Source organism: Mesorhizobium alhagi CCNWXJ12-2, from assembly GCF_000236565.1.
Classification (GTDB): domain Bacteria; phylum Pseudomonadota; class Alphaproteobacteria; order Rhizobiales; family Rhizobiaceae; genus Allomesorhizobium; species Allomesorhizobium alhagi.
On record NZ_AHAM01000053.1, the window covers coordinates 1 to 56,546 of the forward strand.

The window sequence follows — 56,546 nt, forward strand, 5'->3', positions numbered from 1 at the left end:
GGGTGCGGATGTCGCTGTCGAAAGCGCCGGCATCACGCTGGTCAAGGGCGATCTCAACGGCATTGTCCGGGCCCGGACGCTGTCGCAGGGCACGATCCGCAACATCAAGCAGAACCTGTTCCTGGCGTTCGTCTACAACGCGGTCGGCGTGCCGATCGCGGCCGGCGTGCTCTATCCGGTGTTCGGCACACTTCTGTCGCCGATGATCGCCGCCGCCGCCATGAGCCTGTCGTCGGTCTCGGTGATCAGCAACGCGCTCAGGCTCCGCACCATCAAGCTCTGAAGGGAATGATCATGAACATAGGCGACGCATCGGAGCGTTCGGGCCTGCCGGCCAAGACGATCCGCTACTACGAGGATATCGGCCTCCTGAAGCCCGGCCGCTCCGGCAACGGCTATCGCGATTATTCGATCGCCGATGTCCACCGGCTGAAGTTCCTGCAGCGCTCGCGCAGCCTCGGCTTCTCGGTCGAGGAGTGCCGGCAACTCCTCTCGCTCTACGGCGACAGCCACCGCGAGAGCGCCGACGTGAAGGCCATCGCAGAGGTCAAGCTCGTCGAGATCGACCGCAAGATCGCCGAACTCGTCGGCCTGCGCGAAACGCTGAGGCACCTCGTCGACCATTGCCACGGCGACGAGCGGCCGGAATGCCCGATCCTCGACGGCCTGTCCGGCGAGGAAGACCAACCCGCCATCCAGTTGACCACGCACTGAAACACGGCCCGGCAACGGCCGCGAAACCTGACCACCTAAGGAACGTTCATGAGCAGAATCTTCTTATCTCTCCCCGCCGGGCTTCTTGCACTCGCGCTTTCCGGCCCGGCAATCGCCCAGACGGACCATAGCGGGCACGCGACGACCGATCAGGCGGCCGAACTGGCCACTGACGCGGTGGCTGCGTACAAGGCGGCGATGGACATCATGCACAGCGCCATGTCCTCGATGGAGTATAGCGGCGAGGCCGACATCGACTTCGCACGCGGCATGATCCCGCATCACCAGGCGGCGATCGACATGGCCCGCATCGTGCTGGAGCACGGCAAGGACGCCGAGATCCGCAAGCTCGCGGAGGAAGTCATCGAGGCCCAGGAGCGCGAGATCAAGCAGCTCGAAACGTGGTTGGCGGCACGTGCGAGGTGAGGCAGTCGCCGACGGCTTTCAGCGTCTCACTTCAAATAAAGCTGCCCCTCACCCTTACCCTCTCCCCGTCTCTTACGGGGGAGAGGATGCCAGCAGGCAGGTGAGGGGCGGCGTAAACCGAAAACGAATTCAGCCCTGCCCAACCGGCTCCTTGTGCTTCTTCGCCTCCCGCTGCCGCTGGATGGCGTCGCTGAAGGCGGCGGCTAGGATGCCGGTCGGCATGGCGATGAGGCCGATGCCGGTGATCGCGGTCACGCCGGCCAGGAGCTTGCCGATCACCGTCGCCGGGACGACATCGCCATAGCCGACAGTGGTCAGCGTGGCGATCGACCACCACATCGCCCGCGGTATGCTGCCGAACACGGCCGGCTGGGCGTCGCCTTCGACGATGTAGAGCAGCGTCGAGGAGGTCAGCAGCAGCATGCAGGCGATCGCCAGGCTCATCAGCAGCTCGTAGCGGCGCGATTTCACCGCCTCCGCCATCGCCCGGATCGCCGAGGAATAGCGCCCGAGCTTGGCCAGCGACAGGATGCGGATCAGCCGGAACAGCCGCAGGATCGACGTTTCATTCCCTACGAAGACCAGGAACAGGGTCGACATGGCCAGGAGATCGATAATCGCCGGTAGCGAAAAGATGTAGCGCAGAGTGCCGCGCAGCCCGCCGCCATAGGCCGGGTTCTCGGCCGAGGTCCAGACCCGTGCCAGGTATTCGACCAGGAAGATGGAGCCGAATACCATCTCGGCGGCGAAGAACCATTTTTCGCGGCCCTGATATATTGCCGGTTCGCTTTCCAACACGGCGACCGCCACCGCCAGGCAGATCACCACGAAGATGAAGCGGTTGAGCGGCGACAGCCCGTCCTTGTTCCAGGCGGACGGCTGGAGGTGCCGGTACAGCCATTTGCGCAGGCCGACGATTTCCTGGGCCGAAATATCGCTCATCAAACGGAGGCCTTAAACGAACGGTTTGCCGACCTGGTATTTTGCCGGCACGAGCCGCTTCAGGTAGGCCATACCCGTATCCGAAAGCTGATTGGCGTCGGGCTGCATGAAATCGTCGGGCATGTGACGGGTCTTCCCCGCGACGGCGTCGAGTGGAACCTGGCGCATCACGGTCTTGCCGCCCTCATGTTTCAGCGCCACCGAACCGCCGCCACGCGCCGCCACTTCGACGGCGAAGACGCCGGCCTCGAACGCTTCGCTGGAATCCGTGCTGTTGATGGCGCCGACATAGCCGCGCGGCAGATATCCGAGTGCGTCGACGCGCGCCCGCTTGCCGGGCAGCCCTTCCGCGAGCGCCCGCTCGAAGGCCATGTTCAGATCGCTGCCGGAGAGCTTGATGTTACCGTGCGCGTCGCGTTCCAGCCGGTCGGGCGGAACCAGGCTCTCGACTACCGCGCGGCCGTCCTCGGTCGTCACGCCCTCGGAGACCGCGACAATGCAGCGCTTGTGGCGGTCGAGCGTCGCGCGCACATCGTCGATGAATCGCGGCACCGAGAAGGCGCGCTCGGGCACATAGACCAGATGCGGGCCGCTATCCTCGTCGGCCCGCCAGGCCGCCGCCGAAGCGGTCAGGAAGCCGGCGTGCCGGCCCATGACGATGCCGACATAGACGCCGGGCAGCGCGCGGAAATCGAGATCGACGCTCAAAAATGCGCCGGCAACGAATTCGCCTGCCGAAATGAAGCCCGGCGTGTGGTCGTTTTCCATCAGGTCGTTATCGATGGTCTTGGGCGCGTGGACGAAGGCGATCGATCCACCCGACGCATCGGTCAGTATCTGCTGCGTGCCGGACGTGTCGTTGCCGCCGATATAGATGAAGGCGTCGGCGCCTTCCTTCTTCAGCCCGGCCAGCACCAGGTCGCAATAGGCGGCGTCGGGCTTGTCGCGAGTCGAGCCGAGGGCAGCACCCGGCGTCGCGCCGACGAGCCTCAACTGCTCCTCCGGAATTTCGGAAAGGTCGACGTAGTCGCCGTCCCTGATCCCGCGTACGCCGTGCCGCGAACCCAGCACTTTTGCGCCGGGATGGCGGCGGCGGATTTCGAGGGCGGCGCCCACCACAGTCTGGTTGATCACGGCGGTCGGGCCGCCGCCCTGGGCAATCACGAATTTTGCGGCCATATCGCGTCATTCCCCGCTGGTTTCGCCTATCATTGGCGCTTCCGCGGGCCTTGCGCAACCTTGTGAACAAAATCTGCGCGGTCTGGCCGTGCCAGCAGCGCTAACCGCCTGTGCCCATTCAAGGTTTTGCGTGTCATGTATGCGGGCGAGGCGGAAGTTTATCCTCGGCGTTGCCCAGATGGCTATACCACCACGATCGGCGTCTTTCCCGAAACGCGGTTGTAAAGGTCGATTACGTCCTGGTTGATCATGCGAACGCAGCCCGACGACATGGCCTGCCCGATCGTGTGCCATTCGGGTGAGCCGTGGACGCGGAAGCCCGTGTCCTGGCCGTCCTTGAAGATGTAGAGCGCCCGCGCGCCGAGCGGGTTATCCAGCCCGCCGGGCTGGCCGCCGCGCCATTTCTCCAGTTCCGGACGGCGCGCGATCATTTCCGCGGGCGGCGTCCAGGTTGGCCATTTCTTGCCGTACTGGATATTCGCCCGACCCGACCAGACGAAGCCGTCCTTGCCGATGCCGACGCCGTAGCGGATCGCGTCGCCGCCCGGCTGGACCCAATAGAGATGGCGCTCCTGCAAATGCACCACGATCGTGCCGGGCTGCTCGCCGGTCGGGTCGACGACGATCTGCCGGCGCCACTTCGGATCGACCTTCTCGAACGGGACTTCCGGAAGGACAAAGCCCTCATCGGTGAACGAGGCATACATCAGTTCCGGGCGCGTCACGTGGCTGTCGACGCTGATGCGCGGACGGATCGTTCCGGTCGTGAACTCGTCCACTTCGAGCGCCGCCAGGTCGAGCGAGCGCGAACAGCCCGCAGTCGCCAGCAAGGCGGCGGAGCCGAGCGCTAACATCGCTTCGCGGCGTGACAGGCGATCGGATTGTGCGGGAAAGACTGCGGATTTCGGCGACGCGGGAAACTCGGACACGGGGGCAACTTCCACGATTTTGAACAAACGCGCTTTGGCACCCGCAGCGGACCGCGATCCAAGCTATCCCGCATTTTCATCAATCATGGTTGAGAAACCGTGAATGGGAAAATCCCTTGGTTTTCAGAACGTTGCCGGAATCCGACCGACGAACTTGGTCAAGTGGCCACCCGCGACACAGCAAGGCCTCCGTCCCGACACAATGTCGGCAAGAGGCCTTTTTACCGTGGCTGGCTGATTGCGAGGGGATCATGGGCGCGACGTTGAAGACCGACTTGGCGCTCGTTTGCGCCGCTCTCCTGGCGGCTGCATGCGTGCCTGGAGCCGATCTCGGCGTCGCTGAGGTCATTGGCACGATGGCGAGGGCTTTCTGATGCAACGCTCGCAACGCTCCGAAGCCGCGTCGCGCGACGCGCAAACTTCACCCTTTACATCGCCGCGATGGCAGGGATTTATCCTTTCCTTTGAGCAAAGGAACCTTCCATGCCGATTGAAACCTGGGCAGCCTTCGCCGCGGCAACATCCATCCTCCTGATCATACCCGGTCCGACCATTCTGCTGGTCGTCTCCTACGCGCTCGGGCAGGGCTGGCGCACCGCGCTGCCGGTCGCGGTCGGCGTCGCGCTCGGCGATTTCACCGCCATGACCCTGTCCATGCTGGGCATCGGCGCGCTGCTGGCCGCGTCGGCAACCGTGTTCACTATCCTCAAATGGATCGGTGCGGCCTATCTCATCTATCTCGGCGTGAAGTTGTTCAGGGCCGGCGGCGCCTTGCACGCCGATCCGCGCACCGGGGCGGTTTCGGCCGTGAAGATGCTTGGCCATGCCTGGCTGGTCACCGCTCTCAATCCCAAGAGTATCACCTTCTTCGTGGCCTTCCTGCCGCAGTTCCTGGACCGCAATGCGGATTTTCTCACTCAGATGCTGATCTTCGAGGCTACCTTCCTGGTCCTGGCCTTCGCCAACGCCTTCGGCTACGCGCTGGTGGCGGCCCGGGCGCGCAGCCTCGTGCGCAATCCCAGGGCGATCGGCATATTCAACCGGACCGGCGGGTCGCTGCTGATCGGAGCTGGCATCGCCACTGTCGCGATGCGGTCCGGCAACTGACGGCACGGCGGGAGGTAATCTCGTGGCCGTCTTCGACCAACTTGGCCTCGGCCTGACGGGAGCGGGCGAGGCGAGCCTGCCGCACTACAGCCGCGCTCTGCGTCAGCTCCAGTGCTTCATCGGCGACCCGGTCGGCTCGGTCGATGCGGCGCTCGCCGAAGATCCCGGCTTTGTCATGGCGCATGTGCTCAAGGGCTATCTCTATGGGCTCTCTACCGAGCGCGAGGCGATGGCGGTCGCGAGGGCCTGCCACGACGCAGCCTTGCCCCTTGCGGCGACGGAGCGCGAGCGGGCGCATGTCGCGGCCCTCGGCCATCTCGCCAATGGCCGCTGGCACGAAGCCGGCCGCGTGCTCGCCGGGCTGACAGCGGAAGAGCCGCGCGACGCGCTGGCCTTGCAGGCCGGCCACCAGATCGACTTCTTCACAGGCAACGCGCCAATGCTGCGCGACCGTCTTGCCAAGGCCATGCCGTCATGGTCGCCGGGCATGCCCGGTTATCACGCTATGCTCGGCATGCAGGCGTTCGGGCATGAGGAGATGGGCGAATACGCAATTGCCGAAGCGCTTGGCCGCTCCTCGATCGAGATCGAGCCGCGCGACGGCTGGGCGCAGCATGCGGTCGCCCATGTCATGGAAATGCAGAGCCGCCAGCGCGACGGCATTTGGTGGATGCGCGGCAATGCCGAGGCCTGGACGCGCGAGAGCTTCCTGCAGGTGCACAATTGGTGGCACCTCGCGCTGTTCCACTACGATCTCGGAGACGTCGACGAGGTCTTGGCGCTCTATGACGGTCCGATCTACGGAGCGGGCTCATCGCTCGCGCTCAACATGGTCGATGCGTCGGCCATACTCTGGCGGCTGCATCTCGGCGGCGTCGATGTCGGTGACCGCTGGGCGGCTCTTGCCGAATCCTGGACGCCCAAGGCGCGGTCCGGCAACTACGCCTTCAACGACATCCACGCCATGATGGCCTTCGTCGGCGCAGAGCTGGAGGCGCCGGCCAGGGCGCTGCTGGAAGCCCAACGCGAAGCGATGCTCGGCAGCGACGACAACGCCGCCTTCACCCGCGATGTCGGCCACCCAGTGGCGCTGGCGATCAAGGCTTTCGGCGAGGGCAATTATTCGGAGGCTGTGCGGCTTCTCGCGCCAATCCGGAAAATCGCGCCCCGGTTCGGCGCCAGCCATGCCCAGCGCGACGTCATCGACCTGACGCTGATCGAGGCGGCGCTGCGGGCGGATCAGAAGAAACTCGCGACGGAACTTGCGGCCGAACGGGCGCTGGCGCGTCCGGCCAGCCCGCTCTCCGCATTGTTTTCGCGACGCGCCGCAGGCCTTTCCGCGGACTGATCGTTCGCCGCTGCTGGTCAGGCCAGAATTTTTGCGGGCCACGAAAAAATTCTTCGGCAGCCGGTTTTCAGTCGCGGTTTTTTTGCTATGAGAGATGTGCCCGCGGGAGGAAGATAACGCGGGCGATCGGCGAACCGGCCTGACCGGGAGGAATTGTCATGTATCTGGGACTCGATCTCGGGACGTCCGGCGTCAAGGCGCTGCTGATAGACGGAGACCAGAAGGTCATCGGCTCCGGCCATGGCGACTTGGATGTCTCACGCCCGCATTCCGGATGGTCCGAGCAGGATCCCGCAGACTGGATCCGCGCCGCTGAAGAAGCTGTCGGCGAACTCAAGGCGCAGCACGGGGTCGAACTGGCCGCCGTGAAAGGCATCGGGCTCTCCGGGCAGATGCATGGCGCGACGCTTCTCGATGAACGCGACCAGGTGCTCCGTCCCTGCATCCTCTGGAACGACACGCGAAGCCATGCCGAGGCGGCGAAACTGGACGCGGATCCGCGTTTCCGGAAGATCACGGGCAACATCGTGTTTCCCGGCTTCACCGCGCCCAAGCTCGCCTGGGTCAAGAACAACGAACCGGCGGTATTCGACAAGGTGCGCTGGGTGCTGCTGCCCAAGGATTACCTGCGGTTGTGGCTAACTGGCGAACACATGTCGGAAATGTCCGATTCGGCCGGGACGGCATGGCTCGACGTGGCCGCCCGCAAATGGTCCCAGGAACTGCTGGCCGCCACCGATCTCGAAGAGCAGCAAGTGCCGAGCCTTGTCGAAGGCACGGAGCAGGCGGGCTCGCTGCGCTCCGAACTTGCGAGCCGCTGGGGCATGAATGACGGCGTAGCCGTTGCGGGGGGCGCCGGCGACAATGCTGCATCGGCCTGCGGCATGGGCACGGTGCGGCCCGGCCATGCCTTCGTCTCGCTCGGCACCTCGGGCGTGCTGTTCGCCGCCAACGGCTCCTATCTGCCGAACCCCGAAAGCGCGGTCCATACTTTCTGCCATGCGCTGCCCAATGCCTGGCATCAGATGGGGGTGATCCTGTCCGCGACGGATTCGCTGAACTGGCTGTCGGAAATTACCGGCAAAGAGGCGAGCGACCTGACCGGCGAACTCGGCGAGGCGCTGAAAGCGCCTACCGGCGTCACGTTCCTGCCCTATCTTTCAGGCGAGCGAACGCCGCACAATGATGCGGCGATCCGCGGTGTCTTCGCGGGCCTCGGCCATGAATCGAGCCGCGCGGTGCTGACGCAGGCCGTGGTCGAGGGCGTCGCCTTCGCCTTCCGCGACAGCCAGCATGCGCTGCACCAGGCAGGGACGGAACTCGGCCGTGTCACCGCGATCGGCGGCGGATCCCGTTCACGCTACTGGCTGAAGGCGATCGCCACGGCGCTGCAGATTCCCGTCGACATTCCGGCGGACGGCGACTTCGGCGCTGCTTTCGGCGCCGCCCGTCTCGGCCTGATAGCCGCGGAGAATGCCGACCCTTATGAGGTCTGCATCGCGCCGGCGACGGCCGAGACGATCGAACCCGACGCTAAAGTCGGCGACGCCTATGCGCACGCGTATGAGCGCTACCGGGCGCTTTATCCAGCCATCAAAGGAGTTTCGTGATGACCACTGGTTTTTTCGGCGACATCAGCAAAGTAAAATATGAAGGGCCGGATTCGACCAATCCACTGGCCTATCGCCATTACAACCCCGATGAGGTCGTTGCCGGAAAACGTCTGGAGGACCACCTCCGCTTCGCCGTCGCCTACTGGCACTCCTTCGCCTGGCCGGGCGGCGATCCGTTCGGCGGCCAGACCTTCGAGCGGCCGTGGTTCGGCGACACGATGGAACTGGCGAAGCTGAAGGCCGATGTGGCTTTCGAGATGTTCTCGTTGCTCGGCGTGCCGTATTTCTGCTTCCATGACGCCGATGTGCGGCCGGAAGGCAGCACCTTCGCCGAAAGCGCTGCTCGTCTCGACGAGATCGGCGATTATTTCGCGGGCAAGATGGAGAAGACCGGGACAAAGCTGCTCTGGGGTACGGCAAACCTGTTCTCGCATCGCCGCTACATGGCGGGCGCCGCAACCAATCCCGATCCGGAAGTCTTCGCCTATGCGGCCGCGACGGTGAAGTCGTGCATTGATGTCACCAAGCGGCTCGGCGGCGTGAATTACGTGCTCTGGGGCGGACGCGAGGGCTACGAGACGCTGCTCAACACCGATCTCAAGCGGGAGCGGGAGCAGGCGGGGCGATTCCTATCCATGGTCGTCGACTATGCGAAGAAGATCGGCTTCAAGGGCACGATCCTGATCGAACCCAAGCCGCAGGAGCCGACCAAGCATCAGTACGACTACGATGTCGCCACCGTCTACGGCTTCCTGAAGGATTTCGGGCTGGAGAAGGAGGTGAAGGTTAATATCGAGCAGGGCCACGCGATCCTCGCCGGGCACTCGTTCGAGCACGAACTGGCGCTCGCCAACGCGCTCGGAATCTTCGGCTCCATCGACATGAACCGCAACGACTACCAATCGGGCTGGGACACCGACCAGTTTCCCAACAACGTGCCGGAAATGGCGCTCGCCTACTACCATGTGCTCCAGGCCGGCGGTTTCACCACCGGCGGCACCAATTTCGACGCCAAGCTGCGCCGGCAGTCGCTCGATCCGCAGGACCTGCTCGTCGCCCATATTGGCGGCATGGATTGCTGCGCGCGCGGGCTGAAGGCTGCGGCGCGGATGATCGAGGACAAGGCGCTGTCCGGTCCGCTGGAAGAGCGTTATGCCGGCTGGACTCAAGCCGGGGCACAGGCCATGCTCAAGGGCGACCGCACGCTGGAGCAGATTTCCGAGTGGGTGCTGAAGGAAGGCCTCGACCCGCAGCCGAAATCCGGCCGCCAGGAATTCCTGGAGAACGTCGTCAACCGCTACGTCTGACCTGGCGCGGCGCGCGGAGGCTACCTCGCACATTAATAAAAGCGATAAAAAAGGTTCATCCGCTCGCCGCCTGATTGCCCCAATGCCGCCCTCAATGCGTCGTCTCCAACGGCCAAATTGGGAGCATGGGACAGAATCACGAAAGACCTCATGCGATTGATCCTCGCGAGCCCGCGATCGAGGCGTTGCTGTCTCGGCCAGAAGCCGATTCGATCGTCGATCTCCTGCTTTCGCTGCCTGGGCAGGAGATCGATGAGGCCGGCACATTCAATCGGATCGTCAAGGATCGGCTGGAGGCGAAACTCGCCGACAGGGTGCGGTCGCTGATCGGCGACGACGGATACCAACGCGCCGCTTGACCCAACGTGCGAAGTGGGACGGGTGAACGCGCCGTTTCGCACCCGTGGATGGATTTCCGATCTCTTTGGCGTCATACACAGGAAAGTCTGTTGAATCTCAGCGGGATAGCGGATTCGGGATGAATTTTCCGGGCTTATTTGTTCATTTTACCTCGCGCAGTTCCAACAGACAGCCAGCCACGCGAAAAGGGGCCTATCCCCGGCGCATCCTTGCGGGCGCTTCGCCGAAGCTCTTGGAAAACGCGCGTGAAAAGCCGGCGGCGCTGGAAAAGCCGCTGCGTTCGGCGATATCGGCCATCGCCAGCCGCGTGTCGAGGACCAGCCGGCGGGCGGCGTTGAGGCGCAACCGCAGGTAGTAGGCTCCCGGAGTCTCGCCGATCGATCTGCCGAAGATGCTCTCCAGGGTGCGGGCGGTGACGCCGGCGCGTTTGGCGATTGCCGCGACGGTCAGGGGACGGTCGACATGTGATTCCATCAGCCTGATCGCCTGCGCCAGCCGCGGGTCGTAGCCGTCCAGCCGCCCGAGCGAGACCAGCGGCTGTGCGTCGGTCGCGGCGCGCGCCTGGTCGTAGATGAAGACGCTCGCCACATCGAGCGCCACGGCCATGCCGAGCCGGGTGCGGACGAGATGCAGCATCAGGTCGAAGGTTGGCGATGCGCCGCCGGTGGTGAAGACGGGGCCGTCAATGACATAGCGATCCGGTCGCACATCCGCACCGGGAAAGGCGGCCGCAAAATCCTCCATGTCTTCCCAATGGGTCGTCGCGGCGCGGCCTTCGAGCAGGCCGGCGCGGGCGAGCAGCCAGGTGCCGGCCTCGACGCCGCCGCAGGCGCGGGCGCTGCGGGCTGTCCTGCGGATGCCCGACAGCAGCTTCTGCCCGCCTTCGGTCCGGGAGCCGAAGCCGCCGACGATAATCAGCACGTCTGTTTTCTCCGCCGGGTCGAAGCGGCCGCTGACGGTGACCGGCAGGCCGGAGGTGGTGACCGGAGGCTCGCCATCGGCTGAAGCGATCTTCCAGTCGAAGTGCGTTTCGCCGCAAATGCGATTTGCGGCGCGCAGCGGATCGACAGCCGAGGCGACGCACATGATCGACGAACCCGCGAAAACCAGGAATGTCACCTTGAGCGGTGCGCGCTCGGGCAAAAAGATCGACGACGCTTCGTCTTTGGTCATGCAGGCTTCGTAAAATGCAAATCAGCTTTTCGCAAGTCAGGCATGCTTGCCCTCTGTATCGCTGGGGAGAGAGATATGCCGCTTGCTATGAACCGCGAGGTCTTCATTACCTGCGCCGTGACCGGATCGGGCGGGACGCAGGATCGCAGCCCGCATGTGCCGCGCTCGCCAAAACAGATCGCAGATTCGGCGATCGAGGCGGCGAAGGCCGGCGCCGCGATCGTCCACTGCCATGTGCGCGATCCCGAAACCGGCAAGCCGCGCCGCGACATCCAACTCTACCGTGAGGTCACCGAACGCATCCGCGACGCCAATGTCGACGTAGTGCTGAATCTCACCGCCGGCATGGGAGGCGACATGGTGTTCGGGCCGGTCGAAAGCCCGCTGCCGCTGAAGGAACAGGGTACCGACATGGCCGGCGCATCGGACCGTGTCGAGCATGTGCGGCAGTGCCTGCCGGAAATCTGCACGCTTGATTGCGGCACCATGAATTTCAACGAAGCCGACTATGTGATGACCAATACGCCGGGCATGCTTCGCGCCATGGGCGGCATGATGACCGCACTGGGCGTCAAGCCGGAGATCGAAGCTTTCGACACCGGGCACCTGTGGTTCGCGAAGCAATTGGTCGAGGAGAAGGTGCTTGCTCCCGACGCACTGGTGCAACTCTGCATGGGCGTGCCGTGGGGCGCGCCCGACGACCTCAACACCTTCATGGCGATGGTCAACAACGTGCCGTCCGACTGGACGTTCTCCGCCTTCGCGCTCGGCCGCAACCAGATGGCCTATGTCGCCGCCGCCGTGCTGGCCGGGGGCAATGTCAGGGTCGGGCTGGAGGACAATCTGTGGCTCGACAAGGGCGTGCTCGCGACCAACGCGCAACTGGTCGAGCGCGCCGCGACGATCGTCGAGAACATGGGCGCGCGGGTGATCGGGCCGGACGAGGTGCGCAAGAAGCTCAACCTCACCAAGCGCCCGCCGCTCGCTGCCGCCTGAAGCCGTCATAGCGGAGGCATGGATGAAAACGGTCAAGTTCACTGCGATGAAGGACGGCACGCGCGAGGAGTACGAATTCCTGACCGCGCACGAAACCGAATATGCAGCAAAGACCGGCGACCGGCTGCTCGATGCGCTGGTGCAACTCGACGAAGGCCTCTCCGGCTACAAGATCACCCGGCTCGGCCATTCGCTGCAGGCGGCGACCCGCGCCTTTCGCGACGGGGCCGACACGGACTGGATCGCCTGCGCGCTGCTGCACGATATCGGCGATATCTACGCGCCCTATAATCACGACGAATACGCCGCCGCGATCGTGAAGCCGTTCGTGCGCGAGCAATGCTTCTGGACGGTCGAGAAGCATGGCGACTTCCAGCGCCTCTATTACGCGCATCATCTCGGCGGCAACCCACATGCGCGCGACAGGTTTGCCGGCCACGTCTATTTCGACGATTGCGACCAGTTCTGCGAGCGCTGGGACCAGTCGAGCTTCGATCCCGATTACGACACCCTGCCGATCGAGTTCTTCCGGCCGTTTGTGATCGAGGTGTTCTCACGAAAAGCCTACGATCCGGCCGTCATCCGTCCCGGCGAGCGCGTGCCGCTCGTCAACCCAGAAATCGCCAGACAAAGAGCATCTGCATGAGCATTATCGGCAAGGCCGCAGCGATTGGCGGCGGGGTCATCGGCGCGGGGTGGGCGGCGCGGCTGCTGCTCAACGGCATCGACGTTTCGATCTACGATCCCGACCCGGAAGCTTCGCGAAAGGTCGGCGAGGTGATGAAGGGCGCGCGCCGGGCGTACAAGCAGATGCTGCCTGGCGGGTTGCCCAAGGAAGGCAAGCTGACCTTCGCCAAGACCATCGCGGAAGCGGTGGCGGATGCCGATTTCATCCAGGAGAGCGTGCCCGAGCGGCTGGATCTGAAGCACAAGGTTCTGGCCGAAATCGACGCTCACGCGCCGGCCAACGCCATCGTCGGCTCATCGACCTCCGGGATAAAGCCGTCGGACATGCAGGTGGCGATGAAGCATCCGGAGCGGATGGTCGTCGGCCATCCGTTCAATCCGGTCTATCTGCTGCCGCTGGTCGAGGTCGTCGGCGGCAAGGACACGCTGCCGGAGGCGATCGAAGTCGCCAAGGAGATGTACGCCTCGATCGGCATGAAGCCGGTGGTGATCCGCAAGGAGATCGAAGCCTTCGTCGGCGACCGCCTGCTTGAGGCGGCATGGCGCGAGGCGCTGTGGCTGATCAAGGACGGTATCTGCACCGTCGAGGAACTCGACGACATCATGCGCTATTCCTTCGGTCTGCGCTGGGCCCAGATGGGCATGTTCCAGGTCTATCGCGTGGCGGGCGGCGAGGCCGGCATGCGCCACTTCATGGCGCAGTTCGGGCCGTGCCTGAAATGGCCGTGGACGAAGCTGATGGACGTGCCGGAATTCAACGACCAACTGGTCGATCTGATCGCCACGCAGTCGGACGAACAGGCGCACGGCCTGTCGATCCGCGAGCTCGAAAAAATCCGCGACGACAATCTGGTCGCGATCATGGAAGCACTCTCGAAGCAGAACAAGGGCAAGGGCTGGGGCGCCGGCGCTTTGCACAATGACTACACAAAGCGGCTGGCCAAGCTGGCGGCGAAGAAACCGGCGTCGAAAGCTGCCGAGAAGGCCAAGGCTGGGAAGTTGAAGAAAAAGAAGAAGGGTTGAGGCGGCTGGTCGTGCGTCCTTCGACAAGCTCAGGATGAGGACGTTGTGTGCTCGGATGAGGGAGATTGGTGCTCGACGAGGCAGATTTGCGCTTAGGACGAGGCAGATTTGTGCTCAGCCTCAATGTGCAATGCCAGCCCCAACGGCCCTCATCCTGAGCACCCACGGTCCTCATCCTGAGCTTGTCGAAGGACGCACGACCCAACCCTGCAGCAGGTGATGTGAACATGGAATTTGGTCTATCGGAAGAACAGCGGCTCATCGTCGACACCACGCGGGCGTTTGTCGAGAACAAACTCTATCCGCACGAGGCGGAGGTGGAGCGCACCGGCCTTCTGCGCCGCGAGCTGATCGATGAGCTGAAGGCAAAGGCGATCGAAGCGGGCCTCTACGCCGCCAATATGCCGGAAGATGTCGGCGGGGCGGGGCTCGATACGGTGACCTGGTTGCTCTACGAGAAAGAGCTTGGCCGCGCCAATTATGCGCTGCACTGGACCTGCGTGGCGCGTCCGTCGAACATCCTGCTCGCCGGCACGCCGGAGCAGCGCGAAAAGTATCTCTTCCCGTGCATTCGCGGCGAGAAATCCGACTGTCTGGCGATGACCGAGCCGGGCGCCGGTTCCGACCTGCGCGGCATGAAGGCGACAGCGGTGCAGGACGGCTCCGACTGGGTGCTCAACGGCACCAAGCATTTTATCTCCCACGCCGACATCGCCGATTTCGCAATCGTGTTCATGGCGTCGGGCGAGGAAGATTCGCCGCGCGGCAAGCGCAAGAAGATCACTGCCTTCTTCGTAGACAAGGGCACGCCGGGCTTTACCGTGCGCGACGGCTACCGCAACGTCTCGCATCGCGGCTACACCAATTCGGTCCTCGAATTCGACAATTGCCGCCTGCCGGCAAGCCAGGTGCTCGGCGAGGTTCACAAGGGTTTTGACGTCGCCAATTCATGGCTTGGCGCGACGCGGCTGCAGGTTGCCGCGACCTGCCTCGGCCGCGCCGAACGCGCGCTCGGCCATGCCGTTGAATACGCCGCCCAGCGCGAACAATTCGGCCAGCAGATCGGCAAGTTCCAGGGCGTGTCGTTCAAGCTCGCCGACATGGCGACCGAACTGAAAGCGGCCGATTTGATGGTGTTCGAAGCCGGCTGGAAATACGACCAGGGCACGGTCACGGATCAGGACATGGCCATGGCCAAGCTGAAAGCGACGGAAATGCTGGCCTTCGTCGCCGATGAGGCGATCCAGATCCATGGCGGCATGGGCCTTATGGACGATCTGCCGCTGGAGCGCATCTGGCGCGACGCGCGGGTGGAGCGGATCTGGGAGGGCACGAGCGAAATCCAGCGACACATCATTTCGCGGGCGATGCTCAGGGCGGTTGGGGGTTGACGGTGGAACAGGATTTCCCTTCTCCCCTTGTGGGAGAAGGTGACCGAGCGAAGCGAGGTCGGATGAGGGGTGCTCCAGCCTGGCACTCCGTCCAACACCCCTCATCCGTCGCCTTCGGCGACACCTTCTCCCACAAGGGGAGAAGGGGGAGGCGTGTGCCATGAACCGTCTTGAGCGCCTGTTGCGCCCTAAATCCATCGCAGTGATCGGCGGCGGCGCCTTCGCCACCAATGTGGTCAGGCAATCGCTGAAGATGGGCTTTCCCGGCGACATCTGGCCGGTGCATCCGAAGAAGGACGAGATCGAGGGCGTGAAAGCCTATCGCTCGGTCGCCGACCTGCCGGGCTCGCCGGATGCAGCGTTCATCGGCGTCAACCGTTTCGCCACCATCGAAATTGTGCGCGAGCTTGCGGCGCGCAGGGCGGGCGGGGCCATCTGCTTCGCCGCCGGTTTTCGGGAGGCCGGCGCAGACGACGAGGACGGCGAGCGGCTGCAGACCGAACTGGTCGAAGCAGCCGGCTCCATGCCGGTCATCGGGCCGAACTGCTACGGCCTTATCAACTATGCGGACGGAGCCCTTCTGTGGCCGGACCAGCATGGCGGCCGGCGGCTGGAGCCTGGCACACGCGGCGCGGCCATCATCACGCAGTCGTCCAACATTGCCTGCAACCTCACCATGCAGAAGCGTGGCTTGCCAATCGCCTTCCTGATGACAGCCGGCAACCAGGCGCAGACCGGCTTGTCCGAGATGGCGCTCGGGCTGATCGAGGACGATCGCGTCTCCTGCCTCGGCCTCCACATCGAAGGCTTCGATTCCGCAGCCGGTTTCGAGCGGCTGGCGGCGAGGGCGCGGGAACTCAAGAAGCCGATCGTGGCGATGAAGGTGGGTCGTTCCGAGCAGGCGCGAGCGGCCACAATTTCGCACACCGCCTCGCTCGCCGGATCAGACGCCGCCTCCGAAGCCTTCCTCAAGCGGCTCGGCATTGCGCGGGTCGGCTCGATCCCGTCCTTCCTCGAAACGCTGAAGCTGCTGCATGCCGGCGGCCCGCTTTCCGGCTACACGCTTTCCTCGATGAGCTGTTCCGGCGGGGAGGCTTCGGTGATGGCCGACACAGCGGAGGGGCGGAAAATTCATTTCCCTGCTCTCGCGGAGGCGCACCGGGCGCATGTGAAATCGACGCTCGGTCCGCTGGTGGCGGTCGCCAACCCGCTCGACTACCATACCTTCATCTGGAACAACGAGCCGGCGATGACCGAGACCTTCGCCGCCATGGTGTCGGGCGGCTTTGACCTCAACATGCTGGTGCTCGATTTCCCGCGCAACGACCGCTGCTCCGACGCCGACTGGTGGGCGACGGTGCGGGCGTTCGAGGCTGCGCTGAAAGCGAACGACGCGCGCGGCGCGATCGTCGCTTCAATGCTGGAAAATCTGCCGGAGGAACATGCCTCCGAGCTTTTCCGGCGCGGCATTGTCCCGCTGCACGGGATCGTAGAAGCGATGGAAGCGGCCGGGGCGGCGGCGTTTATCGGCGAGGCGTGGAAGCGGCCTTCTACCTCCCCTTTGAAGGGAGGTCGCGCCGACGGCGCGGGCATCGGCGCCAAGATACCCCCACCCCTAACCCCTCCCCTCAAGGGGGAGGGGGACAGGTGCGCTCAGCCTGACGAAGCCTCAGCCAAAGCCATGCTCGCGGAAGCAAGCCTGCCGGTCCCACCCGGCCGCCGCGCGTCCAGCCCCGAGGAAGCTGTTGCCGCCGCCGCGGCGTTCGGCTTGCCCGTCGCGCTGAAGGCGCTGGGCGTCGCCCATAAGAGCGAGCTGGGTGCAGTCAGGCTCAACCTCAAATCCGCCGAAGAGGTACAGGCGGCCGCCGCGGCGCTGCTGCCGCTCGGCGCTGGCCTCTATGTCGAGCGCATGGTGCAGGGCGGCGTCGCCGAGCTCATCGTCGGCTTCACGCGCGACCCGATATTCGGGCCGGTGATGACCATCGGATCGGGCGGCGTTCTGGTCGAACTGCTGAAGGATTCCGCCACGCTGATGCTGTCGGCTACGCGCGAGGAAATAGAGGCCGAACTGCGCGGGCTGAAACTGTTTCCGCTGCTCGACGGCTATCGGGGGAGGCCGAAGGCCGATCTGGGCGCGGCGATCGAGGCTGTTCTGGGCCTTGCGGCGTTTGTGCTGGAAAACGCTGACAAGGTCGAGGAACTGGATATCAATCCGCTGATCGTCTGTCGGGAAGGGCAGGGCGCGTGGATTGCGGATGCGCTGATGATTGCCGCCCCTTCTCACCCTGTGGGAGAAGGTGTCGCCCTCGGGCTTGCGGAGCAAGGCCGAGACAAGGCGACGGATAAGGGGTGTTGGAAGAAGTGAAACGCCGCAATCCTTCCAGCACCCCTCATCCGACCTCGCTTCGCTCGGCCACCTTCTCCCACAGGGGGAGAAGGGAGTCCCTCACCGGAGAAATTTCATGACTGAAATCATCACCACCCGCCGCGAAGCCGGCATCCTCGAAGTGACGCTCGACCGGCCGAAGGCCAACGCCATCGACCTGAATACGTCGCGGCTGCTGGGCGAGACCTTCCAGTCTTTCCGCGACGATCCGGAACTGCGCGTCGCGATCGTGAAAACCGCGGGCGACAAATTCTTCTGCGCCGGTTGGGATCTGAAGGCGGCAGCGGGCGGCGATGCGGTCGACGGCGACTATGGCGTCGGCGGCTTCGGCGGCCTGCAGGAGCTGCGTGACATGAACAAGCCGGTGATCGCCTGCGTCAACGGCATGGCGGTCGGCGGCGGCTTCGAACTGGCGCTGTCGTGCGACCTGATCTATGCGTCGGATCATTCCAGCTTCGCGCTGCCGGAGATCAAAGCCGGCACGCTGGCCGACGCCGCGACGGTGAAGCTGCCCAAGCGCATTCCGTATCATGTCGCCATGGACCTGCTGCTCACCGGGCGATGGATGGATGTGCAGGAGGCGCATCGCTGGGGGCTGGTCAACGAGGTGCTGCCCAAGGAGAAGCTCGAGGACCGCGTCTGGGAGATCGCGCGCCTGCTCGCTGGCGGGCCGCCGCTGGTCTTCGCCGCCATCAAGGAGGTCGCGCGCCGCGCCGAAGCGATGGAATTCCAGGACGCGATGAACTGGATCACCAAGCGCAAATTCCGCACCGTCGATGAACTTTATGCTTCGGAAGACAACCAGGAAGGCTTTCGCGCGTTTGCCGAGAAGCGCGACCCGGTCTGGAAGGGAAAGTGACCGACTACGAAAAACTGATTGACGCAGAGACCTGGGCGTTCATCGAGCGCACCAATTCCTATTACCCGCCCGATACCGTCGACTACACAATCGACGAGCAGCGCGAGATCTATGACCGCATGTGCCGCGCCTTTCATGCCGGTTATCCGGAAAGCGTGACGGCTGAGGGGTCGACGATCAGCACGCCGACGCATGCCATTCCGATCCGCACCTACCGCACCGCCGCGCCGGAAGCCTCTGCCATGGTGCTCTATTTTCACGGCGGAGGCTTCATCCTGGGCGGGCTCGACAGCCATGACGGCATCTGCGCCGAACTGTGCGCCGGCAGCGGCTACGAGGTGGTTTCGGTCGATTACCGGCTAGCGCCTGAACATATCCACCCGGCCAGCTTCGACGATGCGCTGGCGGCTTTCGAGTGGGCGGCGGCTGCCTACAAACGGCCGATCCTGCTTTGCGGGGATTCGGCCGGCGGCAATCTTGCGGCCGCGGTCAGCCATGCTACGCGCGGCCACAAGCGCCACCCGGTCGGGCAGGTGCTGATCTATCCGGGCCTAGGCGGTGATACTTCGAAGGGATCCTACATCACCCACGCCGAAGCGCCGATGCTGACCATGCGCGACCTGGAATTTTACAAAAACATCCGCACCGGCGGGATCGACCGCACCGGCGACATCACGCTCGCGCCGCTGGCCGACGCCGATTTCGCCAATCTGCCGCCGACCGTGATCGTCACCGCCGAATGCGACCCGCTGTCCTCCGACGGCGAGGCCTATGGCAGGCGCATTGAAGCCGCCGGCGGCAAGGCCTGGTGGCACGAGGAGCCCGGGCTGGTTCACGGCTATCTGCGTGGGCGGCATCTGATTTCACGGGCGCGCGCCAGCTTTGGCCGGATCATCGAGGCGGTGACCGTGCTCGGCAAGGGCGAGCGGGCGTGGTGAGCGTTCCCAAGGGGTACCCTGCGCCGCGCCATTTTCGCGCGTCCCGATGACGACGCCGATCCAAAAGGCAAGCGCCAATCGATGCCTGGAGCGCAATTCAGGTAACCCCGTGTTGCACAATTTTAACGCGAGCTCGGTCGCACCGGTGGGACATGGGTGTTAGCCTGCTGCGGGGAGGATAAAGCGCAGGAACAGGAGGCCGTATGGCTACCGTGCTCAACGCCAAAGGCGTTCCCCTTCCCTACAGCGGAACTTCGGTCAATCACTTCTCGGCGACAAATTCCGGCCCGCGGCTTTACGGCAGCTCCAAGAATGATTCGATGTGGGGCGACAGTTCCGTAAACGTGGTCATGTCGGCGGGATTGGGCGATGACATCTATTATCTCTATTCCGCCCGCAACAGCGCCTTCGAAAGAGCCGGCGAAGGCGTGGATACCATCCACACCTGGATGAGCTACACGCTCCCTGAAAATTTCGAAAACCTCATAGTCACCGGCGACGGGCGCTACGCCTTCGGAAATTCGGGCGACAACATAATCACCGGCGGTTCCGGCCGGCAGACGCTTGATGGCGGTGCGGGCGACGATGTACTGAAGGGCGGATCGGGCGCGGACATCTTCATCGTCTCGGAGGGCAATGGAAGCGACCTGTTCCTCGATTTCGGAGCCCAGGATCAGGTGCGCCTCGAAGGCTACGGGTTCATCTCGTTCGACGCCGTGCGATCAAACATGACCCAGACCGGCGCCGATACCCGACTCGATTTGGGCGACGGCGAGATCCTGGTTTTCGCCGACACCAGCATCGATGAGTTCGATCCCGCACAGTTCAAGCTCAGCCTCGACAAATCGGAGATGCGCCTGTCCTTTTCGGATGAGTTCGACACACTCAGCCTGTGGAGCGGCGAGAGCGGGACCTGGGATTCGAATTTCTGGTGGGGGCAGCGGAACGGAAGCACGTTGGCGGGGAATGGCGAGAGGCAATGGTATGTCGATCACGATTACGGTCCGACGAGTTCCGTCAATCCGTTCAGCATCGATGACGGCGTGCTCACCATCACCGCCGCGCGGGCGCCGGAAGCAATCAGGCCCGAGATCGACAATTACGAATACACGTCCGGGCTGATTACCACCTACGAGTCCTTCTCTCAGACCTACGGCTATTTCGAGATGCGCGCCGACATGCCGGACAATCACGGAACCTGGCCGGCCTTCTGGCTGCTGCCGGCGGACGGTTCCTGGCCGCCCGAAATCGATGTCGTGGAAATGCGCGGACAGGATCCGGGCACCGTCCAGGTGTCGGCGCATTCGAACGAGACGGGAAGCCGCACGACGGTGTCCTCGGCGGTCAATGTGCCGGACACCGAAGGTTTTCATACCTATGGCGTGCTTTGGACCGAGGAGGAACTCGTCTGGTATTTCGACGATGTCGAGGTATTCCGCACCGATACGCCCGACGACATGCACGAGCCCATGTACATGCTGGCCAATCTGGCCGTGGGTGGCGTAGCTGGAGAGCCTGTTGACGGCTTGGCCACGCCTGCCGAAATGCAGATCGACTACATCCGCGCCTATGAGCTGGATTGGCTCGCCTGATCTGCGCAATCAGTCCAGGAAGGATCTCGCCCGCATCGTCTCCGGGATATGGACGCCGAGGCGTGAAAGCACGGTCGGCGCCAGCTGCAGCTGGTCGAGCAGAACATCCTCGTTCGGTCCCGCGCCTCTGCCGAAATAGTAGAGCGCGAAATCCTGCATCTCGTCGTCATGGCCGCCATGGTGGCCGCGAGCGGTCTGGCCGTGATCGGCCGTCACGATCACCTCATAGCCGGCCTTGAGCGAGCGCGGCAGGAAGGCCACGAGCTGCGCGTCCATTGCGAACAGCGCCTGGTCCATCTCGCCGCAATCATGCCCGTAGCGGTGGCCCATCGAATCCAGCGTGCACGTGTGCAGGATGCCGTAGTCGATGCCATGGCGCTCGGTCAGCATGGTCAGCGTGGCGAACAGGTCAATGTCGCTCGGCGTCATCTGGTTCTTATGGTTGTAGCCGGTCATGGTGTGGAAGCGGCCATGCGTGATCGGCCCGTCCGGCTCGTCATATTCGATATCGCGCACCAGGTCGAAGGGCGCTCGGTTGAAGAAGATCGACCAGAAGGAATGCGTCACCGCGCCGGTCCTGCCGCCGGCCTTCGCCACCTCGGAAAAGATGTCCGGCTGGCCAACGCGAAACAGCGTCTCGTTCGACACCACGCCATGCACCTGCGGCGGCACGCCGGTGTGGATCGAGGCGTAGCAGGAGGCCGAAGTCGAGGGCAGCACCGAGCGCATCTTCCAGACGCGCGCCTCGCCCGACTGTACCCAACCTTCCAGGTTGCCCATGAATTTGCGCCAGTTGCGCCAAGGCAGGCCGTCGAGCACGATGAGGAGGAGTTTGGACCTCAAGCGAATGCCGCTCAATTCCCCGCGCTTTCCATGCGCCGGCCCTTGATCGCCTTTTCGAGCCAGCCGATCTCCATCTCCGGGACCGAGGAGAGCAACAGGTCTGTGTAGTCGTCGAACGGCGGCGTCAGCACCTGGCTTTTCGGGCCGTAGCGCACGACCTCGCCGCGATACATGACAGCGATGGAATCGGCGATGGATTTGACCGTTGCTAGGTCATGGGTGATGAACAGGTAGGCGACGTCTTCCTCCTGCTGGAGGTCGAGCAGTAGCTTCAGGATGCCATTGGCGACCAGCGGGTCGAGCGCGCTCGTCACTTCGTCACAGATGATCAGGCTTGGTTTGGCGGCGAGCGAGCGAGCGATACAGACGCGCTGCTTCTGGCCGCCTGAGAGTTCGGCCGGGTAGCGGTCGATGAAGCCCTGGCCCATCTCTATCTTCTCGAGCAGTTCGGCGACGCGCCGGTCGCGCTCCTTGCCGCGCATGTCGAAATAGAATTCCAGCGGCCGGCCGATGATGGTGCCCACCGTCTGGCGCGGGTTCATGGCGACGTCCGCCATCTGGTAGATCATCTGCAACTGGCGCAGATCTTCCTTGGTGCGGTCGGCCAGTCGGTTGGCGAGCTTTCGCCCGGAAAATGTTATGCTGCCTTCCATCGGCGGCAGCAGGCCGGTGATGGCTCGCGCCAGAGTGGACTTGCCCGAACCGGACTCCCCAACTACCGCCAGCGTCTGGCCTGGGAATATGTCGACGGTGACATTCTTCAGCACCTTCACCGTGCCTCCGCCATAGGCGGCGGTGACGTTCTTTACCGATAGGAACGGCGTAGTCCCCGGCTTCTTCTCCTGATGCTCGATCTCGTGCACCGAAACCAGCGCGCTGGTGTATTCCTGCCGCGGCTCCTTGATGATCTGACGCGTGCCGCCCCATTCGACCAGCTTGCCGTGGCGCAGCACCATGATCTCGTCGGAGACCTGCGCCACCACGGCGAGATCGTGGGTGATGTAGAGGGCCGCAACGCCGGTGTCGCGGATCGCGTCCTTGATCGCTGCCAGCACGTCGATCTGCGTGGTCACGTCGAGCGCCGTGGTCGGCTCGTCGAAGACGATCAGGTCCGGCTCCGAGCACAGCGCCATCGCCGTCATGACGCGCTGCAGTTGGCCGCCGGAAACCTGGTGCGGAAAGCGCCGGCCAATGTTTTCCGGGTCCGGCAGGCTGAGTTTCTTGAACAGGGCGACGGCGCGCTTTTCGGCTTCGGTCCGCGAGCCCGTACCGTGCAGAAGGGCGGCCTCGACCACCTGGTCCATCAGGCGATGCGCCGGGTTGAAGGCGGCGGCGGCCGACTGCGCGACATAGCATACCTCGCGGCCGCGCAGCTTGCGCAGGCCCTGCGCGCCGCCCTTGCGGATGTCGCGCCCGTTGAGCAGGATCTCGCCGCCGGTGATGCGCACGCCGCCGCGCCCGTAGCCCATGGAGGAGAGGCCGATCGTGGATTTACCGGCGCCGGATTCGCCGATAAGGCCCAGCACGCGGCCGCGCTCGAGCTTGAGCGAAACATCGTCGACGATAACAATATTCCGCGGATTCTCGCCGGGCGGGTAGACCCGCGCCTCGATACGCAGATTGCGAATGTCGAGCAGCGGGCCTTGCTGCTTCGGTTCCACCGCCGGGCGCGCAAGAATATCAGCCATTGCCGCGTCCTCCCTTCAGGTCCGAGGTGCGGTTGAGAATCCAGTCGGCCACGAGATTGACCGAGATGGCGAGCGCGGCGATTGCGGCGGCCGGAATGAGCGCCGCCGGAATGCCGAAGACGATGCCTTCCTTGTTTTCCTTGACCATGCCGCCCCAGTCGGCGGCGGGCGGTTGCACGCCGAGGCCGAGGAAGGAAAGCGCCGACAGGAAGAGCACGGCAAAAATGAAGCGCAGGCCGAGTTCGGCGACCAACGGCGAAAGCGCGTTGGGCAGGATCTCGCGGAAGATGATCCAGCGCGTTCCCTCGCCGCGCAGCTTGGCCGCCTCGACGAAGTCCATGACGTTGATGTCGACAGCGACCGCGCGCGAGAGGCGGTAGACGCGGGTGGAATCGAGAATGCCCATGACCAGGATCAGCGTGACGATGGTGGTCGGCAGCACCGACAGCACGACCAGTCCGAAAATCAGCGTCGGAATCGCCATCAGAAGATCGACCAAACGCGACATTCCGAGATCGAACCAACCGCCGACCACCGCTGCCGCCATGCCCAGGATCGAGCCGAGCATGAAAGAGAGAGCGGTTGCGAGCGCGGAGATCAAAATGGTGGTGCGGGCGCCATAGATCATACGTGACAGGAGGTCCCGGCCGAGATTATCGGTGCCGAGCCAATGTTCTGCAGACATCGGCTCCCACACGTCGCCGACGGTCTCGGCGAGCCCGTAAGGCGCGATCAGCGGTGCGAACACAGCCGCCAGCAAGAACAGGGCGGTGAAGAAAAGTCCGATGGCGGCGCCCGGGGTCAGTGACTTCAAATCAAGCATCGGCCATTCCTCGCCTCACCCCCGGGTTCTCGACGCAACTCATCGCGGATGCCTTAGTCGAGGATTGGTGAGAATGCCGGCCACATCCGCCAGGATGTTGAGGCCGATATAGACAGCCGCGAAGATCAGCCCCACGGCCTGCACCACCGGCACGTCGCGCTTCGACACGTGATCCACGAGATATTGTCCCATGCCGGGATAGACGAAAATCACCTCGACCACCACAACACCCACCACCAGGAAGGCCAGGTTGAGCATCACCACATTGATGATCGGCGCCACCGCGTTGGGAAAAGCATGCTTGCGAATGATGTCGAAGGCGGAAAGCCCCTTCAACTCCGCAGTCTCGATATAGGCCGACTGCATGACATTGAGGATAGCGGCCCGGGTCATGCGCATCATATGCGCGAGCACGACGAGCGTCAGCGCCGTCGCGGGGAGGGCTATCGCCTGCATCCGGTCGAGAAACGGCATTCCTTCGTAGACCGTGGAAATGGCCGGAAACCACTGCCATTTGACGGCGAAGAAAAACACCAGCAGGTAACCGATGAAGAATTCGGGCAACGAGGTCGAGGCGAGCGCCAGACCGGAGATCGCCTTGTCGACCGCGCCGTTGCGGTAACGTACGGCTATCAAGCCGAGGAGCACCGCGAGCGGTATCGAGACGATCGCCGCCCAGAAAGCGAGAAACAGCGTGTTCCAGAGCCGGGGCAAAAGGGAGGAGGCGATATTCTGGCCGCTGGAGAGCGCCGTTCCCAGATCGCCGGTAAGCACGCCGCCGAGCCACCTGAAATAGCGCACGATCGCCGGGTCATTGAGGCCCAATTCCTCGCGCAGATTGGCCAGCGACTGCGCGGTGGCGGACTGCCCGAGGATCGCCTGCGCGACGTCGCCAGGCAGGATTTGCGTGCCGGCGAAGATCAATACCGAGACGGCGAACAACAGGAGCAGGCCCAGCGCGACGCGTTGCGCCACGAGTGTCAGAACCGGGTGGGCGCCTCGGGGGCGGGTGGGCTTGTCGGAGGTCAGCCCAGCGGTTCTGAGCGGCGCGGCGGTTGACGGCGATTCGGTGCTCATGGGCTCCACTAGGTCGTTATTCGGCAGGCGGGCGCGGGTCGACAGCGGACGCTCGCGTGGGCCCTGGAGCGCCTCGGCAGGTTACGCTCGTGAGGCATCGGATATCCTCTCCCCTCTCGGGCTGCCTTTCGGCTCTGGTCGACGCAGGAATTGCCGTTCCGCCTCTGCCCGGACGATCAGCCGGGAAGAGGCGGGGATCGGCGTCGCAGTTCCTTACGCGGCGACCCAGCACTTCGACAGTGCGTAGCCGTTCATCATTTCCTGATGCGGATCTTCGAACCAGCCGGCGACCCTCGATCCCGTCGCGTCGATGAACTGGTTGAAGAACGGCAGGATCATGCCGCCTTCGTCGCGGACAACCATTGCGATATCCCGATACATCGCCTTGCGCTTCGCCTCGTCCAATTCGGCGCGCGCGGTGCGCACCATTTCGTCGAAATCCGGACGCAGGAACCTGGTGTCGTTCCACTCGGCGGTAGAGACGTAGGCGGTGGAATACATCTGGTCCTGTGTCGAGCGGCCGCCCCAATAGGAGGTGCAGAAGGGCTGCTTGTTCCAGACCTCGGTCCAGTAGCCGTCGCCCGGCTCGCGCTTCACCTCGATGGTGATGCCGGCCTTGGCGCAGCTCTGCTGAAAGAGCTGGGCGGCGTCGACCGCGCCGGGGAAAGCCACGTCCGAGGTGCGCAGCAAGATCGGGCCGTCGTGGCCTGATTTCTTGTAGAGGAACGCCGCCTGCTCCGGATCGAATTTTCTTTGCTCGATGTCGTCGGGGAACAACGGATAGGAAGCGTTGATCGGGAAGTCGTTGCCGAGCGAACCGTAGCCGCGAAGAATCTTGTCGAGCATCTCCTCGCGGTCCATGGCGAGCTTCAACGCCATGCGCAGGTCGTTGTTGTCGAAGGGCGGCGTATTGCAGTGCATCAGGAAGGGATAGTGACCCGGTCCGGAATGATTGTGAATCGTGACACCGGCGATCCGCTTGATCAGGTCGACGATCTTCGGCTCCACCCGGTCGATCATGTCGACCTGGCCGCCCTGCAGCGCGGACGTGCGTGCTGTCGCATCGTTGATGACGATGATCTCGACCTGATCGGCATGTCCCATCTTGTCGCCCTGCCAGTAGTTGGCGAACTTCTCGCCGCCATGACGGACGCCGGGTTCGTTGACGGTCACTTTGTACGGACCAGCCGAGATGCCTGCTGTGGGATCATCCTTGCCGCCGTTGGGCTGTATGATGAGGTGGTAGTCGGTGAGGATATAGGGCAGGTCCGCGTTCGCCTCGCTGAGTTCGACGATGACTTCCTTGCCGCTCGCCTTGATGCCGGTGACACCCTTGAAGTAGCCGAGCGCGCCGGACTTCGACTTCTCGTCCGAATGGCGTTCGAGAGTGGCGACCACGTCCTCCGGCGTGACGGTCTTGCCGTTGTGGAACTCGACCCCGTCGCGGATCTTGAGCGTCCACACCTTGCCGTCGTCCGACGGGTTGATCTCCTCGGCGATGCGGGGCTCGATGCCGCCGTCCGGGGCGATTTCCAGCAGCAGTTCGCCCCACTGCTTGCCGAAGCTGAACGGCGTCTGGCTGAGGAAGGTCGCCGGGTCGAGACTGTTCGTCGATTCGCCGCCGGTCAGGCCGGCCTTCAGTATGCCGCCCTTCTGCGGCGTCTGCGCCATGGCGGCGCTGCCGAGCAGCGAATTGGCGAAGGTGGCGGTGACGCCGAGCGCGGCGGCGCGGCCGAGAAAATCGCGGCGACTGAGCTTGCCGGCGGCGACACGGCGGCTCAGGAAATCGAGTTCGTTAGACATTTGAGGTTCCTCACTCAGGCGGTTTTGCCGACATCATTTTTGTATATTTTGTGGATTGAATATTGACCGCAACATCGCGGCGGGCGCAAGGCAGAATACGACATGATGTGGCGTAAATGGTGCGTCGCTTCTGGACCAACCGTGCCTGGCGCTCAGATATGGTCGCGCCGGATTTTCTCCTCGAAATCGCGTTCAAACACCAGCTTTTCGCCCTCATAGGCCTCGATTCGGCCGGTCAGGTGGAAATTCTCCGCGTCGGAGCGCATGGAGGTGAATGTCTCGGTCCGAACCGACCATTCATTTCGCGACAAGCTTTCCGTCCAGTGCGTTTGCCCATGGGCGGAAAGCGGGTCGTCCGGATCGATGGTCCAGGTCTCACGGGCGATGCCGCCGGTGACCAGGCCATGGTCGCTGTCGCGCTTCTCGCCGAAATCGTCGACGATGTTCAGTGAGACCATTCCGGTGGTGGAATCGCGCTCGACGGTGCGGCTGTTGGAGCTTGGCCGCAGCATTTCGATGCACCAGGGAGCGGCCGCCTCGGGCTCCTCGAACGAGACCTCGTCGCCCGTGCCGGAAGGCCGGACCGGCAGTTCCAGCATGCCTTCGTGCAGGGTCAGCGCGACCTTTTCTGGAGACGGCCATACCAGCGGCCAGTAGGTTGACGAAACCGCCACGCGCAGGCGGTTGCCCGGCTTGATCGAATAGGCGATGTCATCGAGCCTCAGCGCTACGTCCATAATCTCGCCTGGGACTATCTCCTCGGGAAATTCGTGGCTGTTGCGGTGGCAGAGGTTGAGCACACCGTATGTGATGCGGGTGGAGGCGCCGTCGGGCTGTACGTCGCAAAGCCTGACCGCGACCATGGCGCGCGGGCGATCGGCCGAAATCCTCAGGCGCAGCACCGGTGCGCCGACGATGTCCGTCCGCTCGCCAAGCGGAGCGGTGTCGAAGCCGACGGATTTCTCGTCGTCGATGCGCTGGTCGCCCGGCAGTTCCGGCCCGAGCCAGATGGCGCAGTATTCGCCGCCGGCCATGCCGCAATCCTGCGGCGTCGATACCGAAGTAGCCGGTAGCGCGCCGGCTTTTTCGGAGAGGGCGCCGCCGGCGCCGAGATGCAGGCGTCGCGCTGCAATGCTGGGCGAAGGCCAGCTTTGCTCGGCGATCCAGCGGCCCGGCCGTTCCTCGTACCAGTCGCGCGGCGGGGCTGAATCCATCAGATAGAGCCGCATCGCCGGATCGTTTTCGACGCCGGTTTCGACGCCTTTCAGCCAGCGGTCCCACCAGCGCAGCGCCTCTTGCAGAAAGCCGATGGCCGGCTTCGGTACCGCGAAATGCGGGTATTTGTGGATCCACGGCCCGATTATGCCCTTGGCCGGGGCTTCGATACCCTGAACAAGACGCGCGACCGCATTCTTGTAGGCGTCGCCCCAGCCTCCGATTGCGAGCGTCGCCGCCTTGATCGCCGAAAAATCCTCGCAGACGGAGCCGCGCTTCCAGTACGCGTCGCGGGTCTGGTGTTTCAGCCAGACAGCGGGCAGGAAAGGTTCGTTTTCCAGCCGGTCGAGCCACATTTCTCGCCATTTGTCGCCGATCAGCGTCGGGTCCGGCGGCCGCGACGAATAGGCAAGCATGGTCGCGCCCCAGCCCTGATTCTCGTTGAGCAGCAGCCCGCCCTTGTAGTGGATGTCGTCGGCATAGCGGTCGTCGGTCGAGCACAGCGTGATGATCGCCTTCAGCGCCGGCGGCTGCTTTGCGGCGACCTGAAGCGCGTTGAACCCGCCCCATGAAATGCCCATCATGCCGGCCGATCCGGAACACCAGGGTTGCGAAGCAGCCCAGGCGATCACGTCGCAAGCATCCTGCAATTCCTGCTCGGTGTATTCGTCCTCCATCAGGCCTTCGGAGTCGCCATTGCCGCGCATGTCGACGCGGATGCAGGCATAGCCGTGCCCGGCGAAGTAGGGGTGGGTGAGATTGTCCCGCGCCGTCGTGCCGTCGCGCTTGCGATAAGGCAGATGCTCGATGATCGCGGGCACCGGGTTTTCCGTGGCGTCCTCCGGCATCCACACCCGCGCCGAAAGCCGGCAACCGTCCGGCATGACGATGCCCAAGTCGGGATATTCGAGGACTTTGCGGGGAAAGGTAGTGATGGTCTTCATGTGTGTGCTCCTGCCTGCGGCATCAGGCATGGAGACGGGTGCAAGTTCAATGCGGATTAGCGTCCTGCCCCATCGCATTTGCGTCCGGAGGAGCAATCGCAGGCAATGTGCATAGCCGGCTGGCGGTCGGCGTGACAGGCGCGAGAAAGCCGCAATCAACCATTGGCGTTCATCAATTCAGCGGAATGTCGTTGTCCATCTTGCTGTCCTGGTATTCGGCTGAAAGCGTATCGTAGCGCGCCGAGATCCTCGCGATCCGCGCTTCAAGCTGGGCGCGCTCGGGTTCCGGCAGATCGCGCACCAGTCTGCGGATGGAATAGCTCTTCCAGTAGGCGTTCTCGGCATTGTAGCCGCCGGGATCGAGGGTGAAGACCTCTTTCAGGATTTTCAGATCGTGCGGGATGGCGAAGCTGTCGCGGGAATCTTCGTGGCTGAACAGGTAGTAGAAATTGTCGAAGCCGGTCCAGGTGATCGCCGACAGGCAGAGCGAGCAGGGCTCGTGGGTGGCCAGGAAGATGCAGTCCTTGGTGTCCGGCCGCTTCTCGCGCGGCATCTCATAAAAGCGCTTCAGCGCGTGGATTTCGCCGTGCCAGAGCGGATTCTCGATCTCGTTGTTGGTCTCGGCGAGCACCAGCGAGCGATCGTTCTTCCGCAAGATAGCTGCGCCAAAAAGCTTGTTGCCGTGCGATACGCCTTCGACGGTCTTGGGCAAGATGTCGTGCTCGATCACATCGAGCAGGCTGTCGATGAGGGTTGCGTCGCTCAAAGCGTCATTCCGGGCAAGTGAATTTCCCACGGCTCGTCGAAGAAGAATTCTTCCAGGTTGGAGCCGTCGCCGCCGCGGTCGACCACCAGGAACTCCTGCGGCTCGTTGATCGGCGTGAGCACGCCGTGCCAGGTGTTGCGCCGATAGTTGACGCCTTGTCCCGGTTCGGTGACGAAGGCATGCGGCGTGCCGGGGCCGTCTTCGCCGTCGTGGCAGACCACCACCACGAACGGTCGGGGAGCGAGCGGCATGAACGCCTGGCTGCCGAAGGGGTGGCGCTCGACCATGCTCAGCCTCAGTGGAAACGCATAATGCGTGCTCTTGACGATCGAGATCAGCACGCGCGCGTTCGGGCCTTCCGCCTCCACCCTGGCGAGGTCGTGGTAGCGTTCGGCCTTGCCGCCATTGATTGGGTGGTGGTTTTCGCCTTCCATGTCGAGCACGTCGCCGAAGTCGGCGAAGGCTTCGCGGGTCAAAGGCTCCGCAAGGATCTTTTTCACGAAGAATATCCCTATCCGAAGTGTTTCGCGGCGCCCGGTGCGCCGAGCTTCATGTGCCGGTTGACGTCCTTGTAGAGAAGATAGCGGAACTTGCCGGGGCCGCCAGCGTAACAGGCCTGCGGACAGAAGGCGCGCAGCCACATGTAGTCGCCAGCCTCCACTTCGACCCAGTCCTGGTTGAGGCGATAGACCGCCTTGCCTTCCAGCACATAGAGGCCGTGCTCCATCACGTGCGTCTCGGCGAACGGGATCACGGCGCCCGGCTCGAAGGTGACGATGGTGACATGCATGTCGTGGCGCATGTCGGCCGGGTCGACGAAGCGTGTCGTCGCCCATTTTCCGTCGGTCCCAGCCATGGCGGTGGGCGCGATTTCCGCCTCGTCGGCGAAGAATGCCTCGGGAACGTCGATTCCCTCGACGAAGTCGTAAGCCTTGCGGATCCAGTGGAAGCGGACCGGCGCACTGCTATCGTTGCGGACGGTCCACCGGCTCGCCGGCGGAATGAAGGCAAAGCCGCCGGGCCGCATAACGTGCTTGCGGCCTTCAACCGTGACGGTCAGTTCGCCCTCCACGACAAAAAGGGCTGCTTCCGCGGCATTGTCGGGTTCGGGCCGATCGCTGCCGCCGCCCGGGCCGACTTCCATGATGTATTGCGAAAACGTCTCGGCGAAGCCGGACAATGGCCGCGACAGCACCCACGCCCTTGTCTCCTCCCAGAGGGGCAGGCAACTGGTCACGATATCGCTCATCACGCCTTTCGGAATGACGGCATAGGCCGCAGTGAACACGGCGCGGCCGGTGAGGAGATCCGTCTGCGGCGGCAGGCCGCCATGGGGCGCGTAGTAGGTGCGGCCGGTCATGCTTCTTCCTTCAGAGGGGCAACAAATCGCGGAGGCGCAGAAGCGCTATGCGCTCCACCTCCTTGCATGCGGTGGCGAATTCGGTGACGCGGTCGTTGCCGATGCGGGTTTCAAAAGCGACCAGAATCTCGTCCTTGGTCCTGCCCTTGACGGCGATGATGAAGGGGAAACCAAAGTTGGCGACGTAGGCGGAATTGAGCTTCGAAAACAGTTCGCGCTCGCTGTCGGTCAGCGCGTCGAGCCCGGCGGAGGCTTGCTCCCCGGTCGATTCGGGCGTCAGTCTTTTTGCGGCCGCCAGCTTGCCGGCAAGATCGGGATGCGCCTTCAGAACGCCGAGCCGCTCAGCCTCGCTTGCCGACCGGAAGACGCGGCAGAGCGCATTGTGCAGGCCGCCGGCGCTGTCATGCGCAGAGCCAAGCTCCAGTTTGAAAGCGCGCTCGGCAACCCAGGGCGAATGCTCGAAGACCCCGCCGAATTTTTCGACGAAATCTTCCCTGCCCATCCGCGAGGGACGCACTGACGGTACTTGGTAAGGATAATGCTCGCGCCAGTGGTGGGCGATGTCGATGCGCCGCGTCAGCCAGACCCTGTCGTGGCCTTTCACATAGTCGATGAAGCGTTGCAGCGCCGCCGCACGGCCGGGCCGGCCGACGAGCCGGCAGTGCAGCCCGATGTTCATCATGCGCGGTCGGCCTTTCTTGCCCTCCTCGTACAGCGTGTCGAAACTGTCCTTGAGGTAGGCAAAAAACTGGTCGCCCGAATTGAAGCCCTGCGGCGTCGCGAAGCGCATGTCGTTGGCGTCGAGCGTGTAGGGGATGATGAGCTGCGGCGGGATCGCGCCGCCATGGCCGTCGTGATCCAGCCAATAGGGTAGCTCGTCGTCATATGTGTCGGACACATAATCGAAGCCGCCCTCGGCTGCAGCCAGACGCACCGAATTGATCGAGGTGCGGCCGAGATAGAGGCCGGTCGGGCGCTCGCCAGTGACTTCCGAATGTAGCCGGATCGCCTCCTCTAGGTCGCGGCGCTCGTCTTCCATCTTATGGTCGCGGTAGTCGATCCATCGCAGCCCGTGCGAGGCGATTTCCCAGCCGGCCTCCTGCATCGCGGCCACCTGGTCCGGTGAGCGGGCAAGGGCGGAGGCGACGCCGTAGACGGTGACCGGAACCTCGGCCTCGGTAAACATGCGGTGCAGCCGCCAGAAGCCGGCGCGAGCGCCGTATTCGTAGATCGATTCCATGTTCCAGTGGCGCATGCCGGCCCAGGGGGCTGCGCCGACGATCTCGGACAGGAAGGCTTCGGAGGCGGCGTCGCCGTGGAGAATGCAGTTCTCGCCGCCTTCCTCGTAATTGACGACGAACTGCACGGCAATTTGCGCGCCTCCCGGCCATTTTGGGTCCGGCGGGTTCTGCCCATAGCCGCGCATGTCTCGCTGGTAACGCATCAATCCCTTGCCGCCAGTCCTGTCGGATTTGCCAATCCAAGATAGTCGACGGGATCGGCCGGCATTCCCCCGAAAAATTTTGAAAGTCTTTTTGTGGTGTTCCGCTTCACCCGGACTTATGCATGGCATTTAATCGCCGCACAATCGACCGCTGCGCTGCGACGGTCCTGAAGGGAGGCAAAATGTCGGGAAGTGAAGGCGGGCGACTGACCACCCATGTGCTCGACACCGCTGTTGGAAGGCCAGCGGCGGGCCTGTCCATTTCGTTGTTCCACATCGAGGGCGAGCAGCGCACGCTGCTCAAGGCTGTCTCCACCAACAGCGACGGCCGCTGTGACGCGCCGCTCCTGGCCGGCTCGGAATTTGCGACCGGCGAATACGAGCTTGTGTTTGCGGCAGGCGACTATTTGCGGGCGCAGGGAATTGCGCTGCCCGAACCGGCCTTTCTCGACATCATCCCTATCCGGTTTGGCATGGCCGAACACAAGCACTACCATGTGCCGCTGCTCCTCTCGCCCTACGGCTACTCGACCTACAGGGGGAGCTGAAGGATGGCCGCAGTGAAAAGCCGCAACGAAATCCGCTTCCTGCTGAACGGCGAGGCGGTGGCGCTGTCCGAAGTCGCACCGGACGAGACGCTGCTCGACTACCTGCGGCTGCGCCGTTCGTTGCGCGGCAGTAAGGAAGGCTGCGCCGAGGGCGATTGCGGCGCCTGCACGGTGCTGGTCGGCCGGCTTGCGGGCGGCGAGCTCGCTTATGAGAGCGTCAATGCCTGCATCCGCTTTCTCGCTTCGGTCGATGGCTGCCATGTTGTGACCATTGAGCACCTGCGCGGCGAGGGCGGCAAACTGCACCCGGTGCAGCAGGCGATGGTCGATTTCCACGGCTCGCAATGCGGCTTCTGCACGCCGGGCTTCGTCATGTCGCTCTATGCGCTGTGGATGCGGAATCCCGAGCCGTCGGACGAGGCGATCGAGAAGGCGTTGCAGGGCAATCTCTGCCGCTGCACCGGCTACGAGGCGATCGTGCGGGCGGCGCGTGTGATATCGAATTACGGCAAGGCGGCGAAGGACCCGCTGGCGGTGGAACGCGCGGCAGTCGGCAAAAAGCTGGCGGCGCTGAGGGACGGCGCACGGGTCGAGATCGGCGAGGGCAAGGGCAGGCTGGTCGTGCCGGCGAATGTCGACGATTTCGCCGCGATCCTCGAAACGGAGCCTAAGGCGACGATCGTCGCCGGCTCGACCGATGTCGGGCTCTGGGTGACGAAATTCATGCGCGAGATTTCGCCGGCGATCTTCATTGCCGGCCTGGACGAATTGCGGACGATTTCCGAGCGCGGCGGCGTCATTTCAATCGGCGCGGGCGTCACCTACACGGAGGCGTTCTCGACGCTGGCGGAGCGCATTCCAGCGCTCGGGCCGCTGTTCGACCGCATCGGCGGCGACCAGGTGCGCAACATGGGCACGATTGGCGGCAACATCGCCAACGGTTCGCCGATCGGCGACACGCCGCCACCGTTCATTGCGCTCGGCGCGACGCTGACGCTGCGCAAGGGCGGTGAACGTCGGACAATACCACTGGAGGATTTCTTCATCGCCTACGGCAAGCAGGACAGGCGGCCGGGCGAGTTCGTCGAGGCGGTAGATGTGCCGGTGCCGGCTGAGGGCGCGCATTTCGCGGTCCACAAGATCACCAAGCGCCGCGACGAGGACATCACCGCCGTGCTCGGCGCGTTCCATCTGAAGCTGGCTGGCGACGGCCGGGTTTCGGACGTCCACATCGCCTATGGCGGCATGGCGGCGACGCCGAAACGGGTAAAAGCGGTCGAGGCGGCGCTGATCGGAAAGCCGTGGACCGAGGCGACGGTGGAGGTAGCGGTCGAGGCTTATGACGAGGATTTCACGCCGCTGACCGATATGCGCGCTTCGGCGGAATACCGCATGCTGGTGGCGAAGAATTTGTTGCGGCGGTTCTATCTGGAGACCACCGGGGCGATGGCGCCGCTGCAGGTTTCGAGGCACGAGGCGGCGTGATGTGCAGAACCCGCGAGAACTCTCAATGACCGCGCATCAGCCCGACCTCAAGGCGGAGAAAATTTCAGGCGGCGTCGCCACCGACCAGCGCCACGATTCAGCGCACAAGCACGTCAACGGCTCTGCCATCTATATCGACGACATGCCGGAGCCGGCGGGCACGCTGCATGGCTGCCTCGGGTTATCGACGGTGGCGCATGGGACGATACGCTCGATCGACCTGTCCGCGGTTCGCGCCGCACCCGGCGTGGTCCATGTGTTGACGGCCAGGGATGTGCCGGGAGAGAACGACATCTCGCCCACTGGTCGCCATGACGAGCCGGTGCTTGCAGACGGCAAGGTCGAGTTTTTTGGCCAACCGATCTTCGCCGTCATCGCCGAGACGCGGGAAGAGGCGCGGCGCGCCTGCCGGCTGGCGAAGATTGAATATGACGAACTGCCGGCAATCGTCGACGTCGCCGATGTCGATCCCAAGGGCGCAAAGCTCGTCACTCCGCCGCTGACGCTTTCGCGCGGCGATGCCGCCGGGGTGATCGCCAAAGCGCCGCGCAGGCTGACGGGCCGGATGCGAGTCGGCGGGCAGGACCATTTTTACCTAGAGGGCCATATTGCCATGGCCGTGCCTGGCGAGGATGACGACGTCACCGTCTATTCGTCGACGCAGCATCCGAGCGAGGTGCAGCACATGGTCAGCCATGCGCTCGGCGTGCCGTCGCATGCGGTGACGGTCGAGATCAGGCGCATGGGCGGCGGGTTCGGGGGTAAGGAAACACAGTCCAACCAGTTTGCGGCGATCGCGGCGATCGCGGCCAAGCGGCTTGGCCGGGCGGTAAAAATCAGGCCGGACCGCGACGACGACATGACCGCCACGGGCAAACGTCACGACTTCCTCATCGACTATGAAGTCGGCTTCGACGACGACGGAAAAATCCACGGCGTCGATTTTTCCTACGCTGCGCGCTGCGGGTTTTCCTCCGATCTCTCGGGACCTGTTACCGACCGCGCGCTGTTTCATTGCGACAACGCCTATTTCTATCCGGCGGTGAAGGCGGTCTCAGTGCCGCTCTACACCAACACCGTTTCCAACACCGCGTTCCGCGGCTTCGGCGGGCCGCAAGGCATGGTCGGCGCCGAACGTGTCATCGACGAGGTGGCGTTCGCCACCGGGAAAGACCCGCTCGAAATCCGCAAGATCAATTTCTACGGGACCAGCGACCGCAACGTGACGCCCTACCACCAGACGGTGGAGGACAACATTATCCAGCGCATCGTCGCCGAGTTGGAGGAGAGTTCCGACTATGCGCGGCGGCGGCGCACTAACGATGCGTTCAACGCCAACAGCCGGGTGATAAAACGCGGGCTGGCGCTGACGCCGGTGAAATTCGGCATCTCGTTCACCGCCACGCATTTCAACCAGGCCGGCGCGCTGGTGCATGTCTATACCGACGGTTCGGTGCACCTGAACCATGGCGGCACCGAAATGGGGCAGGGGCTTTACGTCAAGGTCGCGCAGGTGGTTGCGGAGGAGTTCCAGATCGACATCGACCAGGTGAAGATCACTGCGACGACGACCGGCAAGGTGCCCAACACCTCTGCGACGGCGGCGTCGTCCGGCTCCGACCTCAACGGGATGGCGGCGAAGAACGCCGCCCGCACGATCCGCGACCGGCTTGCCGATTTCGCGGCCGACAAATACGCGGTACCGCTCGACCAGATCGAATTCCTGCCCAACCGCGTGCGCATCGGCAACCAGCAGGTCGCCTTCGCCGATCTCGTCAAGCAGGCCTATATGGCGCGCATCCAGCTTTCGGCCGCCGGCTTCTACAAGACGCCGAAAATCCATTGGAACCGCGATAAGGGGCAGGGCCATCCGTTCTATTATTTCGCTTACGGCGCAGCGGTGTCCGAGGTGTCGATCGATACGTTGACCGGCGAATATATGGTCGAGCGCACCGACATACTGCACGAGACCGGCCGCTCGCTGAACCGCGCCATCGACCTCGGCCAGATCGAGGGCGGCTTCATCCAGGGCATGGGCTGGCTGACCACGGAAGAGCTGGTCTGGGACGAGAAGGGCCGGCTCAGGACCCATGCGCCATCGACCTACAAGATACCGCTGGCGTCGGACCGTCCGAAGATTTTCAACGTGACGCTCGCCGATTGGCCGGAAAACAACGAGCCGACCATTCACCGCTCCAAGGCTGTCGGCGAGCCGCCCTTCATGTTGGCGATCTCGGTGCTGCATGCGCTGTCGGATGCGGTGGCGAGCGTCGCCGACCACAAGATCTGCCCGCGCCTCGACGCACCGGCGACGCCCGAGCGCGTGCTGATGGCGGTCGAGCGGCTGAGGGCCGAAGCGGCGCGAAAATGAGTGGCACGGCCAAGAACCTGCAGGCCTTCCTCGACGCATCGCCATCGGCGGCGCTGGTCGAGGTGGCCGAGGTCAAAGGCTCGACCCCGCGGGAAAAAGGCGCTTGGATGCTGGTTTCGCCGGAGAGGATTTTCGGCACGATCGGCGGCGGGCAGCTCGAATTCATGGCGATTTCCAAGGCGCGGGAGATGCTGGCGGACGCAGGCGAAGGATTGCTCCTCGACATCCCGCTCGGACCCGAAATCGGCCAGTGCTGCGGCGGGCGGGTCGAGGCGTCGATTAGGTTGGCAGACGAGGCGGTTCGATCCATGCTCCTCGACGAAGCGGAAGCCGAGGACGCCAAGCTACCTCACGTCTATGTCTTCGGGGGTGGTCATGTGGGCCATGCGCTGGCCTCCGCATTTGTGCTGCTGCCGGTGCGTGTGATCGTGGTCGAAACGCGTGCGGATGCGCTGGAGGACATGCCGGAAGGCATCGAGATGCGGCTGACTCCGGTGCCCGAAGAAATGGTCCGCGACGCTCCGTCCGGTTCGGCGTTCGTCGTGCTCACGCACGACCATGCGCTGGACTTCCTGATCGTCGCCGAGTCGCTGAAGCGCGACGACGCGGCCTATGTCGGCATGATCGGCTCGAAAACGAAGAAGGCGACGTTCAGGAGCTGGTACCTGAAGACCGCCGGCGGCAGCGAGGCGGACTTTGCCCGCCTCGTCTCGCCGATCGGCGGCGATCAAGTGAAGGACAAACGCCCCGCCGTCATCGCCGCGCTGGCCGCGGCAGAGATCATGACTGCGCGGGCGGGCTGGCCTGCCGATGCCGCCGAGGCGTTCGACGGCAGCATGGCCGGGAGCTTACTGCCGCGCGCTCATTCAGTGGTCTGGGTGTGTGATTCCAGGAACCAGAGGGCCTTGTCCAGGGCGCGCGAATAGCCGGTAAAGATGTCGGCGGTGCCGGCGTCCCCCGCCTCGTCGGTCTCGTCGATCGCGGTGCGCACCAGCTTGGCGGTTGCGGCGTAGCGGTCGATCAACGCGGCGATATGGTCCCTGGAACTGGAGATGTTCGTAGGATAGGCGCCAAGCGTGCTCTTCTCCGCCACGACCTGCGACGTGCCCATTGCGGTCCCGCCGAGCTGTACGGCGCGCTCCGCCATGGTGTCCACATAGGTGTCGAGTTCGCCGCGGAAGCCGTCGAGCATTTCGTGGATGGCTATGAAATTCGGGCCCTTGATGTTCCAGTGCGCCTGCTTCGTGATCAGCGCAAGGTCGATCGAATCGGCGAGCCTTGCGTTCAGGACTTCGATCGACGTTTTCTTGGCGTTGGACTTCAGGTCGTTTCTTGTCGCGGTTGCCAGCATGACGCGCTCCTCGAATTTGCTGTGCCTGCAGATATGCCGCCCAATTATCCAGTCTATTTTGAATGCGGACCCGTGTCGACATCGGGGGCTCGCGATCACCTCCCCGCCAGAATATCCCGGATCAGCCGCTGGCAGCGCTCGGCCATGAAATCGAGCAGCAAGCGCACCTTCGGATCCTGCAGTTTCTTGTGCGGATAGACGGCGGCGAACTGCACCGGCGTCGGCGGCGTGTCGGCGAGGATGATCTTCAGCCGGCGGTCGCGGATGAAGGGCTCGACCTCGAAACGCGGCTTGTTGATGATGCCTCGGCCTGCCAGGGCCCAGCCGGTCAGGACGTCGCCGTCGTCGGAATCGAACGGCCCGTGCACCTCGAACTTGGCGGGGCCCGACCGCGTCTTCAGCGTCCAGAAATACTCCCGCATGCCGGGAAAGCGCAGCATCAGGCAATCATGCCTGTCGTCGATCAACTGCCGCGGCTCGGTCGGTTCGCCGCGCGCCTCCAGATATTTCGGCGCGGCCACCAGCACGCGTTCGCACTCCATGATGCCGCGCATCCTGAGGCTCGAATCCTCGATCAGGCCAAGCCTGAAGGCGACGTCGATGCCTTCCTTCAGAATGTCGACATTGTGGTCCGACAATCGGAGCCGCACTTCGATATCCGGATATTTGTCGCGGAAATCCGGGATGCCAGAGGCGATCAGCCGCCGTCCGAGCCCGAGCGGGGCCGTGACCTTGATCGTGCCGCGCGGCTGGCCGGAGAGCGCGCTGACGGCGGCCTCGGCCTCGGCGATCGCGTCCAGCACCTGCTTTGCGCCGGAATAGAAGACCGTGCCTTGCTCGGTCGGCATCAATTGGCGCGTCGTGCGGTTGAACAGGCGCACGCCGAGATGCTTTTCCAGTTCCTTGACGCGGTTGGAGGCGACTGCCGGCGAAATCCTCATGTCGCGGCCCGCCGCCGACAGATTGCCCAGTTCGACGACGCGGACGAAGACTGCGATATTGTCGAGATACGCCATTCGCTTCCTCTGATTTTCGGAGGCGACGCTACTATTTTCCAGATTTTTTTGAAAGTCATCGCACACCTGCCCTCTTTCCGTTTGCATCGCAGGCCGTAAAGTCCCGAGTCGGCAGGGAAGGACGGGCATGACCGATTTCGCGATTTTCTGGGATTGGCTGAGTTTCGCCGTGCGCTGGCTGCACGTGATCACCGGCATCGCCTGGATCGGCTCGTCATTCTACTTCGTGGCGCTTGACCTCGGCCTGCGCCAGCGCCCCGGCCTGCCGGTGGGTGCGCATGGCGAGGAGTGGCAGGTCCACGGCGGCGGCTTCTATCATATCCAGAAATATCTGGTTGCGCCGGCCGAGATGCCCGAGCACCTGACCTGGTTCAAATGGGAATCCTACGCCACCTGGATGAGCGGCTTCGCGCTGATGGCGGTGGTTTACTACGCTGGCGCGGACCTGTTCCTGATCGACCGCAACGTGCTCGACGTCTCCGCGCCGGTGGCGATCGGCATATCGGTGGCGTCGCTCGCACTCGGCTGGGTGGTCTACGATCTCCTGTGCAAGTCGCGGCTCGGCAAGAACGACACGCTGCTGATGCTGGTGCTCTACGCAGTCCTGGTGTTCATGGCATGGGGCTACACGCAGCTCTTCACCGGCCGCGCCGCCTTCCTGCATCTCGGCGCCGTCACCGCAACCATCATGTCGGCCAACGTCTTTCTGATCATCATCCCGAACCAGAAAATCGTCGTCGCCGACCTGATCGCCGGGAGGAAGCCCGATCCGAGATACGGCAGGATCGCCAAGACGCGCTCGCTACACAACAATTACCTGACGCTACCCGTCCTGTTCCTTATGCTGTCGAACCATTATCCGCTGGCGTTCGGCACGCAGTTCAACTGGGTCATCGCCTCCCTGGTGTTCATCATCGGCGTGCTGATCCGGCACTTCTTCAACACGCGGCATGCGCGCAAGGGCAACCCGACCTGGACCTGGCTGGCGGCGGCGGTTCTGTTCATTGTCATTATCTGGCTCTCGACCGTGCCGAAGATCCTGACCGGTGAGCCGAAGCAGGCGGCGGCCAGCGAGATCTTCGTCGCTTCGTCGCATTTTCCAGCAGTACGCGACACCGTGCTCGGCCGCTGCTCGATGTGCCATGCGGCGGAACCGGCCTATGAGGGCATCCATCAGGCGCCGAAGGGCGTAATCCTCGAAACCGACGCCACGATTGCCGAGCATGCCCGAGAAATCTACCTGCAGGCCGGGCGCAGCCACGCAATGCCGCCGGGCAACGTCACCGCCATGACACCCGAGGAGCGGGCGCTGCTTGCGGCCTGGTTCGAAGGGGCGGGGAAATGACGGGATTTCTGCCAAATGGCATAGGTCAGCAGTCCTTCAGAACCGAGAAGCGCCTATGACCTCCACCCTGCTTCGCGGACGCACGCTCACCTTCCTGCGCTCGCCAGATTCGACCGACGACCACGGAGCCTTCCGCTATGAAGAGGATGGCGGGCTGCTGTTGCGCGACGGCAAGATCATAGCTGCCGGGGCCTATGCGGAAGTCGCAAGCCAGGCCGGCGAGGGCGCGGAAAAAATCGATCACCGGCCGCATCTGCTGCTGCCCGGCTTCATCGACGCACATGCGCATTTTCCGCAGATGCAGGTCATCGCGTCCTATGGCGCGGAACTGTTGGACTGGCTGAGCAAGTATACGTTTCCCGAGGAGACAAAGTTCCGCAATGCGCAGCATGGCCGCCGCGTTGCGCGGCTGTTCCTCGACGAGTTGGTCCGTCACGGCACCACGACTGTCGCGGCCTACTGCTCGGTGCACAAACAATCGGCGGAGGCGTTTTTCGAGGAGAGCCACGCGCGAAATATGCTTAACATCGCCGGCAAGGTGATGATGGACCGCAACGCTCCGGAAGGCGTGCTCGACACGCCGCAATCCGGCTATGACGACACGAAGGCGCTGATTGCCGAATGGCACGGCAAGGGCCGGCAGCGCTGCGCGATCACGCCGCGCTTTGCGATCACCTCGTCGCCCGAGCAGCTTGAGATGGCTGGCGTGCTCTGCCGCGAGCATCCGGACCTGCACATGCAGACGCATCTCTCGGAAAATCACGCAGAGATCGCCTTCACGCAGGAACTCTATCCGTGGTCGAAGGACTACACCGACATCTACGAGCATTACGGCCTGCTCGGGTCAAAGAGCCTGTTCGGCCACTGCATCCACCTGTCGGAGCGCGAAGCTGACGCGTTGTCGGATTCGGGTTCGGTGGCCGTGTTTTGCCCGACCTCGAACCTGTTCCTCGGCTCCGGCCTGTTCGATTACCAGCGCTACCGGCAGCGCGAAAAATCGCTGCGCATCGCGACCGCCACAGATGTCGGCGGCGGCACCAATTATTCCATGCTGCGCACCATGGACGAAGGCTACAAGGTCATCGCGCTGAACGGCGAGAAACTCAATCCGCTCGCCTCGTTCTGGCAGATGACGCGCGGCAATGCCGAGGCGCTGTCGATCGCCAACATGGCCGGCACGCTGGATGCAGGCACCGATGCCGACATCGTCGTGCTCGACAGCCGCGCGACACCCGGCATGCGGCTCCGGATGGAGACGGTCGAGACGCTGACGGAGGAGCTTTTTCTGCTGCAGACGCTCGGCGACGACCGCGCGGTGCGCGAGGTCTATGTCGCGGGCAAGCCGACCAAGAGCATGATGGTTGGGAGCGAGAATGAATAGTGCGTCCTTCGAGGCTCGCTGCGCTCGCACCTCAGGATGAGGAAGGTCGGGCGCCTACATTCCTCATCCTGAGTGTGAGGCGAAGCCGAGCCTCGAAGGACGCACCATAAGAGCCGACATATCTCGCTGCCGCGCCATGCTTGACCCGACGATGACGATCGGTCAAAGCGGAGCTTTCGGAGGAGCGTCATGAGCGTTGCCGGCGATATCGAGAAGATCAAGGTTCAGGAAACCGAACTGGCGTTTGACGCCTTCGATGAGGCGACGGCATTCGAGATCGGGTCGGCGTTGCGTGCCTGTGCGCTGGCCGAGAACTGGCCGATCATCGTCGATATTCAACTTTGGGACCGGCCGCTTTTCTATGCCGCGATGCCGGGCTCGACGGGCTCCAATACCGACTGGGCGCGGCGGAAGCGCAACGTCGTCAAGATGTTCCTCAAAAGCACCTATCGGATGATGCTCGAACAGGGCGGCGAAAGCGCCCTGTTCGCTGAGCGCTACGGGCTCTCGGCGTCCGAATACGTGCTGGCCGGCGGCGGTTTCCCCATCCGCGTCAGAGGCGTCGGCGTGATAGGCGTCATCACAGTGTCAGGCCTGCCGCAGAGGCAGGACCACGGCATTATCGTCGATGCGCTCTGCGATCATCTGGGGCGGGATCGCGCCTCGATGGCGTTGGCGGCTGCGACTTGAGCTCCGCGGGAGGGACGTGCCCTTGACCATCGATCCCAAATCCCTCCTCACCGCGGTCTTCAACGCGGCTATCGCGGCCGCCGATCCGGAACTAACAATCCGCAAGCATCTGCCGGAAAGGCCCAAGGGCCGGACGATCGTGGTCGGCGCCGGCAAGGGCTCCGCGCAGATGGCGGCGGCGTTCGAGAAAGCCTGGGACGGTCCGCTGGAAGGCGTGGTGATCACGCGATATGGCTATGCCGCGCCATGCGAGCGCATTCGCGTGCTGGAATCGGCCCATCCAGTGCCGGACGCGGCCGGCCTCGAAGCGTCAAGAACGCTGCTTGATACGGTCGGGAGCCTGACTGAAGACGATCTGGTCGTGGCGCTGATCTCCGGCGGCGGCTCGGCGCTGCTGCCCTCGCCGCCCGACGGTCTGACGCTGGCTGAGGAGATCGCCGTCAACGAGGCGCTGCTTGCCTCCGGCGCACCGATCTCGGCGATGAACGCGGTGCGCAAGCATGTCTCCACGATCAAGGGCGGTCGCCTCGCCGCCGCTGCATGGCCGGCGCGCGTGGTTTCGCTGGTGGTGTCGGACATTCCCGGTGACAATCCGGCGCTGGTAGCCTCCGGCCCGACCATTCCGGACGCAGCAAGCCGCGCCGATGCGCTCGCTATCGTTGCCGCCTATCGCATGAAGCTGCCGGATGCGGTGATGGCGCACCTGAACTCAGCCGCCGCCGAAGCGCCGCGGCCGGACGATCCGCGTTTTGCACGCAACGAGGTGCATGTCATCGCGTCGGCCGCCGTCTCGCTTGAAGCCGCTGCCGCCGAGGCAAAGAAGCAGGGCGTAGAAGCTATCATTCTGTCGGATTCCATCGAAGGCGAGGCGCGCGACGTGGGCTCCGTGCACGCGGCGATCGCGCGCGAGATTGCTACCCGCGACCGGCCGTTCAGGAAGCCGGTGCTCGTGCTTTCCGGCGGTGAGACCACTGTGACGCTGCGGGCGAAAGGCAAGGGTGGCCGCAACAGCGAATTTTTGCTCGCCTTCGCGCTCGGCGTCGCCGGACTTCCCGGCGTCCACGCTCTGGCTGCGGACACGGACGGCATAGACGGGTCCGAAAACAATGCCGGCGCGTTTGCCGATGGTTCGAGCGTTGCCCGCATGCGCGCCGCCGGCGTCGATGCCAAGGCCATGCTCGCCGGCAACAATGCCTGGACGGCGTTCAACGCGGTTGGCGATCTGTTCGTGCCTGGACCGACCGGGACGAATGTGAATGATCTCAGGACGTTTCTGGTGAGGTGAGTGTTGGGTGCGTCCTTCGAGGCCCGCTGCGCTCGCACCTCAGGATGAGGAAGGCGGGTGCCTGGCCCCTCCCGAACTATCGAGTCCCCGCCTGAAACCATGATGGGAACACTCCAGGATTATGAAGCGGAAACAACCTTCCTCATCCTGAGGTGCGAGCGCAGCGAGCCTCGACGCACCACTCCTCAAGCCGCCATCAGCTTCTTCACCGCCTTCATGTCGTCCAGGAATCGCGCGCGTTCGGCTTCCTTGTCGGCCCGCTCGCGAATGCGCAGGATGAATGACGGGTGGATGGTCACGAAGATGCGCAAGCCGTCCTCGCGCTGCACGAGGTCGCCGCGCATCCTGGTTATCGGGACCGCCTTGCCAAGCAGCGACTGCGCCGCGGTCGCGCCGAGCGCCACCACCAGATCCGGCTGGATCAGCCGCAATTCATTGTCCAGCCACCAGCGGCAGGCCCGGATTTCGCCGGCATTCGGCTTGGAATGGATGCGGCGCTTGCCGCGCTGCTCGAACTTGAAATGTTTTACCGCATTGGTGACATAGGTGATCGTGCGGTCGAGATCGGCCTCCGCAAGAATCTGATCGAAAACCCTGCCAGCCGGGCCGACGAACGGTTTGCCCGCTACATCTTCCTGGTCGCCGGGCTGCTCGCCGACAAACACCACCCTTGCCTGCTGCCGGCCTTCGCCGAACACGGTCTGCGTCGCGTCGCGCCACAACGGGCAGCGGCGGCAGCCCTCGGCGATCTCGCGCAGTTCGTCGATCGAGGCCGCGTCGCCGCCTTCGCCCTCATCCGTCGGCTTGGGTTCCGGCCAGTGCCTGACTTCCTCCTTCGCGTGGCGCGGGGCTGGCTCGGCAGAAATTCGGGCAATCATCTCTTCACCTCGCACATTGCAGGAATGAGCGGGGCCGGAGGAGGTTCCGCTTACACCTCGTGCAGATAGAGGTGATAATCGAGCTCGCTCACCGTACGGGCCACGCGCAGATACTCGGCATGCTTGATCGCGGTGAAGGTGTGATGAAGGTCGGACCCTAGCGCCTCCTTCAGGAACTCGGATGCTTCCGCAGCCTCGATGGCCGTGCGCCAGTCACCAGGCGCATCGGCCAGCTTCGGCGCGTTCTCGTAGCCGTTGCCGGTCGTCTCCGGGCCGGGGTCGAGTTTTTCATCAAGGCCTTTCGTGATGCCGGCGAGCACCGTCGTAGCCACCAGATAGGGGTTGGTGTCGACGCCGGCCGGACGATGTTCGATGCGGCGGTTCTTCACGTCGCCGGCCGGTACGCGCAAGGCCACGGAGCGGTTGTTGACGCCCCAGGTCGGCGCGATCGGCGCGTAGGACTGGGCCACGAAACGCCGCCATGAATTGGCGTGCGGCGCAAACACCAGCATGGATTCCGGCATCGTTGCAGCAAGGCCGCCGAGCGAATGCAGCAGCGCGGGCGCCCATTTTCCTTCTTCCGCCTCTGAAAAGATGTTGCGGCCGGAATCGTTCAGCATCGAGACGTGGAGATGCATGCCGGAACCGGCATATTTCTCGATCGGCTTGGCCATGAAGCAGGCGGTGACGCCGTGCCTGCGCGCCGCCGCCCGCACCAGGCGCTTCAGCATGACGAGGTCGTCGGCCGCCTGCATGATGTCCTTGCGGTAGTGCAGCGTCAGTTCGTACTGGCCCGGCGCATACTCGGAGATCACGGTCTCGGCCGGAATTCCCTGCGCCTTGGCGGCTGCGTAGATGTCGGAAAACAGCGGCTCCATGCCGTGCAGATGATCTACCGAATAGACCTCGGTCTTGCCACTCCGGCGCCCGTCGAGCACGGCGCCTGCCGGCCGCACGCGGCCTTCCGCGTCGCGCTCATTGGCGAGCAGGAAAAATTCGAGCTCGAAGGCGCCTGCCGGACGCAGGCCCTTTTGCTCGAGCTTCCGGACCTGTCGCGCCAGCGCATGGCGTGGGTCGGAGGTCATCGGCGAGCCGTCGAGATGATACATCGACATCAGCACCTGGCCGCGCGCCGGGCTTGTGCCATGGAGCGGCTTCAGCGTGCCGGGGATAGGCCACGCGCGCAAATCGCCGTCGCCGGAATCCCAGATCAGGCCAGTCTCGTGGACATCCTCGCCAGTGATGTCGAGGCCGAGGATGGAGATCGGCATGTGTCGGCCGCTCTCGTAGATAGCGGCAAGCTCATGACGTCGGATGATCTTGCCCCGGCCGACGCCGTTGGCGTCCGTCAGCACGATGTCGAACGCTTCGATTTCGGGGTGCTGCTCTAGAAATGTCACCGCTTCTTCGACGGTCGAACCTGATGGAGAGGTCATAATACTGCTCTGTTGCCGAGAAAGGGCTTGTCTCACGCCGCGAGTTCGGCGGCAATATCGCCGAATGCCGAGATGAGCCGGTGACTGGCGATACCGGCCCTCGGCGCGGTCCGGACCGCCGCAACGGTTGACTCGTCGCGTCAGCCGCGCTGTCTATTGTGTGTCATGCGTGAATTGGGGGGATCACATGCGTTTCGTCATTCTGGCTGCCGCGGTGGCTACGGCTGCTCCGGCCCATGCATCCGGCGGTCTCTGGTGCGACAATGTCGGAGGACCGGTAAAGATCAGCATACAGAGTGGCGTGACCCGCGGAATGGGATTTCCAGTCTTCGATTTCCGTGCTTCGTCTGAAATCGAAGATGCCACAATCGGCGAAGACCTTCGCAAGATCGCGTTCGATGGTGCGCATCTCCCGCAATACTGGTCCTACGGCGAAGACCTGAACATGGTGCTCTATCGCGAGCGTGACACGGAAATCTTCGGATCGGTCGAAATCACTATCCTGACGAAGGCGGCCGGGGACGACATCGCCTACAACGGCACCTATACCTACACGGCGCACGACGGCGGCGGCAACAACGGCCAGGGCAGCACGGTCACCCATACCGGCAAGATTTCCTGCGGGGTCGAGTGATCCCCGCGCTCCGGGGAAGATACCTTAACCTGCTTCCTGTCAGCCGGTGATGTCGATGACGCCGCAGTCGCCGGCTTCGCTGCCGAAGGCGATGCGGCGCTCGTCCTCGTCCCACATCATCGATGTGATCGCGCCCTTACCGGGGCGACGCAGCAGCACTTCCTTGGAGTCGGCGAAGCGGGCGGCGATCACCATGCCGTCATGGTAGCCGATGGCGACAATCTCCTCGCTCGGATGGCAGGCGACCGAGGTGACCATCGAATTGCCGCGCGTGCCGAGTTCCAGCGGCGCCTTTCCCATCGGCCCGTCCTTGCCCGAAAACGGCCAGACAATGGCCGCCGGTGCGCCGGAACTCGCCAGCCATTTGCCCCTGGCGCTCCACGACAGGCTTTTGACTTTGGCGGGATAGCCGGTCATGCGCATATGCTTGCCGTCGGCGAGCTTCCAGCCGTGCAGGGCGTTTTCCTGCATGGCGGTGACGACGAAATTGCCGTCGGGCGAAAAGGTGATGCCGGTATGGGCGCCTGCCCATTCAAGCTCGACCGGCTTGCCCTCGGTCGCCGGGAAATGCAGCGTCGCGCCATTGTAGCGGGCAACGCCGAAGCGCATGCCCTTTGGCGCGAAGGCCAAGCCCTCGGCCGAACGCGGATGTACGAATTCTTTTGTACGTCCGTCGGTGAACCGGACGAAAGCGGACCTGCCGGTGGCGAAGGCGATTGCGCCCTGCGGGCCGGCGGCGACGCTGGTGATCCATTTCCGGCCGGCCTCGGCGACGATCGTCGCCTCTCCGTCCGGGCCGGTGGCGAAAACCTTGCCGTCCTCGCCGCCGGTGATCAGCTTCGCGCCGGTCTGGTCGAGCGTGGCGCAGAGCAGCCCGTCATTGGCCTGCGATGTCTTGTGGCCATGGTCGAGGCGATGGATGGTTCCATCGGCGAGCGCGAAATGCGGCACGCCGGCAAGAAAGGCGGCGGCTATGCAATGGCCGGAAAGGTCGAGCGGTGCGACTGTGGGCATGGCGGGCTATTTCATTCCAGGTTGAGCTGCCCCTCACCCTTACCCTCTCCCCATAAGGACGGGGAGAGGGGGCACTAGCGTTGGAGCTTCCTCCTTCTCCCGTACTTCACGGGGAGAAGGTCCGGCAAGGGATGAGGGGCAGCGTCAGCGCCGGGGACTGATTGAAGGATCAAGCCGCCTGGCAGGCGTCGAAGCTATTCTTCAGCCGCTCGGCGTCGAGTTCGCGGCCGATGAAGACTAGCCGGCTCTCGTGCTTCTCGCCGTCCTTCCAGGCGCGCTGGTGATCGCCTTCGACGATCATGTGGACGCCTTGGACGACGTAGCGCTCGGGATCGTCCTTGAAGGCGATGATGCCCTTCAGCCGCAGTATGTTTGGCCCTTCCATCTGGGTGATCTTCTCGATCCAGGGGAAGAATTTCTTCGAATCCATTTCGCCGCCGCGCAGCGAGACCGACTGGACGGTCACGTCATGGATCGGCGACACCGCGCCGTGCCCGCTATGGCTGTGGTGATGATCGTGATCGTGATGATGATGGTCATGATCGCAGTCGGGGCCGCACTCATGGTCATGGTCGTGGTCGTGCGCCTCGAGGAAATGCGGATCATTTTCGAGCGCCCGCTTGAGATCGAAGGCGCCGCGGTCGAGCACCTCGTCCAGTTTCACGCCGGCGCGCGTCGTGCGATGGATCTTCGCGGCCGGATTGATGGCGCGGACCGCGGCTTCTACGTCGCGCAGTTCCTCAGGGGTCACAAGGTCGGTCTTGTTCAGCACCACCACGTCGGCGAAGGCGATCTGGTCTTCGGCCTCGCGGCTGTCCTTCAGCCGGAGCGGAAGGTGCTTGGCGTCGACCAGGGCCACGACCGCGTCAAGGCTGGTCTTGGAGCGCACGTCTTCATCCATGAAGAAGGTCTGCGCCACCGGCACCGGGTCGGCGAGGCCGGTGGTCTCGACGATGATAGCGTCGAAGCGGCCGGGCCGCCGCATCAGGCCCTCGACCACGCGGATAAGGTCGCCGCGCACCGTGCAGCACACGCAGCCATTGTTCATCTCGTAGATTTCCTCGTCGGATTCCACGATCAAATCGTTGTCGATGCCGATCTCGCCGAATTCGTTGACGATGACGGCGTAGCGCTTGCCGTGGTTCTCCGAAAGAATGCGGTTCAGCAGCGTCGTCTTGCCGGAGCCGAGATATCCGGTGAGCACGGTAACGGGGATCTGCGTCTGTGCGTCGCTCATAATGGGCCTCGATAGGGATTGGTCGCTCCCATATAGGACGGCGAAACCGGTTTTGCACGCCGCAATCGAGGCGGACTTTCCGGCCGGCGCATTACGGAAAATTCATTGGGACAGGTTCGAACCCGGCGCTAGATTTCGTCCTAAGGGGAGATCGCTCGCAGCAAAAGGTGTGTTCCATGAAAGCCGAGCCGCAGACCATTCAACTCACTCGCCGGCAGGCTTTGGGCTTGATCGCCGTGACTGCCGGCGGCGGCGCCTTCCTGCCTCCCGAAGCGCTGGCGGCGAGCGATTCTCCATTCGCCGGCATCTCACTGCTGATGCCCGGCGCCGGCCTGTGTGCGATCACGCCCGAGACGACCGAGGGGCCGTTCTATTTCGATCCCGAACTCGAGCGGCAGGACATCACCGAAGGCCGCGAGGGCGTGGAACTGATGCTGCGGCTGCAAGTGGTAGATGAAAGCTGCCGGCCGCTATCGAAGGCGCGCGTCGACGTCTGGCATTGTGACGCCACGGGCCACTACTCGGGTTATCCGGGGCAGGGCGACGGCCGCGACGTCGACACGACCGGCGAGAAATTCCTGCGCGGCGTCCAGCATACGGACGAACAGGGCCTCGTCGCCTTCAAGACCATCTATCCCGGCTGGTATCGCGGACGCACCACGCATATTCACTTCAAGGTTTTTCCCGATGAAAGCTCAGTGATGACCGGGCAGATTTTCTTTCCCGACGATCTCAGTGAGCACCTGTTCACCAATGTCGCGCCTTACAACGACCGTTCCGAGAAACGCGACACCTGGAACAGCCAGGATGGGATCGCGCGGCGGGCGGGGCCGTTGTCGCAGGCGGCGCTACGCGAAACGCAATCGGCTTACGAGGCGCTGATGATCATCGCGGTGGACCGGGAAGCGTGAAATCGCCGGGTTTTCCCGTCGAAAATTTTCTTTTGTCATCTAACTGAAATACAGGTCTGGCATTAGCACGGTCGGCGATGGGTTTGCTTGCCGGCAAAGGTCCTGCAGTGCCTGCCCAGGCGTGAGATCGCGATTGTCAACGAGGCCGCCGCGACTATCCTGTCGGAGGCGGTGCGAAGCCTAAGGGTGTCAATATGGCCAAGGCGGATAAAAGCGCAACGATGAGCCGGCTGCATTCGGCGGCGCGCCTGTCGCGGACGGCGCTGGCGGCACGGCTCCTGTCTCAAGGGTTCTATGCCGGGCAAGACCAGATCATGCTGGCTCTCGACCAGCAGGACGGCCAGACGCCGGGCCAGTTGGCGACGCGGCTCGGCGTGCGCCCACCGACCATCACCAAGACCATCAACCGGCTGCAGGTGCAGGGTTTTCTCGAAAAGCGCGCCTCCGATTCTGACGCGAGACAGGCGCACATCTTTCTGACGGAAGCCGGCCGCGAGACGATCCGCGGTATCGAGAAATCCGTGCGCAAGACCGAGAAGCAGGCGTTTCGCGGACTCGACAAGAAGGATCAGAAGGCGCTGTCGAAGCTCTTGTCGCGTATCGAGGCCAATCTCAACGGTGGGGCGGTAGCCGAGGTCGACGAGGACCTCGAGCTCGAAGACTGAATTCCGTCCGCTGGACCAGACGTTTTGGGGTTGCGCCGGGCAGTCCGCGCGCCCAAAAGCCTTCTGAACATACACTCTCAGCCGACTGCCGACATTGAACGCACCTGAAAACAGACCCGAAGCCGCCACGCCAGTGTCGGCGATCCTGCTCGTATTCGGCGCGGGCCTGCTGTTTTCCTTCCTCGACACGAGCGCGAAATATCTGGTGCTGTCGGGCATGGCGGCGCCTTTCGTCTCCTGGATGCGCTTCGCCGTCCATGTCGTGCTGGTGCTGATCCTGTTCCGCTCCTGGAACAATCCGGCGATGTTCAAGGTCGGAAGCCTGCCGCGCCAGATCCTGCGCGGCATGTTCCTGTTCGGCTCGACCATTTTCAACTTCGCGGCGTTGAGATCGCTGCAACTCGCCGAGACCATGTCGATCTATTTCTTCGCGCCGATGGTGATCACGGCCCTGGCCGGGCCGCTGCTCGGCGAATGGGCCGGCTGGCGTCGCTGGATGGCTGTCATAGCCGGTTTCGTCGGCGTTCTTGTCATCACGCGTCCAGGCGTCGGCGTGTTCGAGATCGGCCATGTCTACGCCATCTGCTCGACGCTCTGCTATTGCTCCTACGTGATCATGACCAGGCACATGGCCGCGTCCGAGACCGCCGAAAGCCTGATCTTCTATTCCGCGCTCGCGCCGGTCGTCCTGATGTCGCCGGTGGTGCCATATACGGCGTCGCTGCCGGCGGAGCCCTTTCACTGGGTGATCCTGATTTCGCTCGGCTTCTTCGGCGGTTTCGGCCACTGGCTGCTGATCAAGGCATACCGGCAGGCGACAGCGACGGCGCTGGCTCCCTATCCCTACCTGCAGATGGTCTGGATGATCGGTCTAGGTTATCTGGTTTTCGGGCAACTGCCCGATGGCTGGACGCTTGGCGGCGCCGCCATCATCGTGGCGAGCGGCCTCTACATCGTCCATCGCGAGCACAGGCTGCGCCTTGCAAGCCGTACCGCGCCCAATACGGAAAATGCCGAGCTGGCAAAAAAGCTTTGACTCCGCATCGGGCCGTGCCTTAAGCCAAAATTTAAACAGTTTAAATGTGCCGCAGAGCGGGGCCGGGGAGGGCGAACTGGCGCAAAAGATCAAGCTTTCGACGATTGCCGACGCGCTCGGCGTCTCGACCGCCACCGTGTCGCTCGCTCTGCGCGACAGCCCGCTCGTCGCCGGCCTGACGCGCGAACGCATCAAGGAACATGCGCGCGCCATCGGCTATATCTACAACCGCCGGGCGGCCAGCCTGCGCACCTCGCGCTCGGGCATCGTCGGCGTCGTCGTCCACGACATCATGAATCCGTTCTTCGCCGAGATCCTGCGCTCCATCGAAAGCGAACTCGACCGCAGCCGGCAAACCTTCATCCTGTCCAACCATTACGACCAGCTCGAAAAGCAGCGCACCTTCATCGATACGCTGCTGCAGCTTGGCGCCGACGGCGTGATCATGTCGCCGGCCATCGGCACGCCGCCGGAAGATATTGTCATGGCCGAGGAGAACGGCCTGCCGGCGGTGCTGATCGCCCGCACGGTGGAAGGCGCCGAGGTGCCGGTGTTTCGCGGCGACGACGCCTATGGTACCGGGCTTGCCACCAACCATTTGATTTCGCTCGGCCATCGCCGCATCTCGATGATCGGCGGCACTGACCAGACCTCGACCGGCCGCGACCGCTTCCAGGGCTACATGACCGCGATGGAAAACGCCGGGCTGGAGGTCAAGCCGCACTGGCGCATTCCGGGACCGCGCACCAAGCAAGCCGGTTTCGAAGCCGCAAGCCAGTTCCTGGCGCTCAAGGATCGCCCGACCGCTGCCTGCTGCTGGAACGATCTCGTCGCCATCGGCCTAATGAACGGCATAGCGCGCGCCGGGCTGGTTCCGGGCGTCGACATTTCGGTCACCGGCTACGACGACCTGGAGGAGGCGGCCATCGCCACGCCGGCGCTGACGACCGTATGGAATGGCCAGCGCGAGGTCGGCCGCCGCGCGGCCAGCGCCTTGCTCGACAAGTTGAACGGCCAATCGGTGCGTCCGTCGCAGGAACTGATCCGGCCGGAACTGCATGTGCGCCAGTCGACGGGCAAGCCGCGGGAGCGAGTGTAGCGGCGCATTCCCGATCCGGAATTGCCCGGCGGCGCGCTCCTATGCTAAAGTTTTTTTCGTGCTCGAGTGGTGTGATCGGCCAGCAGGCGCTCTCGCGCTCGACGCCCCTGCGGTCGGAATTTGCTGTTCTGGCAAATCACGGCGACGCCGGTCTGGCGTACGTCCTCGGCCGCAGGGCCTCGCCCTCGAAAGCTTCCTGAAAGAAATCAACATGACCAGCGACCGCTCCGCCGTGACAATCCTCGTTCCAGGCTGGCTGCACGAGCGCGCCTTGGCGCGTGTCGACAAGGCTTTCAACATGGTCCGCCTGGACAAAGCCGACAAGTCGCTCATCTCCGATGAACTGGCAGGCAGCGTGCGCGGCATTGCCGCGATGACGGCGATCGACGCCGCCTTCATCGACGCCCTGCCCAATCTCGAGATCATCGCCAATTTTGGCGTCGGCTACGACGCGGTCGACGCCCGCCACGCTGCCGCCAAAAGTGTGATGGTGACCAATACGCCGGACGTGCTGACCGAGGAAGTGGCCGATACGGCGCTCGGCCTGCTCATCAACACGGTGCGCGAACTGCCGCGCGCCGAAAATTGGCTGCGGCAGGGCCGCTGGGTCAAGGAAGGCCCTTATCCCCTGACCAAGGCGACGCTGCGCGGGCGGCGCGCCGGCATTTTCGGCATGGGCCGCATCGGCATGGCCATTGCAAAGCGGCTGGAGGCGTTCGGCCTGTCGATCGCCTACCATAACCGGCGCCGCGTCGAGGGGCTTTCCTACGAATACCATTCGACCCTGGCAGGCCTTGCCGCCGCCGTCGATACGCTGATCTCCGTCGCGCCCGGCACGGCGGCAACCGAGAAAGCTGTCAATGCCGAGGTCCTGAGGGCGCTCGGGCCGGACGGCGTGTTTGTCAATATCGGCCGCGGCAGCACGGTCGACGAGGAGGCGTTGATCGCGGCGCTTTCCGGCGGCGTGATCCGGGCGGCGGGTCTTGATGTCTTCGCAGACGAGCCGCGCGTTCCGCAGGCGCTCATCGACCTTCCCAACGCGACGCTTCTGCCGCACGTCGGCTCGGCTTCCGTCCACACGCGCAACGCCATGGCGGATCTGGTCGTGGACAATCTCATCGCCTGGTTTTCCGAAGGCAAGCCGCTGACGCCGGTCCCGGAAACGGAGCGCGTCGCCAAGCCGGCGTGACGCCGCGGCTTTGCCGCATTTGTTAACGAAGGTTAAAGTCTCGGCGGTTCATGTTTGCGAATCATTGGAGCGCCCGCGTAGGGGCAATAGGGACGCTTCAGCACTTTAATCCGCGCATGACCTCGGTCCTGCGCCGATGTGAGGGGCCTGACGATGAATATAGCATTTTCGACTGTGGTAGCCGCCGGACTGCTCGTGGCAGTTGGCGTTGTTTCCTCCGGGCCTGACGGTGATCGCCAGGCCATTGCCGCATCGGCCGCCGCATTGCCGCAGGGGCAGGCATCTGCCGGCGACGTGTTCCACCTGCGTTCGAGCGCAAACGTTTCCTGTGCGGTTACGCGCGGCGATCGGGTTGCCGAGAACCGGTCGGAACTCGAAATCGAACCCGCCTGCGCGACGCTTCTTCCCGGCATCGAGCGTGCGAAATTCTGGCAGGAACATGAGGACGGGTCGGTCGCGTTCACGGAAAACGGGATCGATGCGATCGTCAGCTTCTCGGTCGGCGATGGCGTCGCCTACGAATCCTTCAAGCCATCGACGCCGCTCATCTCGCTCGACGAGGCGGACTGAGACTGTTTCTACTACTCCGCGGCGGTCCTGACGCCGGCCTTGGCGGCCGCGTGCAGCCGCACCGCTTCGCCGAACGCACGGAAGATCGTCGCTGAGGCGCTGTCCGAATTCACCCAGTATTCGGGATGCCATTGCACGCCGACCGCAAAGCCGCGCGAATCCTTGACCGATACGGCTTCCACCGTGCCGTCGGCCGCCACGGCTTCCACCTGCAGCCTCGAGCCGAGCCGGTCCACCGCCTGGCGGTGGACCGAATTGACCATGATCTCACCCGCGCCGAAAATGCCGGCCAGGCAATTGCCCGGCTTGATTGACACATTCTGCCGGATGGCGAAGCGTTCATCCTGATTGTCGCTCACCGGCGCGCGATGATCGAGCGAGCCTTCGCGCTCCTGGATCTCGGTCGCCAGCGTGCCGCCTAGCGCCACGTTCAGCTCCTGGATGCCGCGGCAGATCGCCAGCAACGGCACACCGTGCTCGATTGCCTTGCGGATCAGCGGCAGGGTGGTCGCGTCACGCGCCGGATCGTAGGGGCCGTTCGCCTCGCTCGCGTCGTCGCCGCCATAGAGCGAGGGGTGAACGTTTGACTTCGAGCCGGTGACCATGACGCCGTCTACCGACCGCAGCAACTGGTCGAAATCGAGCCGATCTCCGAAGGATGGCACCAGCACGGGAAAGACACCCGCGCCGGCGATCGCCGCCTCCAGATATTGCTGGGGCGCCGCATGCCAAGTGTAGTTCTCGAATTGGCGGACATCGGTCGATACGGCGACGAGCGGCTGTTGCATTGAGGATTCCGTTACGGACATTGACGGCATTCTGATTGCAAAAATAGGTGATCTGCCGGCCGTTTTCCATGGGAGAGTGAGCTGTGCCAATCCACATCCGTCAGCGCTGTTAGACAATAGTTTTGGGCCAGCGCCGTTTGACCTGCGGGAAGCCGTTCGCGTGCTGGACTCGACTCCGCCTGTGTGTATTGTGCGGCCTTCGCCGAAAGCCCAATTCAGACTCCAGTCTGCTGGACGGCGTTCTGTACTGATCCAAGCGTGGAGGAAAATTCATGGATCGACGTTCATTTATCACAAAGGCCGGCGTCGCTGGCGCAGGCGCTGCGGCCGCAACGACGCTCGCGGCTCCGGCTATCGCCCAGGGCAATCCCAAGATCACCTGGCGGCTTACCTCTTCCTTCCCGAAGTCGCTCGACACCATCTATGGCGGCGCGGACGTCTTCTCGAAGATGATCTCGGAAGCGACCGACGGCAATTTCACCATTCAGCCCTTCGCCGCCGGTGAAATCGTTCCAGGCCTGCAGGCTGCGGACGCGACCGCGGCTGGCACGGTCGAGGCCTGCCACACGGTTGCATATTACTACTGGGGCAAGGATCCCACATGGGCACTGGGCGCTGCGGTTCCTTTCGCGCTGAACGCCCGTGGCCAGAACGCCTGGCTCTACCACGGCGGCGGCAACGATC

General features: G+C 63.7%; 53 protein-coding genes and 1 pseudogene (1 of these 54 running past the window's edge). 33 read left to right on the forward strand and 21 right to left on the reverse strand.

Annotation, left to right across the window (positions count from 1 at the left end; translation table 11 throughout):
• The 3 genes and pseudogenes from MAXJ12_RS07435 to copM all read left to right on the forward strand — a co-directional run.
• Window positions 1-283 (forward strand): annotated as a pseudogene (locus MAXJ12_RS07435) (copper-transporting ATPase); the annotation flags it as partial.
• 11 nt (window positions 284-294) lie between these two features.
• Entirely contained in the window at window positions 295-714 is a 420-nt protein-coding gene (cueR, locus tag MAXJ12_RS07440) for a Cu(I)-responsive transcriptional regulator (RefSeq protein ID WP_040585314.1), read from the forward strand.
• A 48-nt stretch (window positions 715-762) separates the two neighbouring features.
• A complete protein-coding gene (gene copM, locus MAXJ12_RS07445) occupies window positions 763-1,140 on the forward strand; it encodes a CopM family metallochaperone (protein ID WP_008835183.1) in 378 nt (125 codons plus the stop codon).
• A 129-nt stretch (window positions 1,141-1,269) separates the two neighbouring features.
• Here copM and MAXJ12_RS07450 read toward each other — a convergent pair whose 3' ends face one another.
• The 3 genes from MAXJ12_RS07450 to MAXJ12_RS07460 all read right to left on the reverse strand — a co-directional run bounded on the left by MAXJ12_RS07450 (window position 1,270) and on the right by MAXJ12_RS07460 (window position 4,190).
• Complete coding sequence (locus tag MAXJ12_RS07450; protein ID WP_040585303.1) at window positions 1,270-2,082, reverse strand: ion transporter; 813 nt, start codon at window positions 2,080-2,082, stop codon at window positions 1,270-1,272.
• A gap of 12 nt (window positions 2,083-2,094) precedes the next feature.
• A complete protein-coding gene (locus MAXJ12_RS07455) occupies window positions 2,095-3,261 on the reverse strand; it encodes a diphosphate--fructose-6-phosphate 1-phosphotransferase (RefSeq protein WP_008835185.1) in 1,167 nt (388 codons plus the stop codon).
• A 182-nt stretch (window positions 3,262-3,443) separates the two neighbouring features.
• Complete coding sequence (locus tag MAXJ12_RS07460) at window positions 3,444-4,190, reverse strand: L,D-transpeptidase (protein ID WP_040585316.1); 747 nt, start codon at window positions 4,188-4,190, stop codon at window positions 3,444-3,446.
• 251 nt (window positions 4,191-4,441) lie between these two features.
• Here MAXJ12_RS07460 and MAXJ12_RS39585 point away from each other — a divergent pair, with 251 nt between their 5' ends.
• The 6 genes from MAXJ12_RS39585 (at window position 4,442) to MAXJ12_RS07485 (ending at window position 9,924) form a co-directional block, all read left to right on the forward strand.
• On the forward strand, window positions 4,442-4,564 hold the full coding sequence (locus MAXJ12_RS39585; RefSeq protein ID WP_008835187.1) for a hypothetical protein: 123 nt from the start codon (window positions 4,442-4,444) through the stop codon (window positions 4,562-4,564).
• A gap of 109 nt (window positions 4,565-4,673) precedes the next feature.
• Entirely contained in the window at window positions 4,674-5,297 is a 624-nt protein-coding gene (locus tag MAXJ12_RS07465; RefSeq protein WP_008835188.1) for a LysE family translocator, read from the forward strand.
• 22 nt (window positions 5,298-5,319) lie between these two features.
• Entirely contained in the window at window positions 5,320-6,645 is a 1,326-nt protein-coding gene (locus MAXJ12_RS07470; RefSeq protein WP_008835189.1) for a tetratricopeptide repeat protein, read from the forward strand.
• Window positions 6,646-6,803: 158 nt separating this feature from the next.
• Window positions 6,804-8,255, forward strand: a complete 1,452-nt coding sequence (xylB, locus tag MAXJ12_RS07475; RefSeq protein ID WP_008835190.1) for a xylulokinase — start codon at window positions 6,804-6,806, stop codon at window positions 8,253-8,255.
• The gene (xylA, locus tag MAXJ12_RS07480) at window positions 8,255-9,565 is read left to right on the forward strand and encodes a xylose isomerase (protein ID WP_008835191.1); all 1,311 of its coding nucleotides are present in this window, start codon (window positions 8,255-8,257) and stop codon (window positions 9,563-9,565) included. Before xylB ends, xylA begins: the two co-directional genes overlap by 1 nt.
• Before the next feature lie 125 nt (window positions 9,566-9,690).
• Entirely contained in the window at window positions 9,691-9,924 is a 234-nt protein-coding gene (locus MAXJ12_RS07485) for a hypothetical protein (protein WP_008835192.1), read from the forward strand.
• A gap of 193 nt (window positions 9,925-10,117) precedes the next feature.
• Here MAXJ12_RS07485 and MAXJ12_RS07490 read toward each other — a convergent pair whose 3' ends face one another.
• Window positions 10,118-11,098 (reverse strand): GlxA family transcriptional regulator, encoded by a 981-nt coding sequence (locus MAXJ12_RS07490; protein ID WP_008835193.1) that lies wholly within the window; start codon window positions 11,096-11,098, stop codon window positions 10,118-10,120.
• 75 nt (window positions 11,099-11,173) lie between these two features.
• Between MAXJ12_RS07490 and bcoG the strand changes: the two genes are divergently transcribed.
• The 8 genes from bcoG to eglC all read left to right on the forward strand — a co-directional run bounded on the left by bcoG (window position 11,174) and on the right by eglC (window position 20,970).
• The gene (gene bcoG, locus MAXJ12_RS07495) at window positions 11,174-12,094 is read left to right on the forward strand and encodes a 3-dehydrocarnitine:acetyl-CoA trimethylamine transferase BcoG (RefSeq protein ID WP_008835194.1); all 921 of its coding nucleotides are present in this window, start codon (window positions 11,174-11,176) and stop codon (window positions 12,092-12,094) included.
• Between the two features lie 22 nt (window positions 12,095-12,116).
• Window positions 12,117-12,740 carry an HD domain-containing protein gene (locus MAXJ12_RS07500; RefSeq protein ID WP_008835195.1) on the forward strand — a complete coding sequence of 208 codons (624 nt, stop codon included), beginning with the start codon at window positions 12,117-12,119 and terminating at the stop codon, window positions 12,738-12,740.
• Entirely contained in the window at window positions 12,737-13,804 is a 1,068-nt protein-coding gene (locus tag MAXJ12_RS07505) for a carnitine 3-dehydrogenase (protein WP_008835196.1), read from the forward strand. Before MAXJ12_RS07500 ends, MAXJ12_RS07505 begins: the two co-directional genes overlap by 4 nt.
• 227 nt (window positions 13,805-14,031) lie before the next feature.
• Complete coding sequence (locus tag MAXJ12_RS07510) at window positions 14,032-15,195, forward strand: acyl-CoA dehydrogenase family protein (protein ID WP_008835197.1); 1,164 nt, start codon at window positions 14,032-14,034, stop codon at window positions 15,193-15,195.
• 160 nt (window positions 15,196-15,355) lie between these two features.
• Window positions 15,356-17,560, forward strand: a complete 2,205-nt coding sequence (locus tag MAXJ12_RS07515; RefSeq protein ID WP_008835198.1) for an acetate--CoA ligase family protein — start codon at window positions 15,356-15,358, stop codon at window positions 17,558-17,560.
• A 97-nt stretch (window positions 17,561-17,657) separates the two neighbouring features.
• The gene (locus MAXJ12_RS07520; protein ID WP_008835199.1) at window positions 17,658-18,440 is read left to right on the forward strand and encodes a carnitinyl-CoA dehydratase; all 783 of its coding nucleotides are present in this window, start codon (window positions 17,658-17,660) and stop codon (window positions 18,438-18,440) included.
• Window positions 18,437-19,378, forward strand: a complete 942-nt coding sequence (locus MAXJ12_RS07525; protein ID WP_008835200.1) for an alpha/beta hydrolase — start codon at window positions 18,437-18,439, stop codon at window positions 19,376-19,378. The genes MAXJ12_RS07520 and MAXJ12_RS07525 overlap by 4 nt, the downstream gene beginning before the upstream one ends.
• Before the next feature lie 203 nt (window positions 19,379-19,581).
• A complete protein-coding gene (eglC, locus tag MAXJ12_RS07530) occupies window positions 19,582-20,970 on the forward strand; it encodes an endo-1,3-1,4-beta-glycanase EglC (RefSeq protein ID WP_008835201.1) in 1,389 nt (462 codons plus the stop codon).
• 9 nt (window positions 20,971-20,979) lie between these two features.
• Here eglC and MAXJ12_RS07535 read toward each other — a convergent pair whose 3' ends face one another.
• From MAXJ12_RS07535 to puuE, 10 genes are all read right to left on the reverse strand, one after another.
• Window positions 20,980-21,819: an alkaline phosphatase family protein gene (locus tag MAXJ12_RS07535; RefSeq protein WP_040585322.1), complete on the reverse strand. Its 840-nt coding sequence runs from the start codon at window positions 21,817-21,819 to the stop codon at window positions 20,980-20,982.
• Between the two features lie 5 nt (window positions 21,820-21,824).
• Window positions 21,825-23,501, reverse strand: coding sequence for an ABC transporter ATP-binding protein (locus tag MAXJ12_RS07540; protein ID WP_008835203.1), 1,677 nt, complete (start codon window positions 23,499-23,501; stop codon window positions 21,825-21,827).
• Window positions 23,494-24,324: an ABC transporter permease gene (locus tag MAXJ12_RS07545; protein WP_008835204.1), complete on the reverse strand. Its 831-nt coding sequence runs from the start codon at window positions 24,322-24,324 to the stop codon at window positions 23,494-23,496. The genes MAXJ12_RS07540 and MAXJ12_RS07545 overlap by 8 nt, the downstream gene beginning before the upstream one ends.
• A gap of 39 nt (window positions 24,325-24,363) precedes the next feature.
• Window positions 24,364-25,401 carry an ABC transporter permease gene (locus tag MAXJ12_RS07550; protein WP_008835205.1) on the reverse strand — a complete coding sequence of 346 codons (1,038 nt, stop codon included), beginning with the start codon at window positions 25,399-25,401 and terminating at the stop codon, window positions 24,364-24,366.
• Between the two features lie 213 nt (window positions 25,402-25,614).
• Window positions 25,615-27,204 carry an ABC transporter substrate-binding protein gene (locus MAXJ12_RS07555; RefSeq protein ID WP_008835206.1) on the reverse strand — a complete coding sequence of 530 codons (1,590 nt, stop codon included), beginning with the start codon at window positions 27,202-27,204 and terminating at the stop codon, window positions 25,615-25,617.
• A gap of 152 nt (window positions 27,205-27,356) precedes the next feature.
• The gene (locus MAXJ12_RS07560; RefSeq protein ID WP_008835207.1) at window positions 27,357-29,363 is read right to left on the reverse strand and encodes a CocE/NonD family hydrolase; all 2,007 of its coding nucleotides are present in this window, start codon (window positions 29,361-29,363) and stop codon (window positions 27,357-27,359) included.
• A 172-nt stretch (window positions 29,364-29,535) separates the two neighbouring features.
• Window positions 29,536-30,129, reverse strand: coding sequence for a nucleoside deaminase (locus MAXJ12_RS07565; RefSeq protein WP_008835208.1), 594 nt, complete (start codon window positions 30,127-30,129; stop codon window positions 29,536-29,538).
• Window positions 30,126-30,629: an ureidoglycolate lyase gene (locus MAXJ12_RS07570; protein WP_008835209.1), complete on the reverse strand. Its 504-nt coding sequence runs from the start codon at window positions 30,627-30,629 to the stop codon at window positions 30,126-30,128. Before MAXJ12_RS07570 ends, MAXJ12_RS07565 begins: the two co-directional genes overlap by 4 nt.
• An 11-nt stretch (window positions 30,630-30,640) precedes the next feature.
• Window positions 30,641-31,489, reverse strand: coding sequence for a bifunctional allantoicase/(S)-ureidoglycine aminohydrolase (locus MAXJ12_RS07575; RefSeq protein ID WP_008835210.1), 849 nt, complete (start codon window positions 31,487-31,489; stop codon window positions 30,641-30,643).
• Window positions 31,490-31,499: 10 nt separating this feature from the next.
• On the reverse strand, window positions 31,500-32,933 hold the full coding sequence (puuE, locus tag MAXJ12_RS07580) for an allantoinase PuuE (protein WP_008835211.1): 1,434 nt from the start codon (window positions 32,931-32,933) through the stop codon (window positions 31,500-31,502).
• Window positions 32,934-33,115: 182 nt separating this feature from the next.
• On the opposite strand from puuE, the gene uraH reads away from it, so the two are divergent.
• The 4 genes from uraH to xdhC are packed head-to-tail and all read left to right on the forward strand — an operon-like array spanning window position 33,116 to window position 38,263.
• Window positions 33,116-33,481: a hydroxyisourate hydrolase gene (gene uraH, locus MAXJ12_RS07585; RefSeq protein WP_040585307.1), complete on the forward strand. Its 366-nt coding sequence runs from the start codon at window positions 33,116-33,118 to the stop codon at window positions 33,479-33,481.
• A gap of 3 nt (window positions 33,482-33,484) precedes the next feature.
• Complete coding sequence (gene xdhA, locus MAXJ12_RS07590) at window positions 33,485-34,966, forward strand: xanthine dehydrogenase small subunit (RefSeq protein ID WP_008835213.1); 1,482 nt, start codon at window positions 33,485-33,487, stop codon at window positions 34,964-34,966.
• Window positions 34,967-34,991: 25 nt separating this feature from the next.
• Window positions 34,992-37,337, forward strand: a complete 2,346-nt coding sequence (xdhB, locus tag MAXJ12_RS07595) for a xanthine dehydrogenase molybdopterin binding subunit (protein WP_008835214.1) — start codon at window positions 34,992-34,994, stop codon at window positions 37,335-37,337.
• A complete protein-coding gene (gene xdhC / locus MAXJ12_RS07600; protein WP_008835215.1) occupies window positions 37,334-38,263 on the forward strand; it encodes a xanthine dehydrogenase accessory protein XdhC in 930 nt (309 codons plus the stop codon). The genes xdhB and xdhC overlap by 4 nt, the downstream gene beginning before the upstream one ends.
• On the opposite strand, the gene dps is transcribed toward xdhC, so the two are convergent.
• Window positions 38,200-38,688, reverse strand: coding sequence for a DNA starvation/stationary phase protection protein Dps (dps, locus tag MAXJ12_RS07605; RefSeq protein WP_008835216.1), 489 nt, complete (start codon window positions 38,686-38,688; stop codon window positions 38,200-38,202). The two genes, xdhC and dps, sit on opposite strands and share 64 nt — an antisense overlap.
• A gap of 95 nt (window positions 38,689-38,783) precedes the next feature.
• Entirely contained in the window at window positions 38,784-39,704 is a 921-nt protein-coding gene (locus tag MAXJ12_RS07610; RefSeq protein WP_008835217.1) for a LysR family transcriptional regulator, read from the reverse strand.
• A 127-nt stretch (window positions 39,705-39,831) separates the two neighbouring features.
• Between MAXJ12_RS07610 and MAXJ12_RS07615 the strand changes: the two genes are divergently transcribed.
• The 4 genes from MAXJ12_RS07615 (at window position 39,832) to MAXJ12_RS07630 (ending at window position 44,405) form a co-directional block, all read left to right on the forward strand.
• The gene (locus MAXJ12_RS07615; RefSeq protein WP_008835218.1) at window positions 39,832-41,049 is read left to right on the forward strand and encodes a urate hydroxylase PuuD; all 1,218 of its coding nucleotides are present in this window, start codon (window positions 39,832-39,834) and stop codon (window positions 41,047-41,049) included.
• A gap of 55 nt (window positions 41,050-41,104) precedes the next feature.
• Window positions 41,105-42,430: a guanine deaminase gene (gene guaD, locus MAXJ12_RS07620; RefSeq protein ID WP_008835219.1), complete on the forward strand. Its 1,326-nt coding sequence runs from the start codon at window positions 41,105-41,107 to the stop codon at window positions 42,428-42,430.
• A gap of 189 nt (window positions 42,431-42,619) precedes the next feature.
• Window positions 42,620-43,120, forward strand: coding sequence for a heme-degrading domain-containing protein (locus tag MAXJ12_RS07625; protein ID WP_008835220.1), 501 nt, complete (start codon window positions 42,620-42,622; stop codon window positions 43,118-43,120).
• Window positions 43,121-43,142: 22 nt separating this feature from the next.
• Window positions 43,143-44,405 (forward strand): glycerate kinase type-2 family protein, encoded by a 1,263-nt coding sequence (locus MAXJ12_RS07630; RefSeq protein WP_008835221.1) that lies wholly within the window; start codon window positions 43,143-43,145, stop codon window positions 44,403-44,405.
• Between the two features lie 185 nt (window positions 44,406-44,590).
• Here the strand turns inward: MAXJ12_RS07630 and MAXJ12_RS07635 are convergent, their stop codons facing one another.
• The gene (locus tag MAXJ12_RS07635; protein WP_280113319.1) at window positions 44,591-45,298 is read right to left on the reverse strand and encodes a UdgX family uracil-DNA binding protein; all 708 of its coding nucleotides are present in this window, start codon (window positions 45,296-45,298) and stop codon (window positions 44,591-44,593) included.
• A gap of 35 nt (window positions 45,299-45,333) precedes the next feature.
• Window positions 45,334-46,719 carry a glutamine synthetase family protein gene (locus tag MAXJ12_RS07640; RefSeq protein ID WP_008835223.1) on the reverse strand — a complete coding sequence of 462 codons (1,386 nt, stop codon included), beginning with the start codon at window positions 46,717-46,719 and terminating at the stop codon, window positions 45,334-45,336.
• Window positions 46,720-46,906: 187 nt separating this feature from the next.
• On the opposite strand from MAXJ12_RS07640, the gene MAXJ12_RS07645 reads away from it, so the two are divergent.
• Window positions 46,907-47,353 carry a hypothetical protein gene (locus MAXJ12_RS07645; protein WP_008835224.1) on the forward strand — a complete coding sequence of 149 codons (447 nt, stop codon included), beginning with the start codon at window positions 46,907-46,909 and terminating at the stop codon, window positions 47,351-47,353.
• Window positions 47,354-47,392: 39 nt separating this feature from the next.
• Here the strand turns inward: MAXJ12_RS07645 and MAXJ12_RS07650 are convergent, their stop codons facing one another.
• The gene (locus tag MAXJ12_RS07650; RefSeq protein WP_008835225.1) at window positions 47,393-48,367 is read right to left on the reverse strand and encodes a WD40 repeat domain-containing protein; all 975 of its coding nucleotides are present in this window, start codon (window positions 48,365-48,367) and stop codon (window positions 47,393-47,395) included.
• 169 nt (window positions 48,368-48,536) lie between these two features.
• The gene (locus MAXJ12_RS07655; RefSeq protein WP_008835226.1) at window positions 48,537-49,604 is read right to left on the reverse strand and encodes a CobW family GTP-binding protein; all 1,068 of its coding nucleotides are present in this window, start codon (window positions 49,602-49,604) and stop codon (window positions 48,537-48,539) included.
• A gap of 176 nt (window positions 49,605-49,780) precedes the next feature.
• Here MAXJ12_RS07655 and MAXJ12_RS07660 point away from each other — a divergent pair, with 176 nt between their 5' ends.
• The 6 genes from MAXJ12_RS07660 (at window position 49,781) to MAXJ12_RS07685 (ending at window position 55,074) form a co-directional block, all read left to right on the forward strand.
• Window positions 49,781-50,515, forward strand: a complete 735-nt coding sequence (locus tag MAXJ12_RS07660; RefSeq protein ID WP_008835227.1) for an intradiol ring-cleavage dioxygenase — start codon at window positions 49,781-49,783, stop codon at window positions 50,513-50,515.
• A gap of 194 nt (window positions 50,516-50,709) precedes the next feature.
• Window positions 50,710-51,180, forward strand: a complete 471-nt coding sequence (locus MAXJ12_RS07665) for a MarR family winged helix-turn-helix transcriptional regulator (RefSeq protein WP_008835228.1) — start codon at window positions 50,710-50,712, stop codon at window positions 51,178-51,180.
• Window positions 51,181-51,274: 94 nt separating this feature from the next.
• A complete protein-coding gene (locus MAXJ12_RS07670; RefSeq protein ID WP_139043819.1) occupies window positions 51,275-52,216 on the forward strand; it encodes a DMT family transporter in 942 nt (313 codons plus the stop codon).
• Window positions 52,217-52,292: 76 nt separating this feature from the next.
• The gene (locus tag MAXJ12_RS07675) at window positions 52,293-53,315 is read left to right on the forward strand and encodes a LacI family DNA-binding transcriptional regulator (RefSeq protein ID WP_050898801.1); all 1,023 of its coding nucleotides are present in this window, start codon (window positions 52,293-52,295) and stop codon (window positions 53,313-53,315) included.
• A gap of 211 nt (window positions 53,316-53,526) precedes the next feature.
• On the forward strand, window positions 53,527-54,504 hold the full coding sequence (locus MAXJ12_RS07680) for a 2-hydroxyacid dehydrogenase (RefSeq protein ID WP_008835232.1): 978 nt from the start codon (window positions 53,527-53,529) through the stop codon (window positions 54,502-54,504).
• A gap of 153 nt (window positions 54,505-54,657) precedes the next feature.
• A complete protein-coding gene (locus MAXJ12_RS07685; protein ID WP_008835233.1) occupies window positions 54,658-55,074 on the forward strand; it encodes a hypothetical protein in 417 nt (138 codons plus the stop codon).
• Between the two features lie 11 nt (window positions 55,075-55,085).
• Here MAXJ12_RS07685 and MAXJ12_RS07690 read toward each other — a convergent pair whose 3' ends face one another.
• The gene (locus MAXJ12_RS07690; protein ID WP_008835234.1) at window positions 55,086-55,862 is read right to left on the reverse strand and encodes a gamma-glutamyl-gamma-aminobutyrate hydrolase family protein; all 777 of its coding nucleotides are present in this window, start codon (window positions 55,860-55,862) and stop codon (window positions 55,086-55,088) included.
• A gap of 272 nt (window positions 55,863-56,134) precedes the next feature.
• On the opposite strand from MAXJ12_RS07690, the gene MAXJ12_RS07695 reads away from it, so the two are divergent.
• Window positions 56,135-56,546 carry the beginning of a TRAP transporter substrate-binding protein gene (locus tag MAXJ12_RS07695; RefSeq protein WP_008835235.1) on the forward strand. It continues 695 nt past the right edge of the window, so the window shows 412 of its 1,107 coding nt (coding positions 1-412); the start codon lies at window positions 56,135-56,137; the stop codon falls past the right edge of the window.

Excerpts from the sequence above, each read along its gene's own strand:
- copM (WP_008835183.1), top strand. The coding sequence starts at position 763 with ATGAGCAGAATCTTCTTATCTCTCCCCGCCGGGCTTCTTGCACTCGCG.
- bcoG (WP_008835194.1), top strand. The coding sequence starts at position 11,174 with ATGCCGCTTGCTATGAACCGCGAGGTCTTCATTACCTGCGCCGTGACC.
- xdhA (WP_008835213.1), top strand. The coding sequence starts at position 33,485 with ATGGCCGCAGTGAAAAGCCGCAACGAAATCCGCTTCCTGCTGAACGGC.
- dps (WP_008835216.1), bottom strand. The coding sequence starts at position 38,688 with ATGCTGGCAACCGCGACAAGAAACGACCTGAAGTCCAACGCCAAGAAA.
- MAXJ12_RS07545 (WP_008835204.1), bottom strand. The coding sequence starts at position 24,324 with ATGCTTGATTTGAAGTCACTGACCCCGGGCGCCGCCATCGGACTTTTC.
- MAXJ12_RS07515 (WP_008835198.1), top strand. The coding sequence starts at position 15,356 with ATGAACCGTCTTGAGCGCCTGTTGCGCCCTAAATCCATCGCAGTGATC.
- MAXJ12_RS07610 (WP_008835217.1), bottom strand. The coding sequence starts at position 39,704 with ATGGCGTATCTCGACAATATCGCAGTCTTCGTCCGCGTCGTCGAACTG.
- MAXJ12_RS07655 (WP_008835226.1), bottom strand. The coding sequence starts at position 49,604 with ATGAGCGACGCACAGACGCAGATCCCCGTTACCGTGCTCACCGGATAT.
- MAXJ12_RS07685 (WP_008835233.1), top strand. The coding sequence starts at position 54,658 with ATGAATATAGCATTTTCGACTGTGGTAGCCGCCGGACTGCTCGTGGCA.
- MAXJ12_RS07650 (WP_008835225.1), bottom strand. The coding sequence starts at position 48,367 with ATGCCCACAGTCGCACCGCTCGACCTTTCCGGCCATTGCATAGCCGCC.
- xdhB (WP_008835214.1), top strand. The coding sequence starts at position 34,992 with ATGACCGCGCATCAGCCCGACCTCAAGGCGGAGAAAATTTCAGGCGGC.
- MAXJ12_RS07625 (WP_008835220.1), top strand. The coding sequence starts at position 42,620 with ATGAGCGTTGCCGGCGATATCGAGAAGATCAAGGTTCAGGAAACCGAA.
- MAXJ12_RS39585 (WP_008835187.1), top strand. The coding sequence starts at position 4,442 with ATGGGCGCGACGTTGAAGACCGACTTGGCGCTCGTTTGCGCCGCTCTC.
- MAXJ12_RS07485 (WP_008835192.1), top strand. The coding sequence starts at position 9,691 with ATGGGACAGAATCACGAAAGACCTCATGCGATTGATCCTCGCGAGCCC.
- puuE (WP_008835211.1), bottom strand. The coding sequence starts at position 32,933 with ATGCGTTACCAGCGAGACATGCGCGGCTATGGGCAGAACCCGCCGGAC.
- MAXJ12_RS07540 (WP_008835203.1), bottom strand. The coding sequence starts at position 23,501 with ATGGCTGATATTCTTGCGCGCCCGGCGGTGGAACCGAAGCAGCAAGGC.
- MAXJ12_RS07465 (WP_008835188.1), top strand. The coding sequence starts at position 4,674 with ATGCCGATTGAAACCTGGGCAGCCTTCGCCGCGGCAACATCCATCCTC.
- MAXJ12_RS07680 (WP_008835232.1), top strand. The coding sequence starts at position 53,527 with ATGACCAGCGACCGCTCCGCCGTGACAATCCTCGTTCCAGGCTGGCTG.
- MAXJ12_RS07455 (WP_008835185.1), bottom strand. The coding sequence starts at position 3,261 with ATGGCCGCAAAATTCGTGATTGCCCAGGGCGGCGGCCCGACCGCCGTG.
- MAXJ12_RS07575 (WP_008835210.1), bottom strand. The coding sequence starts at position 31,489 with ATGACCGGCCGCACCTACTACGCGCCCCATGGCGGCCTGCCGCCGCAG.
- MAXJ12_RS07450 (WP_040585303.1), bottom strand. The coding sequence starts at position 2,082 with ATGAGCGATATTTCGGCCCAGGAAATCGTCGGCCTGCGCAAATGGCTG.
- uraH (WP_040585307.1), top strand. The coding sequence starts at position 33,116 with ATGTCGGGAAGTGAAGGCGGGCGACTGACCACCCATGTGCTCGACACC.
- MAXJ12_RS07490 (WP_008835193.1), bottom strand. The coding sequence starts at position 11,098 with ATGACCAAAGACGAAGCGTCGTCGATCTTTTTGCCCGAGCGCGCACCG.
- MAXJ12_RS07520 (WP_008835199.1), top strand. The coding sequence starts at position 17,658 with ATGACTGAAATCATCACCACCCGCCGCGAAGCCGGCATCCTCGAAGTG.
- xylB (WP_008835190.1), top strand. The coding sequence starts at position 6,804 with ATGTATCTGGGACTCGATCTCGGGACGTCCGGCGTCAAGGCGCTGCTG.
- MAXJ12_RS07645 (WP_008835224.1), top strand. The coding sequence starts at position 46,907 with ATGCGTTTCGTCATTCTGGCTGCCGCGGTGGCTACGGCTGCTCCGGCC.
- MAXJ12_RS07615 (WP_008835218.1), top strand. The coding sequence starts at position 39,832 with ATGACCGATTTCGCGATTTTCTGGGATTGGCTGAGTTTCGCCGTGCGC.
- cueR (WP_040585314.1), top strand. The coding sequence starts at position 295 with ATGAACATAGGCGACGCATCGGAGCGTTCGGGCCTGCCGGCCAAGACG.
- xdhC (WP_008835215.1), top strand. The coding sequence starts at position 37,334 with ATGAGTGGCACGGCCAAGAACCTGCAGGCCTTCCTCGACGCATCGCCA.
- MAXJ12_RS07505 (WP_008835196.1), top strand. The coding sequence starts at position 12,737 with ATGAGCATTATCGGCAAGGCCGCAGCGATTGGCGGCGGGGTCATCGGC.
- eglC (WP_008835201.1), top strand. The coding sequence starts at position 19,582 with ATGGCTACCGTGCTCAACGCCAAAGGCGTTCCCCTTCCCTACAGCGGA.
- MAXJ12_RS07555 (WP_008835206.1), bottom strand. The coding sequence starts at position 27,204 with ATGTCTAACGAACTCGATTTCCTGAGCCGCCGTGTCGCCGCCGGCAAG.
- MAXJ12_RS07510 (WP_008835197.1), top strand. The coding sequence starts at position 14,032 with ATGGAATTTGGTCTATCGGAAGAACAGCGGCTCATCGTCGACACCACG.
- MAXJ12_RS07690 (WP_008835234.1), bottom strand. The coding sequence starts at position 55,862 with ATGCAACAGCCGCTCGTCGCCGTATCGACCGATGTCCGCCAATTCGAG.
- MAXJ12_RS07500 (WP_008835195.1), top strand. The coding sequence starts at position 12,117 with ATGAAAACGGTCAAGTTCACTGCGATGAAGGACGGCACGCGCGAGGAG.
- MAXJ12_RS07640 (WP_008835223.1), bottom strand. The coding sequence starts at position 46,719 with ATGACCTCTCCATCAGGTTCGACCGTCGAAGAAGCGGTGACATTTCTA.
- MAXJ12_RS07550 (WP_008835205.1), bottom strand. The coding sequence starts at position 25,401 with ATGAGCACCGAATCGCCGTCAACCGCCGCGCCGCTCAGAACCGCTGGG.
- guaD (WP_008835219.1), top strand. The coding sequence starts at position 41,105 with ATGACCTCCACCCTGCTTCGCGGACGCACGCTCACCTTCCTGCGCTCG.
- MAXJ12_RS07560 (WP_008835207.1), bottom strand. The coding sequence starts at position 29,363 with ATGAAGACCATCACTACCTTTCCCCGCAAAGTCCTCGAATATCCCGAC.
- xylA (WP_008835191.1), top strand. The coding sequence starts at position 8,255 with ATGACCACTGGTTTTTTCGGCGACATCAGCAAAGTAAAATATGAAGGG.
- MAXJ12_RS07665 (WP_008835228.1), top strand. The coding sequence starts at position 50,710 with ATGGCCAAGGCGGATAAAAGCGCAACGATGAGCCGGCTGCATTCGGCG.
- MAXJ12_RS07660 (WP_008835227.1), top strand. The coding sequence starts at position 49,781 with ATGAAAGCCGAGCCGCAGACCATTCAACTCACTCGCCGGCAGGCTTTG.